This window comes from Enterococcus sp. GPZ-007, from assembly GCF_059374735.1.
Genome location: NZ_JCAFYN010000003.1, coordinates 1 through 57,671 on the forward strand (window position 1 = coordinate 1; position 57,671 = coordinate 57,671).

The window sequence follows — 57,671 nt, forward strand, 5'->3', positions numbered from 1 at the left end:
AAACATCTGAATACTCAGATGTTTAAGGTCATGGCATTGATCGCCACGATGATCGTACTTAATGACATCAAAATCGCACCAACAGCGGGACTTAGCAGTATTCCGATTGGTGCCAAGACACCAGCAGCAAGTGGAATCGCTAAGATATTATACCCCGCTCCCCACCAAAGATTTTGAATCATTTTACTGTGTGTTTTTTTAGCTAAACGGACAAATTTTAAAATGTCCTGCAAATTGCTGTTGGTCAAAACAACATCGGCGGAATCAATCGCGATATCTGTCCCAGCTCCTATCGCCATTCCAATGGTCGCTCTCGCTAAGGCAGGGGCATCATTGATTCCATCGCCTACCATCATGACTTTTTTACCATCATCAGTGTAACGCTTGATGATTTTTTCTTTATCATCCGGTAACAATTCACTGTAAAACTCTTTGATATCCAGATATTCAGCCACCGATTTGGCAGCCTCCTGATTATCGCCGGTCAGCATCACTGGTTCGATCCCAACATTACGCAAGCTCTTGATGAAGTCTTTGGCTTGATCCTTTAAGGTGTCTCCCATCGCAAAGAAAGCGATTAGCTGATCATCTATTAATAGGAAGGAAATCGTATTGCCCTGCGCTTGATAATCCGCTAATTTATTCGGATCAACGCTTAGCTTTCGACGTTCGATTTCCTTTTGATTGGCTAAGATGACTTGGTGTCCTTCCACCGTTCCACTGACTCCGATACCCTTTAAGGTTGAAACGTCTTGCGCTTGATAGGGTTCGATGTCTTCAGATTTCAAGTAATTCATCACACCGACTGCTAATGGATGATTCGTTTGGGCTTCCAAAGCACCAATATATTTCAGCGCTTCTTCTTTGTTACTATCTGTTAAGACTTCAACACCTGTCACGGTAAAATTGCCTTCAGTCAATGTTCCGGTTTTATCAAGAAAAACATAATCCAATTGATTTCCTTGTTCCAAAGCCTGACGACTTTTCAGCAGCAGTCCATTTTTAGCGGCAAGAGAAGTCGAGCGAGCAATCACCAATGGAATGGCCAACCCCAAAGCATGGGGACAGGCGATAACAAAGACGGTCACCATTCGATCTAGAGCCTGCGGTAAATCAGCTACAACCAGCCAAGCAACAAAAGTCAATATCCCAGCAGCTAAAGCGATGTAAAAGAGCCACTTCGCTACCTTATCAGAGATAGATTCCAATCTCGATTTTTCTTGCTGAGCCTGCTGAACCATTGTCATGACTTTGGCTAAATAACCATCCTCGCCAGTACCGGTGACCTTCACTCTGATGGTGCCATCACCATTGACGGAACCGCCGATAACTGAATCACCGACATTTTTCTGAACCCCTTTTGATTCACCTGTCACTGCCGACTCATCGACAATTGTCGACCCTTTGATAATCTGTCCATCCGTCGGCATTTTATCTCCAGCACGAACCAATAGTAAATCACCGCTTTTGATTTCCTGCAATTTGACTTTTTGTGTCGAGCCGTCTTCTTGAATCTGGTTGACTTCATCCGGTAATAATTCCGCCAGCTTCTTCAAAGCATTGCTGGCATTTGAGACAGCGCTCATTTCCACCCAATGCCCCAGCAGCATAATCACGATCAGGGTCGCCAATTCCCAGAAGAAATCCATCACATGTTCATGAGGATTGACCTTGTTAGCAATAAAGGAATAAAGGCTATAAATATACGCTACTGAAATCCCCATCGCGATCAAGGTCATCATGGCCGGACTCTTCATCTTCAGCTCCATTTTGGCACCGCTCAGGAAGGGCTGTCCACCATAGATGAACAGAACCGTCGCCAGAACTAATACCAGCCACTCAGAGCCGGGAAAGGTAAATTGGAAAGGTAGCTGCATCCCCATCATCGGTGAAAGGACAATGATCGGGATCGACAAAACAAGGGAGAGCCAAAACTTCTGTTTGAAATTTCCCATATGCATCGAATGATCCATCCCGCCATGGTCCATGTCGTGATGCTCATGCCCATCCATTCCATGATTCATATCGTGATGTTCGTGTCCGCCCATTGAATGATCCATTTTTTGATGGTCATGCATAGCATGGTCCGTGTTCATCGATTCATCCATTTGATCTCCTTGTTTCATGTTGCCTACCTCCTAATTCATTTCACAGCCATTCCCTTAAAAAAGGAAAAGCCGCTTGCACCAATATCTCCTACTAAAGCTTCAACAGTAATTGGCACATTTATAATTTTTTCTGATTTAAGCTGAGGGAATTTATCAGCACACTGACCGAACTAAAGGCCATCGCGCCGCCCGCAATGATTGGATTCAAAAAGCCGACTGCGGCGAAGGGAATCCCAATCACGTTGTATAAAAACGCCCAGAATAAATTTTGTTTGATTTTTCTTAGCGTCAACTTAGATAAACGAATACTTTTTTCAACTGACAATAAATCACTGTTCATCAAGGTGATATCTGCTGTTTCCATTGCGATATCCGTTCCGCTGCCCATCGCAATCCCGATATCGGCTAATGCTAATGCGGGGGCATCATTGATCCCATCACCAACCATGCCAACAGATTCGCCTTTCGTCTGAAGCTCTTTAACAACCTGAGCTTTATCCTCCGGCAACACTTCGGCAACGATATCTGATGGCTGCAGACCAACCTGTTCCCCAATGTAATGAGCTGTCTGAGGATTATCTCCCGTTAGCATTTTCACATTGATTCCCAGTTGATGCAGCGCTGCGATTGCGGCTTTAGAGGATTGCTTGACTTGATCTGTTACTGAGATCATTGCAAGGACTTCCACTTCGTCAGTCAGAAACATGACTGTCTTGCCCTCTTCTTCTAACGCTAACACACGCTCTTCGGGAAATAAAATTTTCCGCTCGCGAAGTCCACGCTTAGACCCGACAAAATAGGATTTCCCAGCAATCGTGCCGGTAACTCCTTGTCCAGTTAAGCTTTTAAAATTCTCAACGGGCAGAATCTCCGTCTGATCTTTACCATACTGATAAATCGCTTTGGCTAATGGATGCTCTGAATGCTGCTCCAAACTTGTCAGATAGCTCAAAGCCTGCGGATCAAAAGCTTCAAAATCCGCTACCACTGGTTTGCCCTCTGTGATAGTCCCCGTCTTGTCCAACACGACTGTTGTCAGATGCGCGATTTTTTCCAATGCGCCGCCGCCCTTGATCAAAATCCCTGACTTCGCACCTAAACCAGTTCCTACCATAATAGCGGTCGGTGTTGCTAAACCTAGCGCACATGGACAGGCAATTACTAGAACCGAGACACTATGAACGATGGCCTGCTGCCAATCGCCAGTCAACAGACCCGTCGCGATCAATGTTAACAAAGCCAATCCTAAGACAGTCGGGACAAAAATCTTCGATATCTTGTCAGCGATTTGTTGGATCGGTGCTTTTTCACCTTGCGCGTCCTCCACCATCCGAATGATTCGGGAGAGAACCGTCATACTACCGACTTGCGTAGCGGTAAATTGAATACTGCCGGTGGTATTGACCGTGCCGCCAAAAACTTGATCCTCGGCTTGCTTATCCACTGGCAGACTTTCCCCCGTCAGCATACTTTCATCAATCGTGGTTTGTCCGCTAAAAATCTTCCCATCTACCGGAATTTGTTCCCCAGGACGAACACGTAAAAGATCGCCAACCTGTACGTCTTCAATCGGTACTTCTCTTTCTTCACCATCCACCATTACAGTAGCGGTCTTAGCCTGTAAACTCATCAATTGTTTAATAGCATCACTAGTTTTGGTCTTAGCCTTTTGTTCTAAATACTTTCCTAGCAAGATCAAAGTAATGATCATGCCACTGCTTTCAAAATACAAATCAGAATTATAAGGATTGAAAAAACCATTATAAACACTCAACGCAAAGGCCGCTGAGGTCCCCATCGCTACTAAAACATCCATATTCGGTGCTTTGGTTTTTAACGCATGATAGGCACCACGGTAAAAGCGCTGACCAACTCCGAATTGGACTGGCGTAACCAAGATCAGCTGAACCAGCGGCAAATGCAGGAAATGTACCCAGCCCGCGTGACTGCCTAACAGCATCGCAATCATGGCGATCATCAGAGGTGCTACTAAAACAGCACTCATAATCAGATCACGCTTCATTTTTTTAAGATGCGCTACTTTTTCCTGTTCAATTTTTTGCTTGTGCTCCTCATCAAAGAGGATCGCACCATAGCCGATGGCCTCGACCCGCTGGATCAAATTTTCTGCGGTCAGGGTGTCATCGAATTGAACGGTGGCCTTTTCTGTCGCTAAATTAACATTTGCTTCCAGCACGCCTTCTGTTGCCTTCAGTTCCTTTTCTACGCGAGCAGAACAGTTGGCGCAGGTCATCCCGGTGATGGCAAATGTTTCTACTGTTGCGTCTGCCAATTAGATCACCTCAGTTTCATACCCTGCTTCAGTCACTGCTGACGCGATTTGATCGGCGGAAACTTGCGCTTCATCAAATTTTACGGTTCCTTGGTTTTTCTTCAAATTGATTTTTACTTTGTCGATGCCATCCAATTGATTGATCGCTTTCTCTACGTTTGCCACACAGTGATTACAGCTCATTCCGTTGATTGCAAATTGTTTTTTCATTTTAAAATCCTCCATCGTCAAATTATTTTTTTATTTATGATGATTGCATTCACATTGTCCAGGAATACAATTACATTCGATTGATGCTACTGTCTGCTTATTGATTAATTGCTCCTTGATCAAGTCAACATCTGCGTCAGTCAGTTCAGCCTCCGCGACTAACTCAGCGATTGTTTCACCGATCCGTTTTGCACAAATATGAGAAAATAAATTTTCCGTCGCACTCTTGACTGTTTCGCCTTCGCTAATTGCCGGATAGTAAATATATTTTTTCCCCGATTGCTCCGTCCGAACTGCTTCCTTTTTCACCAAGCGACCCAGTAACGTTTTGATCGTCGCCGGCTTCCACTCCATCGTTTGCCCTAAAATATCAATAATTTCTTGTGCGGTAGTTGCTTCCTGTGTCCAAATCACCCGCATGACTTCCCATTCCGAATCACTGATTTTAATTGGCATAATCGTCATAGCCATCCTTCTCACCTCTTTCGTTTACAAATGTAATCTACATATTTTAGTTTACATTTGTAATCGTCATTCGTCAACTAAAAAGATAAAATTTTTCAAACTATTTCAGTCTAAAGGAGGAACTTGTTCATTATCCTGACAAGCATCATATGATCTTACTCTAAATACTGCAAAAAAAATACCGTCCTCAAAATGAAGACGGTAAGAAAAAACTATTTAATTCTCAAACACCGCATCGCGTTCAAGACAGCGATCACTGTCACGCCGACATCAGCAAAAACAGCTGCATACATTGTCGCAAATCCAAGTGCACCTAAAATCAACACTAATACTTTTACACCAATAGCAAACACGATATTTTGCTTCACAATGCCCATGGTTTTCCGCGCAATGCGGATGGCTACGGGGATTTTGGCAGGTTCGTCATCCATGATGACGACATCCGCTGCTTCGATCGCCGCATCTGAACCAAGCCCACCCATAGCAATTCCAATGTCAGCCCGAGCCAATACAGGAGCGTCGTTCATGCCATCACCGGCAAAGGCTGTTTTCGTTTCTCGTTTTAATTCATCTTCTAAGTGAGTAACTTTATCCTCTGGCAGCAATTCACTGTATACCTGATCAATGCCAATCTTCTTGCCAATCGCGTCAGCAATTCCGCGATTGTCTCCAGTTAGCATGACAGTCCGTTTCACACCAAGTTTTTTTACTTCGGACAAAGCCTCAGAAACATGGTCTTTCAATTCATCAGCAATCACTAACTGACCGACTAACTCGCCATCCATAGCAACATAGACGATCGTCCCGATTTCATTAACCGTTTGGAATGGAATCTCATATTTAGCTAACAGCTTTTCATTTCCGACTAAGAATCGATGCCCTTCAATCTCGACCGAAATTCCAAAACCAGCAATTTCTTCTAATTGACTGACTGAAGCTAGTGGCTGATCGACATAGTTTACGATTGATTGGGCAATTGGATGACTCGAGCTTTGTTCCGCGCTGGCAACATAGCGTAAGAAATCTTCCTTATTAATCGTTGTGTCAACCGTCTGAACTTTAAAAACACCCTTCGTCAACGTTCCTGTTTTATCGAAGACGAGCGTTTCAACATTGGCTAATGTTTCGATATAGTTGCTGCCTTTAATCAAGACCCCGGCTTTACTTGCGCCGCCGATCCCGCCAAAGAAGCTCAATGGAACAGAAATGACCAATGCACACGGGCAAGAAATGACTAAGAAGGTCAATGCACGATAGACCCAATCATAGAAAGGTTCACCAGTAACAAGCGGTGGAACAATTGCCAACAAAGCTGCTAACCCGACAACAATAGGTGTATAGTAGCGGGCAAAGCTGGTAATAAAGTTTTCAGCCGGCGCTTTTTTGCTGCTGGCATTTTCAACTAAGTCTAAAATTTTGCTGACGGTCGATTCACCAAAGGTCGTAGTGACTTCTACAGTCAGCTGTCCACTTTGATTGATGAAGCCGCTAAGAATTTGTTCATCAGGATGAATACTGCGGGGAACAGACTCCCCAGTCAATGCGGAAGTATCCAGCATCGAGTTTCCATCCTTAACGATACCATCCAATGGAACCTTCTCACCGGGTTTGATTAAAATACGATCGCCGACCTTAATTGTCTCAGGAGCGACCTTTTTTACTTCACCATCTTGAATCAAGTTCGCTGAATCTGGTCGGATCGCTAATAGGGAGCTGATTGATTTTCTTGATTTCGCCACAGCATAATCCTGGAAGAATTCTCCCACTTGATAAAACAGCATGACCGCTACCGCTTCCGGATATTCACCAATCGCAATGGCTCCAACAGTCGCGATCGCCATCAAAAAATTCTCATCGAAGATCTCACCATGGAAAATATTTGTAATAGCTGTCTTCAATACATCGTAGCCGATCCAAAAATACAAAATCAAGTAGGCGATCAGCTTCCATGGCATTGCCGGAGTAAAGATCGCTAGTAAACCTAAAGCAATGATTGCGACAAGAATCTGAATAATCTTTCCCTTAGAATCTTCTTCCGCCTTTTCAGTCTGCACACTGTTGACTTCAACATCTGGCTCTAGCTTATATACGATCTCTTTCGCCTCGTCGCTGATCCGTTCGATGTCCTTTTCAGGCGCCACAATCGTCAGCTTCGTGCTCATAAAATCGACTTGAGCCTGCTCTACTCCCTTAATTTGCTGGACGGACCGCTCAATCTTTGCCGCGCAATTTGCGCAATCCAACCCATCTAACCGATATACTTTTTCCATGAGATACCCTTCTCTCTTTATTACATATGAATGTTCCCTCATGTTTATTATATATGAATAAACAATCATATGTCAAGGCAATAAAGAAAGCTTTTTCAAAAAAATATCTCTTTAAAAAGCCCGCTGTAATAAGCTTTTTAGAAAAATAAAAAATTTTATTCGAAAAAGTATTGACAACTAGACCGCGGGTCGGTATTATAAAGATACAAACAACGACCGACAGTCGGTTCAGAGAAAGGAGAGAAGAAATGCGAATCGTAAAAGAGCATGATGAACGCAGAAATGAAATCATCACCACAGCAGAAGAATTCTTCTTAACCAAAGGATTCAATAAAACAACTGTTAATGATATCTTGAAACGAATTGGGATTGCCAAGGGAACCTTCTACCACTACTTCGTTTCGAAAGAAGAAGTTTTAGAAGCTGTTATCGGACAAATCATCGATCAAGAAATTTTACGAGCCAAAGAAATTCAACAATCAAACGACACAGCATTAGAAAAACTGATAACCTTCCTTTCGCAAAACAATCAAGAAGACACACGGAAAGAAGAAATCGTCGACAAGTTCCAGATGCCGGAAAATGCTTTAATGAAACAGCGGGCTCTGGAAGAAACAATCAATCAAGTCTGTCCAGTCTTAGCAGAGATCATCGAAGTCGGCAGACAACAGGAAGAATTCAGAACAGAGCATCCATTAGAAAGCATCCAATTTCTGATTGCAGGAATTCAAACAATGTTTGACAATATCGAAAAGCTTTCACCAGAGACAATTCAAAGCCGGGTCATCGCTGCAACTGATTTGGTTTATAAAGTCCTAGATATTAATCCAAATGTCCATCCCTATGAACAAACAGTCACACAATTACAAAAAATCTTTCTTTCATAGCTCAGCAAATTCTGTTGAGTTTAACTATTAAATCAAAAATGACCGACAGTCGGTCAAAAAAAGAGGAAACCATTATGAACAACACACAAACAATCAAAACTTTAGCAGGACAAACAAACGAATCCATTCAAACAATCGAAAGTATCTTAAACAGCTATGAAAACTATTGCACTGAGAACATTACTCGTTACTCAAGAAAACATTTAGCCGCGATCGTTGATTCTATTACTAATGAAACATTGATATCTTCAGAAACCTGTTCAAAAGTAATGACCCACTTCTTTGATTTAGTAAAAAACGAAGTCAAAGGTAAATTTTTCAACTAAACCAAACCTAAAAAAAAGGAGAAAACTAAAATGAAAAAAATTACGATTATCGCATTGACTCTTATCACCCTAGGAGCTACTTCTCAGATCGTTGAAAAGAACATCGACAAAGAAGAAGTTAAAACAGTTGTAACTACCAACCACAAAGAACACGACGAAAAAGATAGCGACATTGATTTTGGACACGACGACGATACTGAAAACACACTTGCTGAAAAAATCGGCTTTTAATTAGGAGGAACTTAAAATGAAAAAAATTACGATTATCGCATTGACTCTTATCACTCTAGGAGCTACTTCTCAGATTGTTGAAAAGAATATCGACAAAGAAGAAGTCAAAACAGTGGTGACTTCAAACCTGAAAGAAAACGATCAAGAGAATGAGGAGCTTTATTTTCAACATGAAAATGACGAGAAAGCCTCTTTAATTGAAAAAATTGGGTTTTAAAAAAGCGTCGAGGCCAGCCTCGACGCTTTTACTCTATTACTATTAAGGATAAATACGGTTTAACAAACGTGGGAATGGAATCGCCTCACGCACATGATCAATTCCAGCGATAAAAGTGATTGTCCGTTCAAGCCCTAAACCGAAGCCTGAGTGCGGAACGGTACCATATCTGCGTAAATCCAAATACCATGAGTATTCTTCTTCACTAAGGTTATGTTCACGAATTTGTTCTAATAAGAAATCATAATCCGTCGCACGTTCAGAACCGCCGATAATTTCACCATAGCCTTCTGGTGCAATTAAATCAGCACAGATGACAACATCATCGCGGGTTGGATGTGGTTTCATATAGAAAGGTTTGATCGCTTTTGGATAGTTTAAAATGAAGACTGGGCGATCAAATGAATTAGCGATAAAGGTTTCGTGAGGCGAACCAAAATCATCGCCCCATTCGATATCGTCAAAGCCATTCTTCTTCAATAATTCCACTGCATCATCATAAGAAATACGTGGATAAGGAAGTTTCGTGTAGTTCTTCAAAATTTCTTTATCACGACCTAAAACATCTAACGCATAATCACAATTATCCAGAACGTTTTGAACCAAGTAAGCTACGTATTGTTCTTGAACTTCTAAGCTATCCTCTTGGTGCATGAAAGCCATTTCTGGTTCGATCATCCAAAACTCGATCAAATGACGACGAGTCTTTGATTTTTCTGCCCGGAAGGTTGGACCAAATGAGAATACTTTGCCCAATGCCATAGCAGCTGCTTCCATGTATAATTGTCCACTTTGAGATAAATACGCTTTATGATCAAAATAGTTTGTTTCAAATAAATCGCTTGTACCTTCGGGAGCTGAACCTGTTAGAATCGGTGGATCAACTTTTACAAAGCCATTATTATTGAAGAATTCATACGTTGCTCGGATCACTTCGTTACGAATCAGCATGATTGCATGCTGTTGTGATGAACGTAACCATAGATGACGGTGGTCCATTAGGAAATCAACACCGTGTTCTTTTGGTGTGATTGGGTAATCATGACTCTCACCAATTACTTCAATCTCTTTCACGCCTAATTCATAGCCAAATTTTGAACGTGTATCCTCACGAATTTCACCTGTAACGATGATCGAAGTTTCTTGCGTCAATTCTTTGGCTAAATGAAAGACCTCTTCTGATACTTCACTTTTGACTACGACTGCTTGAAAATAAGCCGTTCCATCGCGTAATTGTAAAAATGAGATTTTTCCGCTTGAGCGCTTATTAGCGACCCAGGCGCCGATTTTTACTGTTTCGCCAACATGATTTTTGGCATCGATGATTTGAATTTGTTCCACAAATGTCTCTCCTAACTTATTTATCCCGAATTGATGATTTTACTTTTTACTGTTTTCAATAAAGCGACGAATCCGCACAACCGCTTCTTCTAAGTCTTCCATGCTGGCTGAATAGCTCATCCGCACGCAATCTGATGAACCAAAACCTTCACCTGTGACCAAAGCAACATGCTCTTGTTCCAACAAATCATTGACCCAAGTCGTTACATTATCATAGCCGCCCATTTCCATTGCACCTTTGATATTAGGAAACAGGTAGAACGCACCTTGAGGTTTTTTCAACTTGACTCCCGGCAAAGCAGCGACTTTAGGATAAATGTTGTTCAAGCGTTCTTCGAAAGCTTGACGCATTTTTTCCGCCATCTCTTGTTCTCCGGTCAAAGCCTCAATCGCTGCAATCTGACTAACGGATGTCGGATTACTAGTTGATTGTGAGGCTATCGAAGTCATCCCGCGAATGATCTCAGGATTCCCAATCGCATAACCAATTCGCCAACCAGTCATGGAATAGGTTTTTGATACCCCGTTGATGATCACTGTATTCTGGAAAATCTCGTCAGATAAAGAAGCGAGATGCGTCACTTCGTTCCCATTATAAACAAGATGATCATAAATATCATCTGAGACAATCAATACTTCATGACGAACGGCCCACTCGCCGATCTCACGCAATTCTTCTTCTGTATAAATCGTCCCCGTAGGATTAGATGGAGAACTAATAATGATTGCTTTCGTACTCTCTGTTCGAACCTCGTCAAGCTGATCAACCGTGATCTTAAAACTATCCTCTTGCTCACTAGTCACAAAAACCGGCTTCCCTTGCGCCAATTTGACCTGCTCAGCATAGCTTACCCAATAAGGAACCGGAATGATTACTTCATCTCCCTCGTCCAAAATAGTTTGGAATAATGCATACAACGCAAACTTCGCGCCACTAGTTACGATGATATTTTGAGGCTCCACAATCTGACCATAATTTTTTTTAGTCACCTCAATAATCGCTGACTTCATTTCCGGTGTTCCACCAGCAGCAGTATAGAAGCTGGATTTACCGCTTTTAATTCCTTCAATCGCGGCTAGTTCGATGTTTTTAGGTGTACTAAAATCCGGTTCACCGACAGTTAAACTGATGACATCTAATCCTTGGACTTTCAACTCTTTGGCTTTGGCTGTGGCTGCTAAAGTGACGGACGGTTCTAAGTTTGTTACACGCTGTGATAATTTCATAACTGATAACTCCCCTACCAAGATTTTTTAGATTCCTTTGATGACTTTGATCTCCTTGCCGTCATTGAATACCAGCAAGTAATAATAAATCGCGCCTTGATTGTCTTTTGCGGTGATCTCCCAAGCTGTTTTATCCCGATAGATTCCGAGATTTGCTTTTTCAAAAATCAACTCTGGGTTCTCACTCTCAAAGCGTTTTTCCACTTGTTGTTCTGTCAGACCATCTTTTTGATTAAGGACGCGAACCTTTTCTCCCGAATTTGGCACGATCACAATGATCGCTTCACCAGCGTTGTTTTCACCGGTGACGGTAAAATAGGTTTTGTCCCGATTAAACCAATAGAATTGATCCGCTGTTTTTAAGTCGGCATATTTTTCTGCCATTTGAATCGCTTCTCTTTTGGCTTGCTGCATCGGACGATTTGAACGAATAAAAATCATGGTCGCCGCCACGATGATGATTAGTAAAAAAGTCACGATTCCCAACAGCCAACGATTAAGCTTCCGTTGTCCTGCACTATTCGTATCCAAAATCATACTCCTCTCAGACAAGCTACATTATACCAAAAGAAAGCCGTCCCCTCATTAATTCTCTGTACTTTTGTCAGAATTTAAAAATTGATCCATCTCCGTAATAATTTCTGGTAACGGCAATTCTTTGATGGGTAATTCTTTTGGCAGTGCCTTTCGCAGCTTTTCACCATAACCCGCAGTGATAAATCGCTGATCTAGCAGCAGCATGACTCCTTTATCCTTCTCAGAGCGAATTAGGCGACCTAACGCTTGGCGCAATCGCAGTGCTGCATGAGGAACAGCCTCTTGGAAAAAGGGATTGATCCCTTCTGAGGCTAAAAAGTCATTACGAGCCTTCACCTGCAATCGTTGCGGATTCTCAAACGGCAATCGGGTCACGATCAAAATCTGCAGAATCTCTCCTGGTAAATCAATGCCTTCCCAAAAGCTGTCGGCGCCAAACAAGAGCGCATCCTTTGAAAGTAAGAATCGCTTCAGCAGTTTTTCCCGACTGCCGCCTATCCCCTGAGCCAAGACTTCTCTTCCCTCATTTAATAAAGGTACCCGAACACGCTGATAAACCCGATTCAGAATATCATGGGAGGTGAACAACACTAAGATCGGACGTTTCTGGTTTTCTGCAATTTTATGAACCACACCTGCGACATAATTCGCATATTGATCAGGTGAAGTCGCCTGAATACTGATACTGTTCGTTGGCAAGTATAAACGAGCCTGCTCCGCATAGTCATAAGGACTACTGATAATCTTTAATGATGCTTCTGGAATCCCCCAACGTTTGGCAAAATAATGACGGTCATTGCCGATCTTCAGGGTTCCGCCTAAATAAAGAATCTGCTGATAACGGTCATACCACTTTGTCTGACTGATCAGCGACGCTTCTAGATCCTGCACCTGAAAAGTCTTACGTTTCGCATTGAACCAATGAATATAGCGGGCATCCCATTTTTCACTAAAGGTTTCAAAAGCCATTTGTTGTTGAGCTAAGCGATCTAGCAATGATTGAAGATCGCTCCATTCAGCCTGTTCCTTGATACCAAATGTTTCTTTATAGGTCATGAAATATCTTTGCAGCTGATCCCCAAGCGTTAAGGCATCTTGATAGAGTCGTCCAATTCGCTGCAATACCTGTTCGCCAGCTAAAGATAATTGATCAATCATATCCTTAGTGATCAAGCGCTCATCCTCAGTCGGATACTCGTCTTTGAAAATTTGGTAAAAATCCGTTAAATCTTCATTCAGTTCCTGCAACACATCTTGGAAAATCTCCAGTGTATGCTGAGTTTGCTGATCCTTTTGAACGAGTGTCTGCCAGACAGAAAATTTTTTATTCTCCAGCAAATGATTAAAAGTACGTTGAATCGCCAAAAGGTTAAACTGTTGCGTCGTGATTTTTTCCAGTACACGATTCAAATGATGAGCTTCATCAATGATCAAATAGGGACTCTTAGGTAGTTGTGGAACTTTTCGTTGATCTTCCTGAGCTAAGTAGGCATGATTCGTTACAATCAAATTGCTTTGCGCCAGCTTTTCCTGACGGTGACGAATAAAGTCGGCAGAATAAAAAGGACTATTGGCATTCAGCGTATGCGTTCCTAAATGACAAACTTCTTGCCAGAATGGATGCTTCAAGCTCGTCATATTCAACTCGTCAAAGTCGCCTGTCTCCGTCTGTGTTAACCAAACAAGCAACGCCATCTGATAAAAGGTGTATTGCTTTTGCTCCGATTTCTTTTCGAAGCTTTGATAGAAGCGCTCCAAATCGATATAGTGACGGCTGCTTTTCATCACCACCGCCTGCAACGGCTGATCTAACAACCGATTAATCAGCGGCAAATCGTGATTCAGAATTTGTTCCTGCAGTAGCAACGAAACAGTACTGACAACGATCGGTTTTTCCGGTGTTGCTAAAAAGCTCATCGGCAATAGATAACCTAGTGTCTTGCCGATCCCAGTCGCCGCCTCTACTAAAACATTTTTGTCATCCTTCTTATTGAAAAAATCGTACACCAGATTCATCAAGCGGGCCTGTTCTTTTCGAAAATCGAGTTCTCCTTGGTACACTTTTTCCTTTGCTTTTCGTGAACGAGGATACGCCTTTGTCCCAAAGTAGCTTTCAGAAAAGAGTGGAACATTTTTCTTGCGTAAAGCCAACCCGTGAATAATCGCCAGCTCTTTTGATAACGGCTTAGGCTCTGCTTGCATTTCTTTCAGGCAGTCTTCTAAGAAATTTTTTGTTTGAAAAGCCATTTGATTAGCTGTATCAATAATTTTTTCCAGCGTAATGATCGGCAGCTCTTTTATCTTCGCTTCTAGATGAATTAAAAGTTGAGCCGTCACATCCGCATCGCTATCCGCTTGATGCGGGTTCTCATGCACCAAATGCAGCTCCTCTGCCAAATCCTTTAAACGAAAACTCAAAGATGTGGGCATAAACACCTGTGCCAGCTCTACTGTATCAATACCGGGAATGGTCAGTGGCGGCATCCCGCAGCGTTCCAATTCATTGCTTAAAAAGGGATAGTCAAAATGAATATTATGGGCTACGAAGATCGTATCCTCCAACAAATTCGTAATTGTTTGTGCCACATCTTCAAAATAAGGGGCTTTTCGAATTCGGTGATTGGTGATACCGGTCAGCGTCTGGATCTGTGCTGGAATCGTTTGATCTGGATTAATATCTGTCGAAAAATGCGTCACGATTTTGCCTTCTTCGATCAGCACACAGCCAAATTGAATGATCCGATCCATTTTAGGATCCGTTCCAGTCGTTTCAATATCAACGACTGCATAATTTTTCTTCACACACACCCCTCCTTCCTAAGATGAATAAATAAATGAATCTATCTTTCATGAGGTCGTATATCCTTATCCATTAAAGGCAAAGGAAATCAAAACCTTCCTCACGCATTATATCTGAATAGTACCACTTTCTACAAGGAAGTTCTTTGTTTTAAACGATTCCAATCGCAATTGAACTCACTGTCTTCTCCCATTACTAAATGGAAGAAACATTTCAACAATTGGTTATCTCGCAAAGTATTCTCGAAAATCATAGTCAAGCAGAGCCGCAAAAAAGCTAAATTCATAAATCATGGATTCTGTGACATAAGTCAATGTCATTGACTACAAGAAGTTGGCTCCATGAAATCAGTGAATCATTTCATGGAGCCAACTTTCTTTATGTTTTGAAAACCACTTGCAGTGCGAGTGGTTCCAGAGAGCTTTCAGCGAGGTATTAAAAAGACCTCCCAAAATGAGTGTGGCACAATTCATTGGCTACCTGAAAGGAAAAAACAGTTTAATGATTTTTGATCGACATGCAGAGTTGAAATATCGCTATGGAAACCGAATATTTTGGTGTAAAGGATATTTCGTGGATACGGTAGGAAAAAACAAGGAACAAATAGCAGAATATATTCGTAATCAAATACAAGAAGATCATGTAGCAGACCAACTCACATTATTTGAAGAATATGATCCGTTCACAGGAAAGAAAAACAAGAAGAAGTAGAAAGGGATTCTTTTAGAATCAGCGAGTAAAAGTGGGGCAAGAGGGAAATCTTTCAATAAGCCTTTTGGCGATGGTCGGTAATAGAGGCTTTCAGCCGCAGAGCAAACCACCCGTGCGAACGGGTGGTTTTGATTTGAGAGTGTAATATGAACCGTGTAAGTAACCATCAATCCTAGGCAGGTGGTTGCTTCGCGGTTTTTCTTTTTCTAAAATAAGATCAAGAGGTGAGTACACGATGGCTAGAAAGAAAAGAAATCCTGATGCTGAGAAGTTAGCTGAATCCATTTTGAATACGTATCGACCCGAATCTGTAGAGGATATGCAAGATGCTTTAAAAGACGTGTTTGGTCCCTTATTTGAAAAAATGCTTCAAGGAGAATTGAATAACCATTTAGGGTATGACGCCCATTCTAAAGAGCCAAAGAAACATGACAATCGACGAAATGGTTATGGGAATAAAACGCTTAAAACGAGCTTTGGTGAGGTAAACATTGATGTTCCCAGAGACCGGGAGGCTTCTTTTGAACCTGAGTTGATTCCTAAGCGAAAACGAGATGTCTCTGACATCGAAGGGAAGGTTCTTTCCATGTATGCACGAGGAATGAGTCAACGAGATATCGCCGCAACCATCGAAGATATTTATGGCTTTGATATTTCTCATGAAATGATTTCAGACATCACTGACGCTGTTCTTCCTGAATTGGAAGAATGGCAAGCCCGTCCATTGACCAAGTGCTATGCGTTTCTATTCGTTGATTGTATGTATGTTACTTTACGAGAAAATTATGAAGCCAAAGAATATGCTGTATACACCATTCTTGGCTATGATCTTAAAGGAAACAAGGAAATCTTAGGACTATGGCTAAATCAAACAGAATCTAAAAATCGCTGGATGCAAGTATTTGATGAACTGAAAGCACGTGGTGTCGAAGATGTTTTTTTCATTTCGATGGACGGAGTTTCTGGTCTTGAAGAAGGCGCAAAGGCGATCTTTCCATCGGTAATTGTTCAACGCTGTATTGTTCATCTTGTTCGAAATGCATTGCGCTATATTCCAAGTAAGGACTATAAAGAAGTCTGCCGAGATATGAAAAAGTTCTACGGGGCTTCTTCTCTAAACGCTGCACACGCTGCTTTTGACAGTTTTCAAAATCGGTGGTCTCATTATTCTATTCTGGTGCTGTAGATGTCTGGAAACGGAACTTTGCACATGTTGAACAACTCTTTGATTATGGTAGTGCCATTCGAAAAATCATGTACACTACCAATGCGGTTGAAAGTGTTCATTCCAGCTTCAGAAAAGTCACCAAAAAAGGAGCGTTCTCTAATGAGAATGCACTCCTAAAATTACTTTATTTACGTACGAAAGAATTACACACGAAATGGGCGGGAGGTCGAATCCAGAACTGGGCTATGGTGCTTAATCAGTTAATGGTCAATGAGTCCTTCTCCTCTAGAATTGAAAAGTATGCGATTTACCTTCCGTAACAACGGTAGGTTTATTCAACTATGTGTCCCATCAAAATTTAGCTGATTTTAAAAATAGCCAAGAGAATTATGGTTGTTAAAAACTCTTAACTATTTAACTTCCACAGTTTAGTTGACAAACCCTTTGATTTTAGAGACTTATGTCATAGCCTCGTTGCTGAGAGGCTGTTTCTTAAAGACATTCTGCTAGTCTTTCCTTGATTGCTGCGTAATTGTATTGCATTAAATCCAGCTCAGGTATCACTACAAGATTATGGTATTTTTCCTTATCAAGGTACGCTACGATTGCATACCCACACAAAGTGACATCTGCTGCTGGTGCTTGATCATCTAAAACATCCGCGCTGATAAATTCAACTTCCCACTCGGGTGCTAATGCTTCTCGAAGCTCTCTTTGAAACTTGTAAGGTCTAACTATGAAACTAAATGTAGTGGAACCTCCCCTTAACCCCTGATTTGCATTTGTCGACCAGATCCAAACTGCTTTTTTACTCATTTTGATTTCCTCCTTTTAATTGGAATACTTGGAAATTTGTTGTACAATTTTTAACTTAATCGCTGTATAGTTTTGTTCCATAATATCCATCTCGGGAATGACTACTAGATTATTGTATTTTTCTTTTTCTAAATACCTACTGACCACATCACGAGTAACTATTACATCTGCTCTGGGTCTGACGTCAATTGAAAGATACTCATTGACGAACGTCACTTCCCAGTCAGGCGCTAGAAACTCTTTCAACCCTTTTTGAAACTTATTGGGTCTATAAATAAGCGAAGTGGCAAAATTTGCACCTGCTGTTGAAAAATCTCCACATAATGACCAGATCCAAACAACCTTTTTACTCATTATTTCCTCCTAGCTAGCTATTTTTCCAACAAGTCCCCTAGTATTTCCTTCTCCGCAAATAATGCGGTGGCTCCTCCAGTATGCAGAAAAATCACCGAACTATTCTGCGGAATGATTCCTTTTTTAATATAATCCAACAGCCCGGCAAAGCCTTTGCCGGAATAAACTGGATCTAAAAACAAGCCCTCTTCTCTTGCCAGCATGCGAATCGCGTCATTTCCCGCAGTGCTGGGCAGCTCATAGCCCGGAAGATAATAATCGTTGTCATGCTCAAAGTCCTCAGTTGATACGCGCTGATCTACACCCAGCCATTCAAGACTTTCATTTGCTAATTCAGTTGTGGTTTCTAGATAACTTGCATCGTGTCCAATCACATCAAAAGACAGAACTCGCATGGAATGCGCCAATAATTTTTTTCCAGCAACTAAGCCAGCCATCGTTCCACCTGAACCGGTCGCGTGAACCAAATAATCAAACGCTTGACCAACTTCCGCCGCTTGTTCCGTAAGTTCTACGAAGCCATCAATAAACCCTGCTGAGCCGATCGGACTGGCTCCGCCCATCGGGATCTCGTAGCACCCATGGCCTTCATTCGTCAGTCGTTCCATATGCGCTCGCGCTAACTTGACCGAACGAGCAGCCGCATCGGCTTCAGTTTCACCTGGATTTTTCAAGATCACGTGAACCTCTGCTCCTAGGATTTTGTCCAGCAGCAGATTGCTCCGCAGATCATGTTCATCGGGTTCAACATAAGCAACTAAGTATAAAATCGGTGTTAATCCTTCTTTGCGGCATGCTTCAACTGTTTGCATCGCGTGATTCGATTGCGTCGCACCATAGGTGAAAATGTACTCTGCACCCTGCTCTTTGGCATTCCCAATCAAATACTCGAGTTTTCTAATCTTGTTTCCGCCAAATAAGCTTTGCCCAGAAAAATCTTCCCGTTTGATGAATAAATTGATTCCTAGTTTATTAGACAAATTCTCCAGCCGATAAAATGGCGTTGGATAAAAACCTAAATTAGCCTTTGGTTTTTGTCCCAGCAATTGCTTTACATACTTAGATTCCATTTTGCGCCTCCTGACTTAGATACCTGATACTATTTAGTATATAGTACAAATTCTCAAACGTGCACTGGGAATTTTATTTGATCTTTTTTAGTCTTGAAAGTGACGGATTTTCCAAAAAGCGTTCCTTTGTGATTAGATACTCTTTTTTTGCACTCTGTCTACGTTTCTTCCCAAAAATCTCAAAATAGACAAAAAAATAGAGTTGATCTATCAGCCGGAATGACTGATCAATCAACTCTATCTAAACTTATAACCCGTACGGGATTTGAACCCGTGCCTCCGCGCTGAGAACGCGGCGTCTTGACCCCTTGACTAACGGGTTATGTCTCAACAACAATAAAAATTATACTGCTAAATTTTCTTTTTAGAAAGTAATTACCCTTCATTTCGTGAAATATTTAAATATGTGTTTATTTAATCAATCATGTTGTTTATATGGTTATTACGTGTATAATAGGGTGTGTATTCAAGTCGTTGAGATTTTGGAGTATGAACTCAATGGCAATTGAAAGAAAATCCAATTCATTTTTTCTCAAAAAGAACGAATGCATTACTAGGAGGACTTATGAACTTATCACAAAGGCAAGAGAAAATCATTGAGATCGTCAAACGCGATCAACCGCTAAGCGGCGAAAAAATCGCCGATCACTTAGGGATCTCACACGCTACCTTACGAACCGACCTTTCCTTCTTGACAATGGCAGGCATTTTGGAAGCAAGTCCCAAAGTTGGTTACACCTATACAGGTGTGGGCATCGAACAATTTTTATTCGACAAAATCTTTTCAGTTAAAGTCGAAGAAATTATGCTGTCTCCACTGTTAACACCGCAGGATACCTCTATCCATGATGCAATCACCAATATGTTTATGTATGACGTTGGCTCAATCTATGTGACCGACAAAGAGCAGCATCTTGTCGGGTTATTGTCGCGCAAAGATTTATTACGGGCATCGTTAAACAGCAATTTGCAAAGTACACCAGTGGCGGTCGTTATGACCCGTGCTCCTCATCTGCAAACATGCACGAAGGAATACACAATTTTGGAGGCTGGAGCGGTCTTACTTGATTATCAAGTCGATTCACTCCCTGTAGTTAGTGAAGAAGATCCAAAAAAAGTGATTGGTAAAATCACGAAATCACGGATTTTTAATTATATCATGCAGCAAGCAAAACAAACTGAAACCAATCGATAGGAGCGAACAAAATGAAAAAAAGTGTACCATTATACATGATCTCTGATTCAGTCGGCGAGACCTCGCTGAAATTAGTCAATGCCGCAGCAGCTCAATTTCCTTCAGTCAACTTTGATTTGTCTTATCGTTTTCCATTTACGAAAGACGAAGAAGAATTGAAAAGTATTTTAGGTGACGCCTTGAAGGACAGCGCCGTTGTAGTGACGACCTTAGTCAGTGATAACCTCACTCAAATCGTCGAAGATTTCGCTGAACGGACAGGCCTGCAATACATTAACCTGATGACCCAGTTTATGGATATCGTTCATCAAAAGACCGGCGTCGCTCCACTGCAAAAAGCCGGTGTTGTTCATAAATTGAATCAGGAATATTTTGACCGTGTGGCTGCGATCGAATTCGCGGTGAAATACGATGACGGAAAAGATGCGAAGGGCTTTTTAGAAGCGGATCTTGTTTTGTTGGGAATCTCTCGTACCTCTAAAACCCCTTTAAGCATGTATTTGGCGAACAGTCGGTTGAAGGTAGCGAACCTGCCATTAATTCCAGAAGTTCCTTTACCTGAACAGATCAAAGAAGTTCCGAAAGAAAAAATCGTAGGTCTGATCATCGAACCAGAAGTTCAGAAAAAAATCCGCATGAGTCGTTTGAACTCGCTGGGCCTAGCAGAAAATTCTCGCTACTCAGATATCAATCGGATCAAAGAAGAAGTCGATTACGCGTTAAATGTCTATGATGAATTAGGTGCCTTCACACTAGATGTGACGAACAAATCCATCGAAGAATCTGCGACGTTGATTTGCGAGCATTTGGACAACTGTATATAAAGGATGTCAGTTCTGCTTTTAGCAGCATTTAGTGAGGAAAAGTCTACACCAAGAAACCGGGAAAAAGTAGGAACCGTTTAGCAGAATGATATACGGCATGAAAATCAAATTAATTTTTCACAAGAAAAATTAGTTCATTAATATGAATAAGGAGCACATTTATGCTATCGACCCGTGAAAAATATTATCAAATGTTGGAGAAAGAATTTAGTACCAAGGAGGCGATCATGACTGAACTCATCAACTTAGAAGCGATCATGCATCTGCCTAAAGGAACCGAACTTTACATCAGTGATATTCATGGGGAATTTACCGCCTTTGATCACATCTTGCGCACTGGTGCCGGCAATATCAAGGAAAAAATTAGTCTGCTCTTCGGCGACCGCTTGACGGAACATGAGAAGGATAAGCTGACGATCCTCGTGGCTTATCCTCGCGAAGCTTTAGGAGACGCCGAGTTCTATGCCTATCGTGATCGTTCTTGGTATCGTAAAAAGATCCGGCAGTTATTAGAGCTGTTGGCCTTCTGTTCTACCAAGTATACCCGTTCCAAGGTGCGGAAAGCATTGCCGAAGCAATATGCCTATATCATTGAAGAATTGATGTACACTGATACGAACTACATGGATAAAGCGGCCTACTTCGATCAAATCTTGGCTCACTTGCTGGATTTGGAACAGGGGCGTCCGTTTATTGTCGCCTTATGTCAAAGTATCCAGCGTTTAGTGGTGGATCATCTCCATGTCGTCGGAGATATCTACGATCGTGGACCAGAAGCGGATAAGATCATGGACAAGCTGTGTCAGCACCCTTCTGTCGATATTCAATGGGGCAATCATGATATTCTTTGGATGGGCGCCTACGCTGGCTCACGCGCGTGTTTGATGACTCTGCTGCGGATCGCCGCACGCTATAACTACCTTTACGAAATCGAACAAGCCTACGCCTTAAATTTGCGACCGCTTTTCATGTACGCGGAAGAGCATTATCAGAAAAATCCGGTTTTCACACCAAAGGAAAAAAATAGCAGTGAGAGCTATTCGATTGAAAGCCTAGATAGCTTAGAAAAAGTCCATCAGGCTTTGTCAATTCTGCAATTCAAGCTGGAAGGTCAACTAATCAAACGTCATCCTGAATTTCAAATGGACGATCGTTTGTTATTTGAGAAGATTGATTTCGATAAGGACACGATTCATTTAGCAGGTAAAGACTATCCTCTTCAAGGCAGCTGCTTTCAAACCCTGCAGGAAGATGATGTCCATGCATTGACCGAACAGGAGGATTATGTAGTCGAGATGCTGCTGGCTTCTTTCCAACAATCAACTAAAATGCAGGAGCATATGCAACTGCTTTTGAATAAAGGATCGATGTTCTTAGTCTATAATCAGCATCTCCTTTTCCACGGCTGTCTGCCGCTAAAGGCTGATGGCAGCTTCCTTCCTTTGACCGTTGATGGCAAGGAATATGCCGGCAAAGATCTCTTGAACTTTTTTGAGGAACAGATTCGTTCCGGCTGTCAAAGTCAAAAAACAGATAGCTCCGCAGCTGATTGGATCTGGAATTGCTGGACTGGAAAGATTTCGCCGCAATTTGGCAAAAGCGCTATGACGACCTTCGAACGCTATTTCATTGCTGATAAAAAGACACATAAAGAAATCAAAAATCCCTATTATCAATTTCGGGATACACATGAGACCTGTCAGATGATTCTAGAGGAATTTGCCTTGTACTCGCCAAATTCGCGGATCATTAACGGCCATACACCAGTCAAGGTACAAGATGGCGAATCACCTATCAAAGGTGAAGGCATGCTCTTTGTGATTGATGGCGGGCTTTCTAAGGCATACCAGAAAACTACGGGCATTGCCGGCTACTCGTTACTCAATAATTCCTACGGCTTCCAGCTGGTTACGCATGACCCATTTGAATCTGTCGAGAACCTGTTAGCTAAACAAGTCGATGAGACATCTCTGAAGCGAGTCATCGATAAAGACTTGAAGCGTATCCTAATCAAGGATACGACCGTCGGCGACAGTCTCGAGGAACAGATCGAGAATTTAACTGGCTTGCTGAATTATCAAGAGAATAACGAGAGCTAGCTCACTGTTCATTATTTTTCTAATCTGCTGATGGGAAGAAAAACTGTTAACAAGGGTGTCATCACCGATTGATGACATCCTTGTTTTTCTGTATAGTTAGATGTGAGGTGAAAAAATGGTTTCTGCGTATATCAATATTTTGTTTATCTTTGTTCTAATGTTTATCGGCTACTTACTGACTTATAAGCAATGGTTCTCGAACCAAATCGGCGATGCCTTTTCAAAGCTAGTTTTACAAATCGCATTGCCCTGTAATATGTTTCTAACGATAACAAAAAATTTTTCTCGTTCAGAATTTCTGCATCTAGTTAGTGGAACAATAATCCCGTTAATATCCATGCTACTGACCTTTGTTATAAGTATCGCCTATTGCCGTATTGTTAAAGTCACGCCGACTCGTACGGGAATTTTTTCCACAATGTTTACTTGCTCTAATACAATCTTTATCGGATTACCTATCAACTTGGCAATCTTCGGTGGAGAATCTGTCCCATATGTCCTGCTCTATTATATTGTCAATACATCGATTTTTTGGACCCTGGGTATCTACTTCATCGCCCGCGATAATCCTCAAATTGAACAGGCAACCGTCAATTTTCATATCGTACCGATTTTGAAAAAGATTTTTTCTCCAGCATTGCTGGGCTTTTTGATTGGTTTGTGCGCTGTACTGGTAAATATCACTGTTCCGGCCTCCATCGCAACTTTTCTGGGATATCTCGCTAATTTAACAACACCATTATCGATGTTTGTGATTGGGATTATCGTCTATAATGTCGGAGTCAAAAATCTGACGTTGAACAAGGATATTATCGGAGTACTCATTGGACGCTACGTGATTTCACCATTGATTGTTTGGCTGTTAGGGCAATGGATTAGCATACCACCCTTGATGCTCTCTGTTTTTATTATCCAATCCGCGATGCCGGTACAAAACTCCGTGCCAATCTTAGCTCGCTCCTACGCTGCTGATCAGCAATTCGCCGCCTCTTCATTGGGTTATTCTGTTTTGCTTTATCTCGCTTATATTCCGCTATTATTGAAATTGATACTATAAAACAAGCCTTCGAGCACGGACTCGAAGGCTTTTCTTTTGCTATTTAGTAATGATTTTATCAAGACTTGCTAACGCATTTGCCATACGTGCAATAATCGCTAATTGATTCAAGCGATTGTCACGAACTTTTTCATCTTCTACCATAATCATCGTGTCGCTGAAATAACGTTGGATGACTGGACGCAGGTTCGCCAAAGTTTGATAGTTTTCAGACATGCTTTGGTTAGCAAATTCATCTTCGGCTTCTTTCACCGCTTCATACAATTCTTTTTCACTATCATTTTCAAACAGTTTTTGATCTACTTTGAAGGTGATTGTTGATGGATCGATCTTCTTCGTCAAGTTGATGACACGAGTCAAAGCTTCCATCGCTTCTTTAAAATGCTCATCACTCAAATGCTGATCGAGAATTTTTGCGGTCTTGAAGACCTGCACGAGATCGTCTTGATGTGAATCTACGACTGCGTCAATGATATCATGACGAACATTATACATTTGCAGACGTTGACGGATACGGCCCTTAAAGAACTCGATGAATTCTTTTTGGTCGCGGTTAAAATGGATACCGTAGTCTAAAACATCTTCGTTGATTGCATCTACGATCGCGCCTTGCATATCAGTGAATGGGAAGGTCCAGCCTTGAGCTTCGACAATCCGCACGATACCGTAAGTTTGACGACGCAATGCGTAAGGGTCATTTGAACCGCTTGGGATCATTCCTACAGCGAAGAAGCCTAGTACGCTGTCAATCTTATCGGCAATCGCTAAAACAGCACCAATCGCTGTTTGAGGCAAGTCTCCTTCAGACGAGATCGGTAAATAGTGTTCGCGAATTGCTGTCGCCACGGCTGTTTTTTCCCCTTTTAACAGGGCATATTTTTCACCCATGATTCCTTGTAGCTCAGGGAATTCACCCACCATATTTGTCACCAGGTCAAACTTGTAGATCTCTGATGCACGTTTCAGATCTGCCAGCTCTTCTTCACTCAAACCAACACGATTACCGATAACCTGACTAATCAAGCCGACACGTTGCATTTTTTTATACATGCTGCCGATTTTTTCATGGAAGGTTACGTTCTTCAATTTTTCAACGCAGTCTTCAATCGTTAGCTTCTTGTCTTCTTCAAAGAAGAATTCACCGTCTTCTAAACGAGCAGCTAAGACTTTTTGATTTCCTTTGATGACGTTGTCTAGTTTTACACTGTTTCCGTTCCGGACAGAGATAAAATGCGGTAACAGCATCCCAGCTTGATTGCGCACTTCAAAGTACCGTTGATGTTCCTTCATAGAAGTAACCAACACTTCTTCTGGCACTGACAAGAAGCGTTCTTCAAAGTCCCCAACAAAAGCTGTTGGATATTCAACTAGGTTTGTAACTTCTTCTAACAAATCAGGATCAAGATCGATTACCCATTTATTCTTTTCAGCAATCTCTCCGATTTGTTCCACGATCATTTGTTGACGTTTATGAGCATCAGCAATAACGAATTGTTCTTCCAATTTCGCTTCGTATTCGCTTGGATCAGCAAGCTCTACTTGATCGCCTAGGAAGCGATGACCCACAGTTGTGCGTCCTGTTTGTACATCCAATAGCTCGAAGGGAATCACCTCATCGTCCAACAATGCGATGATCCAGTGAATCGGACGAACGTATTCAAACATCGTATCGCCCCAGTGCATCATAGTTGGGAAGTTCAAGCTCTTCACGACATCTAACAGTCCGGTTAAGACTTCCTTGCTTTCTTTTCCGTGGATGTATTTTGTGACATACACATATTCCACACCGTTTAATTCACGGAAAGTAATGGCATCTGTCGTCAAGCCTTGACCGCGAACGAAGCCTTCTGCTGCCTTGCTCCAGTTGCCTTCAGCATCCAATGCAATCTTCTTCGCTGGACCTTTGACTTCTTCTTGCACGTCTTCTTGGCGATCAGGAATATTGGTTACTCGAATCGCTAAACGACGTGGGGTCGAGAAGGTCTCGATAGATTCGAAGGTCAGACTATTTTCTGCTAAGAATTTTGAGACTTTTTCTTCTAATTGTTTGATACTTGGCCAAACCACGTGGGCTGGCATTTCTTCTAAACCGATTTCTAATAGTAGATTTTTCGCCATCTTATTTGCCCTCCTGATTCAATAATGGGAAGCCCAGTTTTTCCCGTTCCGCTACGAAGATCTTCGCAACTGAACGCGCCATGTTACGGATACGAGCCAAGTAGCCCGCACGTTCAGTAACGGATACAGCCCCGCGCGCATCTAACAAGTTAAATGTGTGGCTGCATTTTAAAATATAATCATAGGCTGGATGCACTAGATTTTCATCAATACAGCGTTTTGCTTCTTTTTCAAATTTTTCAAAATTATCTAAAAGCATTTCTTGATTGCTTTCCTCAAAAGAATATTTTGAATGCTCATATTCAGGTTGTTTGAAGATTTCGCCGTATTTAACCCCAGCGCTCCATTCCAAATCATAGACACTGTCAACTTCTTGGATGTAAGAAGCCAAACGTTCCAAACCATAAGTCAATTCAGAAGTTACAGGATGACATTGCAGACCGCCGACTTGTTGGAAATACGTGAACTGAGTGATTTCCATTCCATCAAGCCAGACTTCCCAACCAACACCAGCACAACCCATTGATGGATTTTCCCAGTTGTCCTCTACAAAACGGATGTCGTGCTCTAGCGGATCGATTCCCAATAGGCGTAGGCTATCCAAGTACAACTCTTGAATGTTTTTTGGAGAAGGCTTCATAACCACTTGGAATTGGTGATGCTGATACAAACGGTTCGGATTTTCTCCATAACGTCCATCCGCTGGCCGACGTGAAGGCTCAACATAGGCCGCACGCCAAGGCTCAGGTCCGATCGCCCGTAAAAAAGTATAGGGACTCATTGTTCCTGCCCCTTTTTCTGTGTCGTAGGCTTGCATTAGCATACAGCCATTATCTGACCAAAACTTTTGTAACGACAAAATCATTTCTTGCACTGTTAATTTGCTCATTCTGTTTCCTCCTGGTTTATTATTGAAGTTTATTTATCTTTCGACTTGCAGGGCAGCTAGCTCAATTGAAGGAAGTTCATTTTTCCAAAAAAACGGGAAAATAAACTTATGATCGAACTAACGAAATAATAAGGTTGAAGAACTCACAGTCGACTCAAAAGCTTAATGTACATAAATTTTTTTCAAAATTTATACTTATCGTCGTCGACATATCATCCAACTAAACAGCTTTTCAAGATATTCAAAATAAAGACCTTATTTAGCGTATCAGCTAGAACAAACTGCGAAAAGTTGGATTGACAAAAAAATCCCTATGCCGAAATAATCGACATAGGGACGTATCAACGCGGTTCCACCCTACTTCCAAGCAGTTGCTTGGCAGCTTTCACTCAATGTGCTCACAAACGCCAACAAAATTTGTTTCCCATTCAGGCTTCCACTCTCCCTGACTCGCTGTGTGTTTCACAAATTTTTAATTTGATCCTCGCACCTATTCAACTTGGTTCTATAATAGCGACACTAGACCCCTTTTGTCAAATCTTTCTGCTGACTATAGGGATACTTTTCGCGACTTCTATAGTAATTAATCGATTGGCTAGTCAAAAGGGATCGGCTGGAAAATACCATCCTTCAATTGCATGGTCTCTGTAAATCCGATCGATTTTAATAATTCGACTGTTTCCAGGAAATGGCAAGTCAATGTCGATGTCTCATGACTGTCGCTGGTGATGATAATCGGACAATCTCGCTCCTTCAATTGCTTCAGTAAGAATGGATTAGGATAAGGTGTCGTTCGCCAATTACGAGAAATCGCACCTGTATTGATCTCCACCATACCATCATAGGTTTGGATAATATCGATCACATCATTCAATGCCTTCAATGCGATTCCTTGATATTCAGCACTATCTTCGTCCAACCAAGGATTTTTCTCATTGAATTTGGTAATCAAATCAAAATGACCAACAATCTTCGAATGATTCTGATGGATATGCTTCACTACCGTATCATAATAGTCGCGGACCATGTACAATGAATCTCCCTGATACCACTCGTCCAAGGTCTTCATCAGACTTTCAGGACTTTCATCAACACTGCGAAAAATGCCTTGACGCGGTGGAAAATAATGCACCGAGCCAATGGTGTAGTTATAGCCTTTTATGGGATCAGCACTATAATAATCCCATTCCAAGCCAATTCCGATAGTTAGCTTGCCCATTAACCTTGCTTTGAGATCACGTAAGGCTTCCTGGTAGGCAACCTCATTCTGCACACCTAGACAGCTGGGATCAAAAAGTGCTGGTGAGTGACAGGTAAATCCTAAATCCGTAAAGCCTAAATCGATCGCGGCTTGCGCCATATCTTCCAAGGTATCTTTTCCATCACACCACGTACTGTGGGTGTGAGCATTTGAATAGAACATCGCTGATTCCCCCTATTGCATCGGTTCTTGTTTGACTTTTTTATCGACAACGTGGCGATTCGCTAGCTCTTGACGAACTTCCGTCAAATCGATGCCCATCTCCACCATCAATACAAGAACATGATACACCAAATCAGAGATTTCAAAAATGGTTTCGTTATGATCTTCCTTCATGGCTCCGATCACGACTTCCGTTGATTCTTCTCCGACCTTTTTCAGAATCTTCTCGATACCCTTTTCAAACAAGTAGCTAGTATAGCTGCCTTCCTGTGGTGTCTCTTTACGCCCCTTGACCAACTCATATAACGCATCGATCGTCGCTTGCTTGTCTTCACCGTACATGACTTCATTGAAGCAGCTTTCTGCCCCTGTATGACAAGCTGGTCCGTCTTTTTTGACCTTCGCGACTAGTGCATCCTGATCGCAATCCAATTTCATTGAAACTAAATGCTGATAGTTGCCGCTGGTCTCGCCTTTGCGCCATAATTCCTTACGGCTGCGAGAATAAAAAGTCATCAGTTGATCCTTTAAAGTTAATTCATAGCTCTCCTGATTCATATAGGCTAACGTCAAGACTTCATTGGTTTCAGCGTCTTGTACGATCACTGGGATCAACCCTTGTTCGTCAAATTTTAGTTCAGTCATAATATCTCCCCTAAACGATACGGACAGGAATATCTGCCGCCATCAATTGTTTTTTCAGATCCGGAATCTTCACTTCACCATAATGGAAAATCGATGCCGCTAAACCAGCTTCAATCTTCGGCAATTGGAATAAGTCAATGAAATCTTCCGCTTTTCCAGCACCGCCTGAGGCCACGATCGGCAATGAAGTAATCTCACTGACTGCTTTCAGCAGCTCCAGATCAAAGCCTTGCTTCACGCCATCAGTATCCATACTGTTGAGAACTAACTCCCCGGCACCCAACTGCTCGCCTTGACGAATCCATTCCAAAGCCTCTAATCCAGTATCTTCCCGACCGCCTTTAGCAAATACATGCCATTGATCGCCAACCCGACGAATATCGACCGACAAAACAACACATTGACTGCCATAGCGTTTGGCACCTTCTTCGATCAGCTGAGGACGACGGATCGCACCGGAATTGACACTGACCTTATCCGCGCCGCAATTCAAGACCCGTTCAAAGTCAGAAACCTCATTGATACCGCCGCCGACCGTCAAAGGAATAAAGACTTCTGAGGCGACACCCTTCAAAATATCGGTAAACAAACCGCGTTCTTCTGCTGAAGCCGTGATATCGTAAAAAACCAATTCATCCGCACCCTGCTCATTGTAAAAACGAGCCAAGGTTACCGGATCATTGACATCTTGCAAACCAGCGAAATTGACGCCTTTAACTACGCGTCCATCCCGAACATCTAAACATGGCACAATTCTTTTTGCAATCATTGGTCATCCTCCTTGCCGGCTGCTAAAACATCCTCTAGCTTTAAGCTGCCATTGTATAATGACTTGCCAACGATTGCGCTTGAAACACCTAGTTGCTTCAAGCCTTCGATATCCTTCAACGAAGCGACACCACCAGAAGCGACGATCTCGATATTCAACTGATTGAGTTTTTCATACAATGGCAGGTTAATCCCTTCACCTGTGCCATCGCGGGAAATTTCGGTAAAGATAATCGTCTCAGCACCCCACTCAACTAATTGCTGGCAGAACTCATAAGCATCCGTTTCGGTTTTTTCCAGCCAGCCTTCGACAGCGACTTTTTCATCTTTCGCATCGACCCCGATTGCGATCTTATGGCCATATTTTTTCAGCATCGCTTGGGTGAATTCCGGATCTTTTTGCGCGATCGTTCCAAGAATGACCCGATCCACGCCCGCGGATAAGCAATGCTGGATGGTTTCTTCATCACGAATGCCGCCGCCGACTTCTACGAATAGATTGGTGTTTTCAACAATCTTTTTGGCAATCCCAAAATAATGCAATTTACCCGCCTTGGCACCATCCAAATCAACGAGATGCAGATACTTCGCACCCGCTTTTTCAAACGATTGCGCAAACGCTACTGGATCATCGCCAAATACTTCTTTTTGATCATAATCGCCTTGATACAAGCGAACGACTTTTTCATCTAAGAGATCAATTGCTGGGAAAATTTTCATACTGGCACCTCCGTGAATGCTTTTAGAATCTTCAGACCTACATCGCCGCTTTTCTCTGGATGGAATTGGGTCCCGAATACATTCTTATTTTGCACGATTCCCGGAATTGAGATTCCGTACTCACTGTCAGCGACCAAGTGCTCTTGGCAATCCGTTGCATAATAGCTGTGAACATAGTAAACAAAATCATTCTCGCCTAACGATTTTACCAGCGGGCTTTCCTGATTTTGCACGTCTAAGCGATTCCAGCCAATCTGCGGAACCTTTAAATCAATCTGTGCTTGGTCAAAGGCTTCCCGCATTGACACGATCCGACCGGGAATCAAGCCTAATCCAGGATGCTCACCAAATTCTTCACTCTTATCAAAGAGCAGCTGCATCCCTAAACAAATCCCTAAAAAGGGTTTTCCCGAAGCCGCCAGTTCTTGAATCGGCTCGACTAAGTCTAACTCTTCCAGCTTTTTCCGCGCATCGCCAAAGGCCCCGACACCCGGTAAAATAATCCGATCCGCTGCCTTTAATTCATCTAAAGAACGCGTGACCTTACACTCCACTTCTAAATATTCCAGTGAGCGCGACAAACTAAACAAGTTGCCGACACCATAATCGATAATTGCTAGCATAGGCTTCCCCCTTAATTGATCGTTCCTTTTGTTGATGGAATCTCATCTGGCGCCAACTGGTTGATTGCCACTGCATCTCCTAAAGCACGACCAAAGCCTTTAAAGCAGGCCTCTACGATGTGGTGGCTGTTCTTGCCGGCTATTTGGTGTAAATGGATAGTCGCGCCTAACTCACGTGCAAAGGCGATGAAAAATTCTTCGACCAGCTCCGTGTCAAACTGCTGTCCGATTTTTTCTGTCGGAATATCCAGCTCAACCACTGCCATTCCGCGGCCGCTGATATCGATCGCCGACATTACTAAGGCCTCATCCATCGGTAAAAGCATACTGCCGTAGCGTTTGATGCCGCGACGTTCGCCGAGACTCTCAGAAAAAGCCCGACCGATCGCGATCGCCACATCCTCTGTCGTATGGTGAGCATCTACTTCAATATCGCCATCACAAACCAGCTCAAGATCAAAACGGCCATGCCGAACAAATAATTCCAACATATGATCCAAAAAGCCTACACCTGTCTTGATTGTTTGTATCCCTGTGCCGTCAACTGTCAATGCCAACTGAATCTTTGTTTCGGATGTATTGCGCGTCACTTCCGCTTTTCTCATGCGTCCACCTCTTCTAATATAGTCATCAAAGCCGCTACCAGTTGTTCCATCTGTTCTTGTGTACCCACTGTAATCCGAAGATAATCTTTTGTCCGAGGCTGATTGAACCAACGGACTAAAATTTTCTTTTCTCTTAAAGCGGTGAATAGAGTTTCACCTGATATTTTCGGGTGCTTCGCAAATAGAAAGTTTCCCTGACTGTTTGTTTGTTCAAAGTCTAATTTATTCAGCTCTTGCTTGCTCCACTCTCGGACTTGGATCGTTTCTTGAATCTTCTGATCCACGTATTCCTGCTCCTGCAAGACAGCTCCACCAGCGGCTTGGGTTAAGCTATTGACGTTGTATGGATTCAGACTGAACCGCAAACGATTCATATCCGCAATTAATTCGACATTCCCAACACCAAATCCCAAGCGTGCTCCTGCCAATTGGCGAGATTTTGAAAAAGTTCCTACGACTAGCAAGTTCGAATAGCGATCGATCAAAGAAACCATTGATTCGCCTCCAAAATCGATATAGGCCTCATCCACAACCACTAACCGATCAGGATGCCGCTCGATAAACTCACAAATTTCAGCTTGTGCTAGCTGAATTCCCGTGGGTGCGTTCGGATTGGCGAAAATCACCGTTCCTGATAGTTCATCATAGTCCTTTAGCTCAAGGGAAAAATCATCTTGCAAAGGAACGATCTGCGCATCCACTTGATACAATCCGCTATAAACCTTATAGAAGCCATAGGTTACGTCAGGAAAAGCAATGCCTTTTTCTGTAAAGCCCTGAAAAATATATGAGAGCACTTCATCACTGCCATTTCCAAGAAAAAGCTGTTCTTTCTTCACACCCAAATATTTTGCCAGTGGATTTGCGACATCCTCGACCGCAATATCTGAATAACGATTTAAGCTATGTGAAGCTTCAGACACTGCCTTTTGAACGGCTGGAGCGGGCGGGTAAGGACTCTCATTAGTATTCAATTTAATGTATTCCTGTTCATTGACTTGTTCACCCGGTGTATACGGAGTTAGATTCTGATATTTTTGATTTAAAAATGTCATTTCTTTTCCTCCCTGCGTACTTTCATGGAGCGGGCGTGACCCATCAGGTCTTCTGTTTCCGCAAATAGTTCCACTCCTGAAGCGACTTCATTCATAGCCTCTTGCGTATAGTAAAGGTAACTGCTCTTCTTAATAAAATCATCCACAGACAGCGGCGAATAGAAACGCGCGGTTCCTTCTGTTGGTAAAGTGTGATTCGGTCCCGCAAAATAATCCCCTAAAACTTCTGGTGTGTAGTGACCTAAAAAGACACTGCCAGCATTTTCAACTTTTCCTAACAAAGCAAACGGCTCCGCCACAGATAGCTCTAAATGTTCCGGTGCGATTTGATTGGAGATCGAAACAGCTTCCACTAAATCTTTTACCAAAATAATCTTACCATTGCTTTCAATGGCTGCCTCAGCAATCTCTTTACGCGGCAATTCGGCTAACTGCTGCTCTAATTCTGCCTGAACTTGTTCGATCAATGTTTCTTCGGTCGTTACCAAAATCGCCTGCGCCAATTTATCGTGCTCTGCCTGTGCCAGCAGATCAGCTGCGATCCAACGCGGATTCGCTGTGTCATCTGCCACAATCAAAACATCACTAGGTCCTGCGATCATATCGATATCAACTTCGCCATACACCATGCGCTTCGCTGTTGCTACATAAATATTTCCCGGTCCTACGATTTTATCGACTTTTGGAATTGTCTCTGTTCCGTAGGCAAGCGCCGCTACACCATGAGCCCCGCCGACTTTATAGATTTCGTCTACACCAGCGATCGACGCTGCCGCTAAGATTGCAGCAGGAACATTTCCTTCACTATCTGTTGGAGTCATCATTACAATCTTCTTCACACCAGCGATCTTTGCTGGCAATACATCCATCAAAACAGTGCTGGGATACGCCGCCGTTCCGCCGGGCACGTATACCCCGACACGAGCTAATGGCAAGATTCGTTGTCCCATCACAACGCCACTTTCCTCAGTTGAGACAAAGCCTTGACGGACTTGTTTTTTATGGAAAGCTAGAATGTTTTCCTTTGACTGCTCCATCACTTTTAGTAATTCCGGTGAAACTGCCTGCAAAGCTGCATCGATCTCAGCTTTACTGACTGTTAGCGAATCTAAAGTAACATGATCGATCTCTTCGATTAACTGATAAAGTGCCTGATCACCATCAGTTCGCACCCGCTGAATGATTTTTTTTACGACATCCGAAACATCCGGTGTTTCAGAAAAATCACGTGCCAGAATATCGTTTAATGTGTCTTTTTCAGTCGAATAAACTCTCATAGTTGCTTCCTCACCTTCTCGATTACCTTTTGAATTCGTTCTTGTTTAAAGCGCCATGTCGCATTGTTGATAATTAAACGGGCAGAAGAAGGCGCGATTTCTTGAATGACCTTCAAATCATTTTCTTTTAAAGTAGTTCCTGTTTCGACGATATCAACGATTACATCGGACAACCCTAATAATGGCGCCAACTCGATCGAACCGTGCAGGTGAATCAATTCCACGGAGCGTCCAAGTCCTTCATAGAACTCGCGAGTGATTGTCGGGTATTTAGTTGATACACGCAGGGGTCGAGAGAAATCTTCTTCAAAATCATTGTGTGCCGCCACTGCTAATTTACAGACACCCATATGCAGATCTAAAAATTCGATTACCTCCGCTTTGCTTTCTAATAAAATGTCCTTTCCAACAACACCGATATCCGCTGCTCCATGCTCCACATAGATCGCCACATCACTGGGCTTCACTAAAAAGAAGCGCAGCTTGTTGTTCTCGTCGGTAAAAATCAGCTTGCGATTGTCTTCAAATACTCCCTCTGCTGCCACACCAGCTTTGGTAAAGAGCTCATACACCGCATCCCCCATACGTCCTTTTGGCAGCGCGATATTTAAATATTCCGAGCTTTGAGTATCATCTGGAAGCTTTTGTCCGACGTGATTCAACTTCATGCCGAAACCGATCGCTCCTTGATCTTTTCCTTGACGACTCATCAAACGATCATAGCGGCCTCCGTAAAGAATCGTTTCCCGTGCTTCTTTAATGAAACCTTGGAACAATAATCCACTATAGTAATCCGCATCATTCATGATGGAAAAATCTAAGCGCAGCCGAATTTTTTCAGACAATTGTTCTTCCTGCATGGCTTTGTATAATTGTTTCAGTTCTTCCAAACCAGCCTGCGCTTCGGGATAAGACGCTAATAAGACTTTGGCACGCTGATACTTCGTTTCAAAATCTCCTGACATTCGTACTAGTTTGGCTAAATTATCCGATTCTTCCTGAGATAATCCAGCCTTTGTTGTCAGCTCGTCCATGCCGTGAGAACTTTTATCCCGCAGACAATCCAGTACCTTTTGACGATCCTCAACTGGAAAACGATCACAAATACCGTTAATTATCCCCATATGAGAAAGATCCAACGTTCCTTCACCGACTTGAGCCAAACTTTCCCAAGCCAGCTTTAATACTTCTAGCTGATCGTCCCACGTTATCTCATCAATGATCTCTAAACCGATTTGATAAATCTTTTGATACTCGCCAGCTTGACGGTCATGACGATAGACATCTTCCACATAGTACACTTTCCGCGCCTCACCAGCGGGCGTGTTTTTTGCGATCGATAACGTCACATCGGGTTTCAAAGCCATTGTTCGTCCGTCATTCCCAGTAAAGGTAATAATAGAAGAATTCCGTAAAAAGTTATAGCTTTGTTGATAATTTCCGTATTCTTCGAAGTTATTTAGGTGATAAGGATGAAAATGATGCTGAGTATATAACTTTCTTAGCTTCAATTCGATTTGTTCCTCTGGTCTCAGTACTTTCCATAATTCTTCCAAACTTATCACTCCTAATTCATTTTTATGTATTTAATTTTCTTTACAGAAAATTAAGTCTGATTTTCATCACCTATATCATCCAACTAAACTCTTCGAATCATGGTTAGTGGCTGATTGATACGGTCTTTCTTTACTGACACTTGTTAAACTCGCAAAGTTGGACTGACATCCTAATTCGTTTTTGAGTAAATTTTTCAAAATTGAAAAATTGTGTCTGGTTTTCATTTCATATACCAGTTTCATTGAAAAATCCTTAGTGTTTTCTAACAATATTAATTGTTTTGCCATAAATTAGCAATGGTAATCTGTGAAAGAACCCACATTTAGAAAAATTTGCGAAAAAAATCTGATATACTTTTGGGTATATAAAATGAAAAAGCGAGGGGATGCGAATGTTTCAAAAATTGGGTGAGAAATATCGAAAGTTGGATTTGTTGCTGAGGAAAAAGGTGCATCTTTATTTATTGCTACTTTTAGCGGCGTTCATGATTACTTCAATAGTATTAAATGTTTACAGAAACCAGCCTTTGTTTTCTAATCTTGATACTGGCTTTACTATGTTCTGGGTTTACATAGTTGGTTATCTTGCTTCCCGGATACCTAATAGAAATGGTTGGCGATTTCTATTTTGTTTTATTCTGAATTTTATTCCTTTATTGATTGAGAGTATTGTTCAGAAAAGTATCGTAGATTACACCTCAATCATCATAATAGCTGTGGTAGCAGGATTCTTAGGTAGTGTCTCCTTCCTTTGTTTGTTTACCCTGTTTAATAAAAGCTATCAGGAGGGAGATTCGAACAATGGCTCAACGAAATCTTAAACGAAAGTATTTCAGTAATGATTTTCTTATTTTGAGTTTAGCTGTTGGAACACTTCTCTTTAACTGGTTGCGAGACCTTTTCATAAACGGCTGGTCACTAAAAAGTGCCTTTAACATCCTCATCGTGTTACTGTTCTTGGTTTGCTCCTATGTTATTGAAATGAAAACAAGCTTATCAAATAAGTTCCGAATACTATTTTATTTCCTATACTTTTTTGTCATCGGGACATTTGCGTCGGCAGTCATTCATCAGAACCAGCTAAACGGCCAAATGATTTTCCTTTACATTTTTCTATCTTTCATTGGCAGTCTGGCCTGGCTATTCATCTGTAAACAATTAAAGACAAAAAAATAAGCTGCAGCCCAATTGATGGTTCTGCAGCTTATTCTTCATTTTTCGGCTTCAACACATCTTGCCACTCGCTCATTTGATCGATGAACTTTTTACTCTTTAGATGTAAGCCGATATATTCTTCATACAGTTGATCCAGCGTTTGCCGGATCGCTTTTTTTGTTTCAGGCTTCAAATTGATCGTGTTGATATTCTCATAGGTTACACTGTTAAACAAGCGGATAAAATAAATTGCACGCGGATCGGCATGATAGCGATGCTGGTCTAAATGCCAGTGATCCTGACAAAGCACGCCATTATACTTCGAGGAGAAATCGAAGGCGCCTGTTTTCTTTCCACAGACTCCGCAGGCTTGCCAGTTCAAGGATATACCAAAGCGCTGCATGATCTGAACTTCAAAGATATTCATGATCGTCTCACCATCGGCACCGTCATTCATTCGCTGCAGTGCCTCGCGTGTAAATCCATAGAGTGCTGGATCATATATGTGGTCTTCAATCGCCGCATCAGTTAAACCTAGAATGTAGGAGCCATAAGCATTCAGAAAAATATCCTCCTGCAGCTTTCGCATAGGCCGAACATCCTTCGCGCTATTCAAAAAAGAAAGTCCGTCAGTTTTCAAATTCCCGATGAAGACCGCTTCCGTAAATGGCTGAACCGCCGTCTGTAATGGATTATTCGGTCGATGGATGCCTTTAGCGAAAAACATCACCTTGCCTGCTGATTCAGTAAAAATCTTGATTAGCTTGTCTTTCTCCTTGTAATCGCGACTGAATAAAATGAGTCCCTTTGTTTCTCCAACCTGTGCCATCTATATTCACCTCTCTTCGATAAGAAAAAGGGTTGTGGACTACCGCCACACCCTTTTTTAAATGAAAGGTGTCTAAAACACCTTAAAATTGTTAATAATCGTCTTTGCGATAGCCGTAATCTTGCAGATACGTCTGCTTGTCACGCCAATCCTTTTGGACCTTAACCCAAAGCTCTAGATAAACTTTATCGGCTAAAAGGGTCTCAATATCTTTACGGGCTTGTGTACCGATATTTTTCAGCATCTTACCGCCTTTTCCAATGATAATCCCTTTTTGACTCGTACGTTCCACGATGATCGTTGCTTGGATGTGAACCTTGTCATTCTCATCTCGCTTCATGGATTCGGTCACGACCGCTACTGAATGGGGTACTTCATCGCGAGTTAGACTCAATACCTTCTCACGGATTAACTCGGATACGATAAAGTATTCTGGGTGATCCGTGATTTGATCCTCTGGGAAATACTGCGGACCTTCATCCATTTGGTCAACTAACACCTCTAGCAGGTGCTCCACATTATTGCCTTCCGTCGCTGAGATCGGGATGATCTCTTTGAACTTCATGATTGAGCGGTAATCATCAATGATCGCCAGCAGCTCATCTGGATGAATGGTGTCAATTTTATTGATGATTAAGTAAACGGGAACATCTTGTTTGCTCAAGCGTTCTAAAATAAAATCATCACCACGTCCACGCTTTTGATCAGCACTGACCATAAACATGATCGCATCGACTTCACGCAACGCGCTGTATGCCATTTCCACCATGTAGTCCCCTAAGCGATGTTTAGGCTTGTGGATGCCGGGAGTATCAATGAAAATAATTTGCGCTTCCGGTGTCGTGTATACACCTTGAATTTTATTTCTCGTAGTTTGAGCCTTATCACTCATAATCGCAATCTTTTGCCCTACGATACGGTTCAGTAGTGTTGATTTCCCTACATTGGGTCGACCAACAATTGCCACAAAACCAGATTTATGTTCTGTCATGTAAAAATTCCCTTCTGATAACTAAAGAAAAAGCTCAATAATTTTTGGTAAAAAGATAATCACTCCAACGATTATCGCAAACACTGAAGTCACTAAGACCGCACCGGCTGCCATATCCTTGATTTTTTTTCCGATTGGATGGAAATGGCAATCCGTCACCATATCCACGACATTTTCGAATACCGTGTTGATGATCTCCACGATCCAGACAAGAAAAACCGCTAGAAAAATCCATAGCCATTCCACCACAGAAACACCTAGCAAAAACGCGACAAGAATAGCCATCAATCCAAAAGCTACATGGGCACGCATATTACGCTCTTCTTCAAAAACCGTCTTGATTCCTTGAATCGCGAATTCTAAGGAAGTGACAAAATGTTTATTCTTTTCTGTCTTATCTTTTGAGTCCATAGGCATCTAATATCTCTTTCTGTAGACCAAACATCTCTTTTTCATCCTCAGGTGTCATATGGTCGTACCCATTGATATGTAAAAAACCATGTACGGCTAAAAAACCTAATTCACGATCAAAACTATGCCCATATTCCTCTGCTTGTTCAGCGGCCCGTTCTGTAGAGATCATGATATCGCCTAAGTTCCGCGGCATCGGATCTTCTTCATCCATGATGATCGGAACTTCGTCTTCACCTTCTTCTTCCAGTGCAAAGCTGATCACGTCAGTCGGTGCATCCTTGCCGCGATAATCACGATTGATAACTTGGATTGCGGCATTATCCATGAAAGTAACGGACATTTCTGTATCCTTCGGCAGCTCTAAGTAGTCAGCCGCAAATTGTAGTACACCATCAATTTCTTGAATTTTTTCATCAGAGACTTGCTCTGTTTCGTCAATAAAAGTAATATCCATTACTCTGCCCCTTTTTTCTCTTGCTCTTCTTTCATTTTCTCAGCCTCTGATTGCATTTTCGGATACTTGATCCTTGTATGGAAAGTCGAGCCTAATCCACTGATCAAGGATTTTTCAACAATGCGTATTTCCTTTAATGTCAAACCAGAATCATCGAGTTGACCATCATTGATCCGTTCTTCAATCAGATTATGAACAAACTCTGTAATTTTATCGATTGATGGATGATCCATCGCCCGCACCGCTGCCTCACAACTGTCTGCGATATTCACGACCCCAGCTTCACGTGTTTGCGGTTTTGGACCCGGATAACGAAAATCGGCTTCCGTCGTTTCCGGATTTCGTTCTTTTGCTTTGATATAAAAGAATTTCATCAAAGTCGTGCCATGATGCTGATAACAAATATCGATCACCATTTGAGGCATCTTGTATTCTTTTAAAATTTTCGCCCCTTCAATCACGTGACCGAAGATGATCTGCTTACTATCCTCCGGCAATAGGAAATTATGAGGATTTTCAGCACCAGTCGGCAGATTTTCAACAAAGAAATTTGCATGACGGATCTTACCGATATCATGATAATAGCAAGCAACTCGTGTCAAAAGTGAACGACCACCGATCTCAGCCACTGCATTGGCACTCAAGTTTGCCACCATCATCGAATGATGATAGGTTCCTGGTGCTTCCTCTAACAATTGCTTCAGCAATGGATGGTTTGGATTACTCAACTCATTCAAGGTGATCACACCACTATCTGTCACCAAAATTTCAATGTACGGCTGAAGCCCCATCCCCATAATAAAGGACAGAATACTGGCAGCAAAAGCAGCTAGCAATAACGTCCATGTCTGCGAATCAGAAAAGGACATTCCTTGATAGATACTTAAAATGATTGACCAAGCGATCGGAAAGGCAACGACCCAAAGCATCGCTTGCTTTACTTGATCGGATAATCGTCTTTGCTTTACCATAACCGCTAACGTACCAGAGAATAGATACGTCATCAAAATGACTGGCAGCATATTCGTTCCGATGGCATTGTAATAAATAAACAACGCAAATACTGTTTGGAATACAGCCGACATCGCTCCTGCACGACGATTGACAAAGACTGTCAGGATCAATGGCATAAAGGCTGCTGGGAAGAACAACGCCAAGCTATTGGAGTTGCTGCCTTGGAAGGCCTGCAGTATCTTCATAATAAAGATACCGATGGTCATCGTTGCGCTATAGAACAAAATAAAGCGTACACGTTGAAATTCCACTTCAAATTGCCGACTATAGAACCATAACAGCACCCCTTGTAGAATGGTTGCCAAAACCATGGCAATTAATGGGAAAACAGACGTGCTTGAACTGGTCAAGCCCAATAGTTTCAATTTATTAATCGCGTTGGCATCAATTTGACTTCCTTCACGAACAATGACTTCACCTTGATAGATCATCACTGGCTGAACAGAATCACTGGCTTGCTCTTTTAGTTCATCCGTTCGCTTCTGATTTAAGGAATCATTAATCACGACTCCCTCTTCTAGCAAATATCGAATAGCTTGATTGGCCTCATCTGATAAGCCCAAGCCTTGAATCTTATCAATGGCTTGTTGCTTATACTCAGCCAGATCACTTTGACGGATTCGTTTCGCCATTTGTTCATCCAGCAGTTTCAGTGTTTCTGTTCCAACCTTCGTCAAATCAGACGAGCTCAGCTGTACGACTGCTTCATAAAACTCTTCAGGCAATTGTTGATAAAAGGTCACTGTATCTGGGTCTAACCCCTCAAAGTTCTTTTTGACAGCCGCTATGCGTTCATCGACAGTTGGCTGAGGAACCTTTTCACCATCTTTAGCCTGCGATACTTTGGTTTGATAGCTTTTATCTAGATCGCTATTGGCTGTTTTAATCAATTGAATTAATTGACTGACACGATCATGCTGAGTTTGAGCCAAATCCGCCTGATAGGTATATTCTGGCGTAACGGCTTCCGCAGCAAGCTGACGCTTTTGTGTTGTTTCAGCTTTATTTTCGATTGTTTTATTGGCACGGATACTCTCTGTGGCAACCTGACCTTCTTTGTAATCCACACTTTTTTGGATCACACTAGTCAGCATCGTCAAAACTAAAACAACGGTAAACGAGCCTATAATAATCGGTATTAATTTTGAACCTAACTTTTTCAGCAAGTTATTGATGGGTCGATTTAACATCCAATTCCCTCCTGACTACTTTTCTTGATGTCGTAGGTTCTCATGTTCATAAGCTTCGATAATCTCTGCAACGACAGGATGTCGAACAACATCTCCTGCCTCAAAGTTTACAAAACGAATTTTTTTAATTCCCTTTAACGTTCTCTCCGCATGAATCAGGCCGCTAACTTGTCCTCGCGGCAGATCCACCTGAGAAGTATCCCCATTGACGATCATCTTAGAATTAAACCCAAGACGCGTCAAAAACATCTTCATTTGCGAAATCGTCGTATTCTGCGCCTCGTCTAAAATGACAAAAGCATCATCAAGTGTACGTCCACGCATGTAAGCTAACGGAGCAATCTCGATCACTCCACGCTCTAATAAGCGATTCGTGTGTTCTACACCGAAAATTTGGTGCAAAGCATCATACATCGGACGCAAATAAGGATCAACCTTCTCCTTCAAATCCCCCGGTAAGAACCCTAAGCTTTCACCAGCTTCTACCGCTGGGCGCGTCAAAATAATCCGTTGAACCTCACCCTTTTTCAACGCGGCGATTGCCATAACGATTGCTAAATACGTTTTACCCGTTCCGGCTGGTCCAACGCCAAAAACTACGTCAGACTTGCGAATCGCTGCGATGTAGCGGCTTTGTCCGATGTTTTTTGGACGAATCGGCTTGCCATTACGGTCTTTCAGCAATTCTTCTTCATACATCATAACGAACTCGTCAAGGTGATTCTCACGACCTAAACGTAATGCCGTCATGACATCTGGTGTAGCTACCTTGATCCCACGATCAATCAAAATCTGTAACGTACGAATAATGTCCCCTACTAATTTCGCCTCTTCCTTCGGTCCAATGATCTGAATCATTTCACCGCGAGTGTTGATCGTTGTCTCTGTATTTTCTTCTAAAAATTTTACGTGTTTATCATGGGTACCTAAAAGCATACTGATGTCATCTTTGCCATCAAGCTTTATTTCTAACGACTCAAAATCGTTGCTATTCAACAAGCGCTCATCCCTTCATAAATCATTCCTTCTTATAATACCACACTCTAAATAAAAGAAAAATTGTCTAAACTTTCGCTAAAAAGCACAAAAGAACCCGATGAACAAATCAAAAATAAATTACTACTTTTATATTTGAATAAGCTTAACAACTATGTAATTCCCCCGCAGCAACGGCAGAGATAGTTCAATAATACAAAATTTGAAACATTTAATGACATAAGTTTATTTTGCTTTGACGAAAGCTTTTTTATTGGGTTATGAGTTTTAAACTCGACTTGCATACTACGACTAAATCCAGTGACTCGAGTTCTGTGAGCTGTTGAACCTTGATGGCAGCTAGCTCATTTTAAATGAATTCATTTTTCCAAGGGCGGGAAAAATGATTCTATTTTCGTACGCATACGATTCTGCTAAACTGCTTGTCCATTTATATTGTAAAAGCTGGTAACAAAAGCCCAAACTCGACAAACTGCAAAAAGCATAACTCACAAAAAAAGCCGAGAGAAATTTCTCTCGGCCTTCAATATTGCTTATTTGTTCAGAAGCTCCTTGACGATTGCGTTGACTTGATTGCCATCGGCTTTGCCTTTGACTTTCGGCATCACTGCCCCCATCACTTTACCAAATTCTTTTGGTGAAGTCGCTCCTGTTGTTGCAATTGCATCTGTAACGATCGCGCGGATCTCATCTTCGGAAAGCTGAGCCGGCAAGTATTTTTCAACAATTACGATTTCCTTTTTGACCTTATCAGCCAAATCGGTGCGATCAGCTTTTTCAAACTCAGTTAGAGAATCGCGTCGCTGTTTCATCTCGCGAGATAAGACAGTCAATTCTTCTTCGTCATTCAAGTCCTGACCTTTTTTGATCTGCTCATTTTGAATCGAAGCTTTAAGCATCCGGATCACTTGCAAAGTCTCTTTATCTTTTGCTCGCATCGCTTGCTTCATGTCTTCATTCAAGGTAGTAAGTAGTGACAATAGAATCACTCCGTTCACAGACTAGAATTTCTTACGTTTTCTAGCTGCTTCTGATTTTTTCTTACGTTTCACGCTTGGTTTTTCATAAAATTCACGTTTGCGAGATTCTTGCAGAGTCCCTGCTTTTGAAACGGAACGTTTGAAGCGACGAAGAGCATCGTCAAGAGATTCATTTTTACGAACCACTGTTTTTGACATGTAAATTCCCTCCCTCCGGGCTTGAAATGTAACCGTTTTTGTTATTGAAATGTGCTTTCAATAAACAAGACCGTCCATAAGTCATTATATCTAATGGGCTATTTTGAGTCAAGGTACTGAAGAATTTTAATTCTTAATTTATCCATTAACTTTTTGACATTTTTCACATCGCCCGTACAATTCAAAGCGGTGTCCTTCGATTTCACAGCCATCTAGTTGTTCTTTAAAAAAGTTCATCGGACACATATGGATCTCCTTTGTCGTGCCACAAACCGTGCAGATAAAGTGATGGTGATGCTCGAAATTTTCGCTACAGCTAAAGCGGAATTTCATCTCTCCCTGTAATTCGGTGTCTTCGATCAGACCGATTTCACAAAACTCTCTAAGATTGCGATATACGGTGTCATAGCTCAGCCCGGGAAATTGATTATTCAAGTGATCATAAACTTCGCGTGCTGAAACATATCGATTGGATTTGATCAAATAGTCTAATAAAGTCTCACGTTTTTTCGTATACTTAAAGCCATTTTCTTTTACCTTTGCCAAGGCCTTTTCTAATAAAGTCGTCTGAGTCATGTTATTTCCTCGTTTCAAAGTGTAATGATTCCGAATAAACAGTATGGTATAATAAATTATTACTGATTGCAAGGGAGATTTTCTTTATGGATAGCGAAAAACAAAACGAGTTAGTCACTATTTTCATCATCTCCGATTCTGCTGGAGAAACTGCTTCTAAGCTGGCACAAGCCTCGATGGCGCAGTATCCTACTGTAGAATTCTGTCTCTTCCGCCGTACCTTCGTGCACACGGAAGAATTATTGATGAAAGCCTTAAACGACGCCAAAGCCGAAAATGGCATGATCATCTATACATTGATTGATCCAAAATTATCGAAAATTGCAAAAGAGTTTTGTGAAAATGAGGACCTTTTCACGATGGACTTGTTGAATCCGGTCGTTAGTGAAATCGGACAACGCGCCCACATGGAGCCAACTGGAGAGCGTGGGGCATTACACCACTTAAATGAAAATTATTTCAAACGAATCAAAGCCATGGAATTTGCGGTTAAGTATGATGATGGAAAAGATCCACGTGGTTTCCTTGAGGCTGACGTAGTACTGCTTGGGGTTTCAAGAACCTCAAAAACGCCGCTTAGCCTATACTTAGCAAACAAAAATTTGAAGGTTGCGAACTTGCCATTGATCCCGCAAGCACATATTCCTAAACAGCTGTTTGAGATCGACCCGAAAAAAATCGTCGGATTGACCAATGATCCGGAAGTATTGATCGGTATCCGAAAAGAGCGGATGCGGGCATATGGATTGAATCCTGAAACTGCTTATTCCGATCGCGAAAAGATCCAAGCAGAGCTGAAATTTGCCAATGACCTGTATCAAAAGTTGGGCTGTGAGATCATTAATGTCGCAACACTTTCGATTGAAGAAACTGCGGCAATGATCATGAGTGCCTTGGATTTAGAAGACCATAGCTATTACTTTATGGAAGAAGAAAGCTGAGATCAAATCGATCTCAGCTTTCTTTCTTTTTGCAATTCCCTTATTCTTTCTAAGCGATAGGGTGTTATTTGATATACGTCATTCAACCAGTTGTGATAAAACAGATGAGCCTGCGCTCGCCAATAATTAAAGATCTTACCATCCTCGTAATAATTTGCAGGCTTCGCCGTGTCCAATCCTCTCTCATGATCACGCAGATATTCCTTTTCCAAGGTATCGGTCGCATATTCAAAATGCCCCATCAAAAAGACATCGTGCTCATCTTCTGAAATCAAAATAGCGGAACGCTCTGCCTCATCCTTCGCGATCACTTTGATTTTCGCCTCACGTACCTGTTCTTCATTGATGCCGGTATAACGTGACTGTGGCATCCAAAAGCGGTCATCAAAACCTCTGAACAAACGGAAGTGATGTTCGATATCCTGCTTGTAGATTCCAAATAATTTTTCCTTGAATGGAACCTTATCCACGCCAAAATGATAATAGAGTCCAGCTTGCGCGCCCCAGCAGATATGCACGACTGAGGTTACTGATGATTGGCTCCACTCCATAATCTCAACTAGTTCAGGCCAGTAATCCACTTCCTCGAACGCCATTTGCTCCACAGGTGCACCAGTAATGATCAATCCGTCATAACAGGTTTCCTTCACCTGAGAGAATTCTAAATAGAACTTATCCAAATGATTCTTGCTCGTGTGCTTATGTTCGTGGCTAGCTACTTTCAAAAAATCAACATCAATCTGCAACGGGCTTTGGCTGATCAGACGCAGCAGATGAATCTCTGTGTCGATTTTATTCGGCATCAAATTTAAAATCAACAGCTTCAGTGGACGAATGTCTTGATGCTCCGCTCTCGAGTTATCGATGGCGAAAATATCCTCTGATTCCAAAACTGACTTCGCTGGAAAATCAGGCTCTAAACGAATCGGCATGAGTTATCCCTCCAATTTGTCAAAGGCCTGTTGCAGGTCAGCAAGAATGTCCTTCACGTTTTCGATCCCGCAGGATATGCGGACCAGACCAGGTGAGATTCCCGCCTGACGCAGTTCTTCATCAGTCAATTGACGGTGTGTCGAAGTTGCCGGGTGCAACGCACAGGTACGAATATCCGCTACGTGGACTTCCAGTGAAACTAGTTCTAGTGCATCCAACCATTTTGCAGCCACTTCCTTACCCTCTGCAAATTCGACTGAAATAACGCCGCACAAGCCATTAGGTACATATTTTTGCGCCAAAGCGTAATCGGCATTACTTTCCAAACCAGGATAATTAACTTTTGCGATCGCTTTTTGTTCACTTAGGTATTTGGCCACTGTCATTGCATTCTCATAATGACGATCCATCCGAACGGGCAATGTCTCCATACCGAGATTAAGCAGAAATGAGTTTTGCGGTGAAGGCGTCGCACCTAGATCACGCATCAACTGGACTCGTGCCTTGGTAATATAAGCAGCCTGTCCAAATTTTTCAGTATAAACAATGCCGTGGTAGGTTTCATCAGGCTCCGAAAGCTGTGGGAATTTTCCATTATTCCAATTAAAGCTTCCTCCATCAACGATGACGCCACCTGTTTGCACTGCATGTCCATCCAGATACTTCGTCGTACTATGAATAACGATGTCGGCGCCAAATTCGAATGGGCGACAGAAATATGGCGTCGCAAAGGTATTATCAATTAGAAATGGAATATCCAATTCTTTTGCTACTGCGGCAAATTTTTCTTGGTCTAAGACCTTCACTGCTGGATTAGCGATCGTTTCCCCAAAAATCGCTTTCGTATTTGGTTTCGCCGCTTTCAACAATTCCTCTTTTGATGCATCTTGATCGACAAAGGTTACTTCAATACCCATTTTTCTCAGAGTATGCGCAAACAAATTGTAGGTTCCGCCATAAATATAGCTGGAAGAAATCAAATGATCGCCTGCCTCCAGGATGTTCAATACCGCGTAGAAAGTCGCTGCCTGACCTGATGAGGTACATAAGGCTCCCACACCGCCTTCAAGTGCAGCGATCTTCTCTTCCACCGCACCTGTCGTTGGATTCGCTAGCCGTGTATAAAAGTAACCTGCCGCCTCCAAGTCAAAAAGCTTTCCGATCTCATCAGTAGAGTCATAGGCATAAGTCGTACTTTGGACAATCGGCAATACCCGTGGACCTCCGTTTTCCGGTTCATAACCTGCATGTAAACATTTTGTTTCAAATTCCATGATCGTTCCTCCTAATATTTTTTTCAATATGGTAAATAGTCTATTGTCTCAGTATGATAAAAAAAGGACACTCCTGTCTTTTCATATCTGAAAGGACGGGAGTGCCGTGGTACCACCTTAGTTTAACAGCCTCTTACAAGACTGAACTTTTGTCGCATTGCTGCGAACTGCTGTAACGGGCATTCCCGTGTCGTAAGGACAATTGCTCCAAGGCCATCTTCCAACGAATCGCTGCTGCTTCTTCTCAATTACCGAAGCTCTCTGTCAAGTCCGATCAGTTGTACTCTTCTCTTCAACGCAATTAAAATATTTGCACGCCTTCTTTTTCAACAGAAAGCACATCAATCAATGCTTCATGATCATATGCTCTCATGGCTGTGACTAATTTTTCTGTATTTTCAGGTGGGCTCAACACTAAGACGGTCGGTCCAGCCCCACTTAAAAAGCTGCCATAGCCGCCATAAGCCCTGCAAAATTCACGAATCTTTTTCAGGTGGGGAACAAGATGCTGACGATGACTCTCATGCAAGATATCTTTTTCCATCATTTTGCCTGCTAATGGTAAGTTGCCATTTAAAACAGCTGCGATCATCACATTGCCAATCGAACTGGCCGTCACTGCATCGCGATAAGACAGTTCTTTCGGTAAAACAGCACGGCTTTCTGATGTCAGCAGCTCATGATTCGGAATAAAGGCAATCACGTCACAATCAGGAAACATATGCTTCACGAAGTTCACTTCATTGTTATTGTAGCTTGCCACGACAAAATCTCCGCAAATCGCTGGAGCCACATTATCAGGATGTCCTTCAATCTTGGTTGCATAATCTACTTTTTGCTGAGGCGTCATTCCTAAGCTGCCTAACCGATTGGCTAATTCGATCCCTGCTACGATGACGGAAGAACTACTTCCCAACCCGCGAGCAATCGGGATGTCTGATGTCATCGTCAGCTGGTGTGGCGTCAAGTTAGGAGCCAAATCTAGCGCTGTTTGAATCAATAGATTCTTTTCATCTGACGGAATATCACTGCCCAATTGATGCTTGATCTGCCATTTCTTGGTTTCCGGACCGATATCAATCGTCAAATACTGAGACAACGCGATCCCACACGAATCAAAGCCGGGGCCTAGGTTGGCGCTGGTTGCTGGGACGCGAATTTTCATAGGGAAGCCACTCCTTCACGTAAGTGTCGGCGCATATCCTCCAAATCACTCATCTTATTGATTTTAATATCTGTTTCGTTGATTGCTGTATCAGGATCCTTCAAGCCGTTACCGGTAAAGACAGTGACAACTGTTTCTCCTGGTTTGATCCGCCCATTCTTCACATGCTGAATCACGCCGGCTAAAGAAGCAGCCGAACCAGGCTCCACAAAGACTCCTTCTTGAGAAGCGACTTTGCGATAGGCGTTCAAAATTTCTTCATCTGTCACGGAATCGATATAGCCGTTAGATTCATCACGTGCTGCTTCCGCTAATTTCCAGCTTGCTGGGTTACCGATTCGAATAGCTGTTGCTACAGTTTCTGGTTGCTCAATTACTTTTCCTTGAACAATCGCTGCCGCACCTTCCGCTTCGAAGCCGTGCATCCGCGGTAATTCCGTTCCTTTTTTCTCATGCCATTCTTTGAAGCCCTTCCAGTAGGCCGAGATATTGCCAGCATTACCAACAGGAATCGCCAATACATCTGGCGCTTTTTCTAGTTGTTCACAGATTTCAAAAGCTGCTGTTTTTTGCCCTTCTAAACGATAAGGATTGACTGAGTTCACTAATGCAACTGCTTCAGTCTCTGCAATATCACGAACCGCTTTCAATGCTTCATCGAAGTTACCTGGGATTGAAATGATGTCCGCACCATAAGCAATCGCTTGCGCCAACTTGCCCATCGCAATCTTTCCATCAGGAATTACAACATAAGCCTTAATACCTGCGCGTGTTGCATAAGCAGCAGCAGCGGCACTTGTATTTCCAGTCGATGCACAAATAATCGCCTTTGCGCCGTCTTCTACAGCTTTTGCGACAGCCATTACCATCCCGCGGTCCTTAAATGAACCAGTTGGATTCAAGCCTTCATATTTTCCATAAAGTGTAATGCCCAATTCTTTTGATAAATTCTTCAAAGGAATCAATGGTGTGTTTCCTTCAGCCAATGCGATTTGTGGTGTCTTATCAGTGATTGGTAAATACTCTTTATATTGCTTTAATAGACCTTCGTACATGTTTATTCCCCCATAACTTTCATCAATGACAATAGTTGATAACTCGTTTTTTCCTTGATTTTCTCTTGGATCTGCATGATTTTCGTTTCGCTCGTTTCATGCGTGATCAGCACGACTCTGGCACTTTCACCATCGCCTTTTTCTTGGACGACCTGTTCAAATCCCACTTGCGTTTCAGTCATTATCTCAGCTAATTTTAAGAATTGACCAGGTTCATCCGGCATTTCTAGTGATAAGAAGTATTTGCTGATGTTTTCATCCGGCGAAGTGATTTTTGTCGGTTGCGTATACCCAGTAAAACGATGACCAACAGTATTTTTCTTCATCTTGTTAACAATCGTCATTAGATCCGCCACGATACTGGTCGCTGTTGGACGTGCGCCAGCTCCAGGACCATAATACATTGATTCACCAATCCCTGAGCTCTTAACAAAAACAGCGTTCATTTCATTATGGATCGAAGCAAGGGGATGCTCAGAAGGTACTAAGACTGGTCCAACTTCAACAGAGATCGTGTCGTCTTTTTTGATTGTTGAACCGATCAGCTTCACTGTATAGCCTAGTTGATCAGCGATCGTCACATCTTCCGCAGCCAATCCGCGAATTCCTTTGATCTTGACTTGGTCCATCGTGATAGACATCCCAAAAGCAAATTTACTCAAGATGACCATCTTGTATGCGGCATCGATCCCGTCCACATCATTGGTCGGATCACTTTCCGCAAAGCCTAGCTCTTGTGCTTCCTTCAATGTTTCATCATAAGTCCGATGTTCTTGGACCATTTTAGTCAACATATAGTTGGTCGTTCCATTGACAATCCCTAGGACTTCAGTGATATCGTCCGCCGCTAAACTATTGGCGATCGTCCGCAAGATCGGGATACCACCGGCAACACTCGCTTCATAATACAAGTTGCGTTGTTGCTCGCGTGCTAGATTAACCAATTCAGTACCATGTTGAGCCAACAGGTCCTTATTCGCAGTGACAACATTTTTGCCTGCCATCAAGGCTTCTTTGATGAAGGTTTTCGCTGGTTCGATCCGCCCCATTACTTCTACAACAATAGAGATTTCCGGATCATTTAAAATCGCGTCCAGCTCGGTAACTAACTCCAGACCATACTTTTCTGCGACTGCTTGTTTATCTTCCTGTGGCCGGATCAAGGCTTTCGTCACAACCAAGGGGCCGCCAATACTTTTTTCGATTTTATCTTTGTGATCTGCCAAAATTTCCAGGACACCGGTACCGACTACACCTAAACCTAATAGACCTACCTTGACTGCTTTTTCCATATTCCGCCTCCATTAAATTACATTCATATTAAAACTAATTTCATCGTATTCTAATAGTTAGCTATCAGTATAACAAAATTTCTGTAAAAAAAAAGAGCTTTTCCAAAAATTTTGGAAAAGCCCACTTTTATTGATGCGTGACGTGGCGAAAGGTTTGCTCTAAAACATCTAAGACATGCTGATCGTCTAAACTGTAAAGCATTGCCTTCCCATCACGACGCGCTTTAACCAAACGGTTGTCACGCAATAATTTTAATTGATGAGAAACAGCCGACTGCTCCATCGCCAGCGTATCACTGATCGACGAAACATTGCGCTCCCCTTCTTTTAGAAACATTAAAATTTTTAACCGTGTCGGATCACTCAAAATCTTGAAAAATTGACTGACCGCTTGAAATTCTTCGTGTTCCTTCATTTATAGCCCTCATTTACTCTATTCGGCAATTTTACGGATTGCTTCTTCGTAGGTTGCGATTTTTTCTGCAGCGGCATCATGAGAATCACCTTTTACACCGATGTAGAATTTGATTTTCGGTTCTGTTCCGGAAGGTCGAACCGCAATCCATGTTTCATCTGCTAACGTGTATTTTAAGACATCAGAAGCTGGCATTTCGATCGCTGTTTCATTTCCTTCAGCATCGATCGCTTTCGATGTTTTGAAGTCTTCAGTCAAACTAACCGCTACATCAGCGAATGCCTTTGGTGCTTCTTTACGCAGATTGCCCATGATAGTCTTGATTTGTTCCGCTCCTTTAGCCCCGCTCAAGGTCACTGAAATGGTTTTTTCAGCATAATAACCGTACTCTTCGAAGATATCTTGCAAACCATCATATAAAGTCTTGCCTTGTTTTTTGTAGTAAGCCGCAACTTCTGCTAACAAGACTAACGCTTGGATCGCATCTTTGTCACGTACAAAGGATTTAATCAAGTAGCCATAGCTTTCTTCAAAGCCGAACATGAAGGTTTGCGAATTGTCGTCTTCATATTGCTGGATCTTTTCAGCGATGAATTTGAAGCCGGTCAATACATCGACCATCTTCACATTATAGGCATCGGCGATCGTTGTCGCTAATTCGCTCGATACGATTGATTTCAGTACCACTGCATTGGCTGGCAATGTGCCTGCTTGTTTGTGAGCCTCTAAGATGTAGCGAATCATGATGGCACCGATTTGGTTCCCAGTCAATACTTCGTAACGTCCATCTGGCAAACGAACGGCCGCGCCAAGACGATCGGCATCTGGATCAGTTGCGATCAACAGATCGGCCCCTTCTTCTTCACCTAATTTGATTGCATATTCAAAAGCAGAGTGTTCTTCTGGATTTGGTGATTTTACTGTTGAAAAGTTTGGATCGGCAACAGCTTGTTCTGGTACTAAAATAAATTTTTCGAAGCCAGCTTGCTTCAAGGCTTTTTCGCCTAGCATTTTACCTGTTCCGTGCAATGGCGTATAAACTAGTTTCAGTTCTTTACCCATTTCGTTGATTAATTCTTGGTTGATCGTTACGGATTTGATTTCCTTCAAGTATTCAGAATCAACTTCTTCACCTATGATATTGATTAACGCGCTATTTTTAACTTCTTCATCTGATAACACTGGAACCTCTAACGGATTTTCTACATCACGAACGAATTTAGTCAATGCATCCGCATCTTCTGGTGGCATTTGCCCACCATCTTCTCCGTACACTTTGTAGCCATTATATTCTGCTGGATTGTGAGACGCCGTAATCATAATTCCTGTGAAGGCATTTTCAAAACGAACGGCAAAAGATAATTCCGGCGTTGGGCGTAAGCTTTCGAAAACGTAGGATGGAATATCATGCTTTGCTAATGTTTTCGCTGCTTCCATCGCAAATTCTGGTGACATATGGCGTGAGTCATACGCAATCGCCACTCCACGACGTTTTGTCTCAGGATCTTGCGTATCCATGAAACGAGCCAAACCTTCAGTTGCTTGACGAATGGTAAAAATGTTCATCCGATTGACACCAGGACCTAAGATACCACGCATACCTGCAGTTCCAAATTCTAGTGGTTTATAAAACGCATCTTTTTTCAACTCTGGATCTTTACCTAAGTCTTGTAATTCTTTACGCATTTTTTCATCTAATTTATCTGAATCAATCCATTGTTCATAAACTTGTTCCCAAGACATGAAACACACCTCTTTCAAAAATTTTCTTACCATTTAAGTATACCATTACTGTTATATTCAGCAAAGAAAACTTGTATTTTATCATGCTTGAAAAAAATATTTAACCTCATTTTGTGAAGGTGAATCTATTTTACCTAGAAAAAAAGAAGGCAAATGAAATCTGCCTTCGATAAACAATTAATTTTGTGCTTCGATATATTTATAAACTTGTTGACCTGCGATCCCGCCTTCACCGACTGCTGTTGTGATTTGACGTAGATCCTTCTCACGAGCATCTCCGATAGCGAAGACACCAGGGATTTTTGTTTTCATTTCGTGGTCTGTTTCGATCCAGCCGGCAGCATTTGTGATGCCGCTGTTTTTAAATGGTTCCGTCAATGGTTCCAAGCCAACATAGATAAAGGCGCCATCTGCTGGTTCCAAGTGAACATCGCCGGTTTTTACGTTACGGATTTGTGCGCCAGTCACGACCATTTCGTTCCCAACAATTTCTTCTACCACGCTGTCCCAGATAAATGAAATTTTTTCATTGGCAAATGCACGATCTTGAATGATCTTTTGTGCGCGCAATTCATCACGACGGTGAACGATCACGACTTCAGAAGCAAAACGTGTTAAATAGATGGCTTCCTCAACTGCTGAGTCGCCGCCACCAACAACGATTAAGCGTTTGTTGCGGAAAAAGGCACCGTCACACACCGCACAATAAGAGACACCGCGACCTGCGAATGATTCTTCACCTGGCACTCCTAGTTTGCGATGGACACAGCCTGTCGCAACGATGATCGTTTTGGCTTGATAGCTTTTATCTTCCGTGATAACTTCCTTGTAATCGCCATGATCCTTGATATCTTGCACGATTCCATACGCATTTTCCGTACCGAATTTTGTGACACCATCATACATTTTCATGGCAAGCTCTGGACCCATGATCGATTCAAACCCTGGATAGTTCTCAACTTCAGCTGTATTGTTCATTTGTCCGCCAGGTGCTCCGCGTTCAATCAAAAGCACTTTTAAGTTTGAGCGTGAAGCATATAAGGCTGCGGTCATCCCTGCTGGACCCGCACCGATAATTATTACATCATACATTCAGTCATTCCCCCATTCGGCTTTACTTTACATCCAAGATGATATTCTGTCGACAAATCTGCTTACTAATTGTAACCTTCTCATAAAACTGCGAGTCTTCTGAGCTGATCAGCTTTGCAAATGCACAGCTAACTCACTAATTCAGTTATAAGGAAATTCATTTTCCCAAAAACAGGGAAAATGAACGTGTTTTCGTACGCATATCTTTCTGCTAGACATCACACTTCAAACATTTCTTTCAATTACTAACAAACTTCGAGCTTTGATACTGCGAAAAGCAGAACAGGCAAAAAAGAAGGGCAATCATCCTGCGACGATTGTCCTTGTAAGATTATTGTTGGTTTTTCATTTGCTGCATCATTTGACGAACTTTTTTCTCTGAAGGTTTTTGCCCCATCGACATCATCATTTGACGTAACATATCCTCGTTGATTGGAGGATTCTTTTTGAAATAGTCTTGCATATATTTACGGGCTAAGAAGAAACCGCCGACAGCACCTAATAGTGCAGCGATTACTGCGATCAATACTACGATTCCAGTTGATACCATTTTCACCGCTCCTTTCCTGACACATTCTTATACATTTTACTAAAAGTTCCCCTAAAAGAAAAGCTGTTTTAAGAAACTTCAAATCCATACTAGGAATTTTTAGTTCAATCTTAAACTCATTTTTTTCTCGTATCAATAAATTATCGAGATCTTTGGAGATTCTGAATGCCTGAATTTGTGTAACTATCAAAAGATTTTCAATTAATATTAAATAAATGATGAAATATTGATGAGAATATGGTAAAATGCAAAACAATATCTTCCTCGCTGGTGGCTAAGTGAAGAGGTGCAATCATGAGAGACTTTTTAAGATCCGTCAACCGGATCGTGGTGAAGATCGGGACGAGTTCCTTGATCCACCCAAATGGCAAGATCAATTTTGATGGAATTGATCAACTAGCATTCGTATTAACTGACCTTCAAAATCAAGGCAAAGAAATAATATTGGTCTCATCTGGCGCGATTGGCGTTGGGATGGACAAGCTTCGAATACCTGAACGGCCGCAGGAAATTCCTGTGCAGCAGGCCGTTGCAGCAGTCGGTCAATCCGAACTGATGCATATCTACAATCAACGCTTTTTAGTTTACAGTCAACAGACCGCGCAGGTTTTATTGACGCGGGATGTGGTAGATTTTCCTGAAAGCCGCAAAAACGTAATCAATACATTGGAGCAGCTTATCTCGATGGGGATCGTTCCGATCATTAATGAAAACGATACAGTGGCAGTCGATGAAATGGACCACACACGTAAATTTGGGGACAATGACGAGTTATCCGCGATCGTCGCACAATTAATGGATGCAGATGTGCTGATCATGTTGAGCGACATTGATGGTTTCTATTCAGATAATCCCTCAACCAATAAACAAGCCATTCTCTACTCTACCGTCTCTACCATCAATCAAACCTTGATGGATCAGGCTGGCGGTGAAGGCAGTCGTTTCGGCACTGGTGGCATGGTCAGTAAATTGAAAGCAGCACGAAGAATCTTGGAAGCAAAAAGCGCGATGGTGTTAGCCAATGGGAAACCTCCCAGAATAATTTTTGATATTTTAGCTGGAGTTGAAGTCGGAACATTATTTAAGGAGGGAAAACATGGGTAATTTAATGAACACCTTAGGGCAGCAAAGTCAAGCAGCGGCACAACAGTTGGGACAGCTGGAGACGGCTCAAAAGAATGAATGTTTGCTCCAGATGGCTAAAGATTTAGAAAAGAATGCAGCAGACATCTTAACAGCCAACCAAAAAGATTTAGATCAAGCGAAGGAAAATGGCATTCCAGATCCAATGATTGACCGCTTACGTTTGACTGATGACAGGATCAAAGAGATGGCTGAAGGGATTCGTCAAGTGGCTGCTCTACCAGATCCAATCGGTGTAGTAGAAAAAATGTGGCGTACCGAAGATCATCTAATGGTTGGTCAGCAACGTGTTCCCTTAGGGGTGATCGGGATCATCTTTGAATCCCGTCCAAACGTAACCACTGACGCCGCTAGCCTGTGCTTTAAATCAGGCAACGCGGTCATCCTGCGAGGCGGCAAAGAAGCCTTCCATTCAAATCAAGCATTAGTCGAGCTAATGCAGCAGACACTGCAAAACTGTCAGCTGAATCCTGCGATGATTCAATTCGTCAGCGACACCTCCCATGATGTGGCAAACGAAATGATGCGCTTGAACGAATATCTGGATGTTCTGATTCCTCGCGGCGGTGCTGGCTTGATCAACCGGGTCAAAAACAGCGCGACCGTGCCAGTGATCGAAACAGGCACCGGAAACAACCACGTGTATGTTGATTCTGCTGCACAACTAGATATGGCGCTTGCTATCGTCAAGAATGCCAAGGTGCAACGCCCTTCTGTTTGCAACGCGATTGAAACACTATTAGTTCATGAAGACGTGGCAGCGGAGTTCTTACCGCTGGTTGAAAAAGAACTGACACCGCTAGTCACTTTACGAGGCGATGCTCAAGCGTTGAACTATTTAGAACAAGCAGAGTTGGCAACCGATGCGGATTGGACAACGGAATTTCTAGATTATATTCTGGCAATCAAAGTCGTTGCCTCCATTGACAAAGCGATTGAGCATATCAACCACTATAACTCCAAGCATTCCGAAGCAATCGTGACGGACAGCTATCATAACGGTCAAAAATTCTTAAAAGAAGTTGATGCGGCGGCGGTTTACATCAATGCCTCCACACGCTTTACCGACGGCTTTAAGTTCGGCTTTGGTGCGGAGATCGGAATCTCTACTCAGAAGCTGCACGCCCGCGGACCGATGGGCTTAGAGCATTTGACTTCAAGCAAATACATCATTTATGGTGATGGACAAATCAGAGAATAATGATAAAAGCACCTACTCGTCACATTGAGTAGGTGCTTTTATCATTATTGTGCCTGTATTTTCGCTAGTAGATCAGGGTCAAACTGCTGTGATCGCAGCATCGCGATCTCAAAGCCATAAGGCGGTTTAGTATTCTTTTTATCTTCTCCAACATATGGTGTTTCCAGGATCTTGGCTAGATCGGT

54 protein-coding genes, 1 tRNA gene and 2 pseudogenes (1 of these 57 running past the window's edge) are annotated in these 57,671 nt (G+C 42.2%); 14 read left to right on the forward strand and 43 right to left on the reverse strand.

Going from position 1 to position 57,671, the window contains the following annotated elements; all coding sequences use genetic code 11:
* Positions 1-14 precede the first annotated feature (14 nt).
* The 5 genes from AC4J95_RS02755 to AC4J95_RS02775 all read right to left on the reverse strand — a co-directional run bounded on the left by AC4J95_RS02755 (position 15) and on the right by AC4J95_RS02775 (position 7,346).
* Positions 15-2,126 carry a heavy metal translocating P-type ATPase gene (locus AC4J95_RS02755; protein WP_494548515.1) on the reverse strand — a complete coding sequence of 704 codons (2,112 nt, stop codon included), beginning with the start codon at positions 2,124-2,126 and terminating at the stop codon, positions 15-17.
* 100 nt (positions 2,127-2,226) lie between these two features.
* Positions 2,227-4,401, reverse strand: coding sequence for a heavy metal translocating P-type ATPase (locus AC4J95_RS02760; protein ID WP_494548516.1), 2,175 nt, complete (start codon positions 4,399-4,401; stop codon positions 2,227-2,229).
* Positions 4,402-4,611 carry a copper chaperone CopZ gene (gene copZ / locus AC4J95_RS02765; RefSeq protein ID WP_494548517.1) on the reverse strand — a complete coding sequence of 70 codons (210 nt, stop codon included), beginning with the start codon at positions 4,609-4,611 and terminating at the stop codon, positions 4,402-4,404. It lies immediately after the preceding gene.
* A 30-nt stretch (positions 4,612-4,641) separates the two neighbouring features.
* On the reverse strand, positions 4,642-5,082 hold the full coding sequence (locus tag AC4J95_RS02770; RefSeq protein WP_494548518.1) for a CopY/TcrY family copper transport repressor: 441 nt from the start codon (positions 5,080-5,082) through the stop codon (positions 4,642-4,644).
* A 206-nt stretch (positions 5,083-5,288) separates the two neighbouring features.
* On the reverse strand, positions 5,289-7,346 hold the full coding sequence (locus AC4J95_RS02775) for a heavy metal translocating P-type ATPase (RefSeq protein WP_494548519.1): 2,058 nt from the start codon (positions 7,344-7,346) through the stop codon (positions 5,289-5,291).
* 248 nt (positions 7,347-7,594) lie between these two features.
* On the opposite strand from AC4J95_RS02775, the gene AC4J95_RS02780 reads away from it, so the two are divergent.
* The 4 genes from AC4J95_RS02780 (at position 7,595) to AC4J95_RS02795 (ending at position 9,007) form a co-directional block, all read left to right on the forward strand.
* A complete protein-coding gene (locus tag AC4J95_RS02780; protein ID WP_494548520.1) occupies positions 7,595-8,233 on the forward strand; it encodes a TetR/AcrR family transcriptional regulator in 639 nt (212 codons plus the stop codon).
* A gap of 74 nt (positions 8,234-8,307) precedes the next feature.
* A complete protein-coding gene (locus AC4J95_RS02785) occupies positions 8,308-8,559 on the forward strand; it encodes a hypothetical protein (protein ID WP_494548521.1) in 252 nt (83 codons plus the stop codon).
* Positions 8,560-8,589: 30 nt separating this feature from the next.
* Entirely contained in the window at positions 8,590-8,790 is a 201-nt protein-coding gene (locus AC4J95_RS02790) for a hypothetical protein (RefSeq protein WP_494548522.1), read from the forward strand.
* A gap of 16 nt (positions 8,791-8,806) precedes the next feature.
* Positions 8,807-9,007 (forward strand): hypothetical protein, encoded by a 201-nt coding sequence (locus AC4J95_RS02795; RefSeq protein ID WP_494548523.1) that lies wholly within the window; start codon positions 8,807-8,809, stop codon positions 9,005-9,007.
* A gap of 42 nt (positions 9,008-9,049) precedes the next feature.
* Here AC4J95_RS02795 and asnS read toward each other — a convergent pair whose 3' ends face one another.
* From asnS to AC4J95_RS02815, 4 genes are read right to left on the reverse strand one after another with little or no spacing between them, the layout of a single operon-like run.
* Complete coding sequence (gene asnS / locus AC4J95_RS02800) at positions 9,050-10,348, reverse strand: asparagine--tRNA ligase (RefSeq protein ID WP_316401052.1); 1,299 nt, start codon at positions 10,346-10,348, stop codon at positions 9,050-9,052.
* 39 nt (positions 10,349-10,387) lie between these two features.
* Positions 10,388-11,575 (reverse strand): pyridoxal phosphate-dependent aminotransferase, encoded by a 1,188-nt coding sequence (locus tag AC4J95_RS02805; RefSeq protein ID WP_494548524.1) that lies wholly within the window; start codon positions 11,573-11,575, stop codon positions 10,388-10,390.
* 27 nt (positions 11,576-11,602) lie between these two features.
* Complete coding sequence (locus AC4J95_RS02810) at positions 11,603-12,106, reverse strand: cell wall elongation regulator TseB-like domain-containing protein (RefSeq protein WP_494548525.1); 504 nt, start codon at positions 12,104-12,106, stop codon at positions 11,603-11,605.
* A gap of 54 nt (positions 12,107-12,160) precedes the next feature.
* Positions 12,161-14,914, reverse strand: coding sequence for a helicase C-terminal domain-containing protein (locus AC4J95_RS02815; protein ID WP_494548526.1), 2,754 nt, complete (start codon positions 14,912-14,914; stop codon positions 12,161-12,163).
* Between the two features lie 442 nt (positions 14,915-15,356).
* On the opposite strand from AC4J95_RS02815, the pseudogene tnpA reads away from it, so the two are divergent.
* A pseudogene (tnpA, locus tag AC4J95_RS02820) lies at positions 15,357-15,623 on the forward strand (IS200/IS605 family transposase); the annotation flags it as partial.
* 235 nt (positions 15,624-15,858) lie between these two features.
* Positions 15,859-17,111, forward strand: a pseudogene (locus tag AC4J95_RS02825) (IS256 family transposase).
* A gap of 172 nt (positions 17,112-17,283) precedes the next feature.
* Here AC4J95_RS02825 and AC4J95_RS02830 read toward each other — a convergent pair.
* The 4 genes from AC4J95_RS02830 to AC4J95_RS02845 form a co-directional block, all read right to left on the reverse strand.
* On the reverse strand, positions 17,284-17,607 hold the full coding sequence (locus tag AC4J95_RS02830) for a hypothetical protein (protein WP_494548527.1): 324 nt from the start codon (positions 17,605-17,607) through the stop codon (positions 17,284-17,286).
* Positions 17,608-17,622: 15 nt separating this feature from the next.
* Positions 17,623-17,961, reverse strand: coding sequence for a hypothetical protein (locus tag AC4J95_RS02835; protein WP_494548528.1), 339 nt, complete (start codon positions 17,959-17,961; stop codon positions 17,623-17,625).
* A gap of 17 nt (positions 17,962-17,978) precedes the next feature.
* Complete coding sequence (locus AC4J95_RS02840) at positions 17,979-19,031, reverse strand: 1-aminocyclopropane-1-carboxylate deaminase/D-cysteine desulfhydrase (protein WP_494548529.1); 1,053 nt, start codon at positions 19,029-19,031, stop codon at positions 17,979-17,981.
* 250 nt (positions 19,032-19,281) lie between these two features.
* A tRNA-Glu gene (locus AC4J95_RS02845) sits at positions 19,282-19,353 on the reverse strand.
* Positions 19,354-19,596: 243 nt separating this feature from the next.
* Here AC4J95_RS02845 and AC4J95_RS02850 point away from each other — a divergent pair.
* The 4 genes from AC4J95_RS02850 to AC4J95_RS02865 all read left to right on the forward strand — a co-directional run bounded on the left by AC4J95_RS02850 (position 19,597) and on the right by AC4J95_RS02865 (position 24,206).
* Positions 19,597-20,226 carry a CBS domain-containing protein gene (locus AC4J95_RS02850; RefSeq protein WP_494548530.1) on the forward strand — a complete coding sequence of 210 codons (630 nt, stop codon included), beginning with the start codon at positions 19,597-19,599 and terminating at the stop codon, positions 20,224-20,226.
* Positions 20,227-20,237: 11 nt separating this feature from the next.
* Positions 20,238-21,050 carry a pyruvate, water dikinase regulatory protein gene (locus tag AC4J95_RS02855; protein WP_494548531.1) on the forward strand — a complete coding sequence of 271 codons (813 nt, stop codon included), beginning with the start codon at positions 20,238-20,240 and terminating at the stop codon, positions 21,048-21,050.
* A gap of 161 nt (positions 21,051-21,211) precedes the next feature.
* Complete coding sequence (locus AC4J95_RS02860; protein WP_494548532.1) at positions 21,212-23,149, forward strand: fructose-1,6-bisphosphatase; 1,938 nt, start codon at positions 21,212-21,214, stop codon at positions 23,147-23,149.
* A 115-nt stretch (positions 23,150-23,264) separates the two neighbouring features.
* Positions 23,265-24,206 carry an AEC family transporter gene (locus tag AC4J95_RS02865; protein WP_494548533.1) on the forward strand — a complete coding sequence of 314 codons (942 nt, stop codon included), beginning with the start codon at positions 23,265-23,267 and terminating at the stop codon, positions 24,204-24,206.
* A gap of 39 nt (positions 24,207-24,245) precedes the next feature.
* Here the strand turns inward: AC4J95_RS02865 and glyS are convergent, their stop codons facing one another.
* The 11 genes from glyS to hisG form a co-directional block, all read right to left on the reverse strand.
* Positions 24,246-26,324: a glycine--tRNA ligase subunit beta gene (gene glyS / locus AC4J95_RS02870; protein WP_494548534.1), complete on the reverse strand. Its 2,079-nt coding sequence runs from the start codon at positions 26,322-26,324 to the stop codon at positions 24,246-24,248.
* 1 nt (position 26,325) lies between these two features.
* The gene (gene glyQ / locus AC4J95_RS02875; RefSeq protein ID WP_316405424.1) at positions 26,326-27,213 is read right to left on the reverse strand and encodes a glycine--tRNA ligase subunit alpha; all 888 of its coding nucleotides are present in this window, start codon (positions 27,211-27,213) and stop codon (positions 26,326-26,328) included.
* A 595-nt stretch (positions 27,214-27,808) separates the two neighbouring features.
* Positions 27,809-28,636, reverse strand: a complete 828-nt coding sequence (locus AC4J95_RS02880; RefSeq protein ID WP_494548535.1) for a histidinol-phosphatase HisJ family protein — start codon at positions 28,634-28,636, stop codon at positions 27,809-27,811.
* 12 nt (positions 28,637-28,648) lie between these two features.
* Entirely contained in the window at positions 28,649-29,281 is a 633-nt protein-coding gene (hisIE, locus tag AC4J95_RS02885; protein ID WP_494548536.1) for a bifunctional phosphoribosyl-AMP cyclohydrolase/phosphoribosyl-ATP diphosphatase HisIE, read from the reverse strand.
* Between the two features lie 10 nt (positions 29,282-29,291).
* A complete protein-coding gene (hisF, locus tag AC4J95_RS02890) occupies positions 29,292-30,050 on the reverse strand; it encodes an imidazole glycerol phosphate synthase subunit HisF (RefSeq protein ID WP_316405427.1) in 759 nt (252 codons plus the stop codon).
* Positions 30,047-30,769, reverse strand: a complete 723-nt coding sequence (hisA, locus tag AC4J95_RS02895) for a 1-(5-phosphoribosyl)-5-[(5-phosphoribosylamino)methylideneamino]imidazole-4-carboxamide isomerase (protein WP_494548537.1) — start codon at positions 30,767-30,769, stop codon at positions 30,047-30,049. Before hisA ends, hisF begins: the two co-directional genes overlap by 4 nt.
* On the reverse strand, positions 30,766-31,392 hold the full coding sequence (gene hisH, locus AC4J95_RS02900) for an imidazole glycerol phosphate synthase subunit HisH (RefSeq protein WP_494548538.1): 627 nt from the start codon (positions 31,390-31,392) through the stop codon (positions 30,766-30,768). Before hisH ends, hisA begins: the two co-directional genes overlap by 4 nt.
* 11 nt (positions 31,393-31,403) lie before the next feature.
* Complete coding sequence (gene hisB, locus AC4J95_RS02905; RefSeq protein ID WP_494548539.1) at positions 31,404-31,997, reverse strand: imidazoleglycerol-phosphate dehydratase HisB; 594 nt, start codon at positions 31,995-31,997, stop codon at positions 31,404-31,406.
* The gene (gene hisC / locus AC4J95_RS02910) at positions 31,994-33,052 is read right to left on the reverse strand and encodes a histidinol-phosphate transaminase (protein WP_494548540.1); all 1,059 of its coding nucleotides are present in this window, start codon (positions 33,050-33,052) and stop codon (positions 31,994-31,996) included. Before hisC ends, hisB begins: the two co-directional genes overlap by 4 nt.
* The gene (hisD, locus tag AC4J95_RS02915; RefSeq protein WP_494548541.1) at positions 33,049-34,329 is read right to left on the reverse strand and encodes a histidinol dehydrogenase; all 1,281 of its coding nucleotides are present in this window, start codon (positions 34,327-34,329) and stop codon (positions 33,049-33,051) included. The genes hisC and hisD overlap by 4 nt, the downstream gene beginning before the upstream one ends.
* A complete protein-coding gene (gene hisG / locus AC4J95_RS02920) occupies positions 34,326-35,885 on the reverse strand; it encodes an ATP phosphoribosyltransferase (RefSeq protein ID WP_494548542.1) in 1,560 nt (519 codons plus the stop codon). The genes hisD and hisG overlap by 4 nt, the downstream gene beginning before the upstream one ends.
* Before the next feature lie 392 nt (positions 35,886-36,277).
* Between hisG and AC4J95_RS02925 the strand changes: the two genes are divergently transcribed.
* Entirely contained in the window at positions 36,278-36,706 is a 429-nt protein-coding gene (locus AC4J95_RS02925; RefSeq protein ID WP_494548543.1) for a hypothetical protein, read from the forward strand.
* A 383-nt stretch (positions 36,707-37,089) separates the two neighbouring features.
* Here the strand turns inward: AC4J95_RS02925 and recO are convergent, their stop codons facing one another.
* The 9 genes from recO to AC4J95_RS02970 form a co-directional block, all read right to left on the reverse strand.
* Positions 37,090-37,869 (reverse strand): DNA repair protein RecO, encoded by a 780-nt coding sequence (gene recO / locus AC4J95_RS02930; protein WP_316404373.1) that lies wholly within the window; start codon positions 37,867-37,869, stop codon positions 37,090-37,092.
* 91 nt (positions 37,870-37,960) lie between these two features.
* Positions 37,961-38,860 carry a GTPase Era gene (era, locus tag AC4J95_RS02935; RefSeq protein WP_494548544.1) on the reverse strand — a complete coding sequence of 300 codons (900 nt, stop codon included), beginning with the start codon at positions 38,858-38,860 and terminating at the stop codon, positions 37,961-37,963.
* A gap of 21 nt (positions 38,861-38,881) precedes the next feature.
* Complete coding sequence (locus AC4J95_RS02940; RefSeq protein WP_316404370.1) at positions 38,882-39,277, reverse strand: diacylglycerol kinase family protein; 396 nt, start codon at positions 39,275-39,277, stop codon at positions 38,882-38,884.
* The gene (ybeY, locus tag AC4J95_RS02945) at positions 39,255-39,728 is read right to left on the reverse strand and encodes an rRNA maturation RNase YbeY (RefSeq protein ID WP_494548545.1); all 474 of its coding nucleotides are present in this window, start codon (positions 39,726-39,728) and stop codon (positions 39,255-39,257) included. Before ybeY ends, AC4J95_RS02940 begins: the two co-directional genes overlap by 23 nt.
* Positions 39,728-41,932 carry an HD family phosphohydrolase gene (locus tag AC4J95_RS02950; protein WP_494548546.1) on the reverse strand — a complete coding sequence of 735 codons (2,205 nt, stop codon included), beginning with the start codon at positions 41,930-41,932 and terminating at the stop codon, positions 39,728-39,730. The genes ybeY and AC4J95_RS02950 overlap by 1 nt, the downstream gene beginning before the upstream one ends.
* A 15-nt stretch (positions 41,933-41,947) precedes the next feature.
* Positions 41,948-42,868: a PhoH family protein gene (locus tag AC4J95_RS02955; protein WP_316404383.1), complete on the reverse strand. Its 921-nt coding sequence runs from the start codon at positions 42,866-42,868 to the stop codon at positions 41,948-41,950.
* Positions 42,869-43,461: 593 nt separating this feature from the next.
* Positions 43,462-43,908 (reverse strand): GatB/YqeY domain-containing protein, encoded by a 447-nt coding sequence (locus tag AC4J95_RS02960; protein WP_316404364.1) that lies wholly within the window; start codon positions 43,906-43,908, stop codon positions 43,462-43,464.
* A 21-nt stretch (positions 43,909-43,929) separates the two neighbouring features.
* On the reverse strand, positions 43,930-44,106 hold the full coding sequence (gene rpsU / locus AC4J95_RS02965) for a 30S ribosomal protein S21 (protein ID WP_002356740.1): 177 nt from the start codon (positions 44,104-44,106) through the stop codon (positions 43,930-43,932).
* Positions 44,107-44,244: 138 nt separating this feature from the next.
* Positions 44,245-44,682, reverse strand: coding sequence for a Fur family transcriptional regulator (locus AC4J95_RS02970; RefSeq protein WP_316404288.1), 438 nt, complete (start codon positions 44,680-44,682; stop codon positions 44,245-44,247).
* A gap of 86 nt (positions 44,683-44,768) precedes the next feature.
* On the opposite strand from AC4J95_RS02970, the gene AC4J95_RS02975 reads away from it, so the two are divergent.
* Entirely contained in the window at positions 44,769-45,623 is an 855-nt protein-coding gene (locus tag AC4J95_RS02975; RefSeq protein ID WP_316404286.1) for a pyruvate, water dikinase regulatory protein, read from the forward strand.
* Positions 45,624-45,625: 2 nt separating this feature from the next.
* Here AC4J95_RS02975 and AC4J95_RS02980 read toward each other — a convergent pair whose 3' ends face one another.
* From AC4J95_RS02980 to AC4J95_RS03020, 9 genes are all read right to left on the reverse strand, one after another.
* On the reverse strand, positions 45,626-46,555 hold the full coding sequence (locus AC4J95_RS02980) for a homoserine O-succinyltransferase (protein ID WP_494548547.1): 930 nt from the start codon (positions 46,553-46,555) through the stop codon (positions 45,626-45,628).
* Positions 46,556-46,558: 3 nt separating this feature from the next.
* Positions 46,559-47,830 carry an O-acetylhomoserine aminocarboxypropyltransferase/cysteine synthase family protein gene (locus AC4J95_RS02985; protein WP_494548548.1) on the reverse strand — a complete coding sequence of 424 codons (1,272 nt, stop codon included), beginning with the start codon at positions 47,828-47,830 and terminating at the stop codon, positions 46,559-46,561.
* 301 nt (positions 47,831-48,131) lie between these two features.
* Positions 48,132-48,995: a homoserine kinase gene (gene thrB / locus AC4J95_RS02990; RefSeq protein ID WP_494548549.1), complete on the reverse strand. Its 864-nt coding sequence runs from the start codon at positions 48,993-48,995 to the stop codon at positions 48,132-48,134.
* The gene (gene thrC, locus AC4J95_RS02995) at positions 48,992-50,050 is read right to left on the reverse strand and encodes a threonine synthase (RefSeq protein WP_438786558.1); all 1,059 of its coding nucleotides are present in this window, start codon (positions 50,048-50,050) and stop codon (positions 48,992-48,994) included. The genes thrB and thrC overlap by 4 nt, the downstream gene beginning before the upstream one ends.
* Positions 50,051-50,052: 2 nt before the next feature.
* Entirely contained in the window at positions 50,053-51,342 is a 1,290-nt protein-coding gene (locus tag AC4J95_RS03000; RefSeq protein WP_494548550.1) for a homoserine dehydrogenase, read from the reverse strand.
* A 127-nt stretch (positions 51,343-51,469) separates the two neighbouring features.
* Positions 51,470-51,757 (reverse strand): ArsR/SmtB family transcription factor, encoded by a 288-nt coding sequence (locus tag AC4J95_RS03005; protein ID WP_316404278.1) that lies wholly within the window; start codon positions 51,755-51,757, stop codon positions 51,470-51,472.
* Between the two features lie 18 nt (positions 51,758-51,775).
* Positions 51,776-53,500 (reverse strand): phospho-sugar mutase, encoded by a 1,725-nt coding sequence (locus AC4J95_RS03010; protein WP_494548551.1) that lies wholly within the window; start codon positions 53,498-53,500, stop codon positions 51,776-51,778.
* Positions 53,501-53,677: 177 nt separating this feature from the next.
* Positions 53,678-54,592 carry a thioredoxin-disulfide reductase gene (trxB, locus tag AC4J95_RS03015; protein ID WP_494548552.1) on the reverse strand — a complete coding sequence of 305 codons (915 nt, stop codon included), beginning with the start codon at positions 54,590-54,592 and terminating at the stop codon, positions 53,678-53,680.
* Positions 54,593-54,923: 331 nt separating this feature from the next.
* Positions 54,924-55,142 carry a YneF family protein gene (locus AC4J95_RS03020; RefSeq protein ID WP_010740033.1) on the reverse strand — a complete coding sequence of 73 codons (219 nt, stop codon included), beginning with the start codon at positions 55,140-55,142 and terminating at the stop codon, positions 54,924-54,926.
* A gap of 294 nt (positions 55,143-55,436) precedes the next feature.
* Between AC4J95_RS03020 and proB the strand changes: the two genes are divergently transcribed.
* On the forward strand, positions 55,437-56,246 hold the full coding sequence (proB, locus tag AC4J95_RS03025; protein WP_494548553.1) for a glutamate 5-kinase: 810 nt from the start codon (positions 55,437-55,439) through the stop codon (positions 56,244-56,246).
* Positions 56,239-57,486, forward strand: a complete 1,248-nt coding sequence (locus AC4J95_RS03030; protein WP_494548554.1) for a glutamate-5-semialdehyde dehydrogenase — start codon at positions 56,239-56,241, stop codon at positions 57,484-57,486. The genes proB and AC4J95_RS03030 overlap by 8 nt, the downstream gene beginning before the upstream one ends.
* Before the next feature lie 44 nt (positions 57,487-57,530).
* On the opposite strand, the gene AC4J95_RS03035 is transcribed toward AC4J95_RS03030, so the two are convergent.
* Positions 57,531-57,671 carry the 3' portion of a deoxyribonuclease IV gene (locus AC4J95_RS03035; RefSeq protein WP_494548555.1) on the reverse strand. 750 nt of this gene lie beyond the right edge of the window, so only the last 141 of its 891 coding nucleotides appear in the window; its start codon lies beyond the right edge, outside the window — the gene reads right to left on this strand; its stop codon occupies positions 57,531-57,533.

Coding starts and splice junctions, on each gene's coding strand:
- AC4J95_RS02830 (WP_494548527.1), bottom strand. CDS start 17,607: ATGAGTAAAAAAGCAGTTTGGATCTGGTCGACAAATGCAAATCAGGGG.
- AC4J95_RS02795 (WP_494548523.1), top strand. CDS start 8,807: ATGAAAAAAATTACGATTATCGCATTGACTCTTATCACTCTAGGAGCT.
- hisH (WP_494548538.1), bottom strand. CDS start 31,392: ATGCTAGCAATTATCGATTATGGTGTCGGCAACTTGTTTAGTTTGTCG.
- AC4J95_RS02985 (WP_494548548.1), bottom strand. CDS start 47,830: ATGGAATTTGAAACAAAATGTTTACATGCAGGTTATGAACCGGAAAAC.
- AC4J95_RS02955 (WP_316404383.1), bottom strand. CDS start 42,868: ATGCTTTTAGGTACCCATGATAAACACGTAAAATTTTTAGAAGAAAAT.
- AC4J95_RS02805 (WP_494548524.1), bottom strand. CDS start 11,575: ATGAAATTATCACAGCGTGTAACAAACTTAGAACCGTCCGTCACTTTA.
- AC4J95_RS02855 (WP_494548531.1), top strand. CDS start 20,238: ATGAAAAAAAGTGTACCATTATACATGATCTCTGATTCAGTCGGCGAG.
- AC4J95_RS02775 (WP_494548519.1), bottom strand. CDS start 7,346: ATGGAAAAAGTATATCGGTTAGATGGGTTGGATTGCGCAAATTGCGCG.
- AC4J95_RS02850 (WP_494548530.1), top strand. CDS start 19,597: ATGAACTTATCACAAAGGCAAGAGAAAATCATTGAGATCGTCAAACGC.
- AC4J95_RS02790 (WP_494548522.1), top strand. CDS start 8,590: ATGAAAAAAATTACGATTATCGCATTGACTCTTATCACCCTAGGAGCT.
- AC4J95_RS02940 (WP_316404370.1), bottom strand. CDS start 39,277: ATGCCTATGGACTCAAAAGATAAGACAGAAAAGAATAAACATTTTGTC.
- recO (WP_316404373.1), bottom strand. CDS start 37,869: ATGGCACAGGTTGGAGAAACAAAGGGACTCATTTTATTCAGTCGCGAT.
- AC4J95_RS03000 (WP_494548550.1), bottom strand. CDS start 51,342: ATGGAAAAAGCAGTCAAGGTAGGTCTATTAGGTTTAGGTGTAGTCGGT.
- glyS (WP_494548534.1), bottom strand. CDS start 26,324: ATGGCGAAAAATCTACTATTAGAAATCGGTTTAGAAGAAATGCCAGCC.
- AC4J95_RS02835 (WP_494548528.1), bottom strand. CDS start 17,961: ATGAGTAAAAAGGTTGTTTGGATCTGGTCATTATGTGGAGATTTTTCA.
- AC4J95_RS03010 (WP_494548551.1), bottom strand. CDS start 53,500: ATGTCTTGGGAACAAGTTTATGAACAATGGATTGATTCAGATAAATTA.
- hisA (WP_494548537.1), bottom strand. CDS start 30,769: ATGAAAATTTTCCCAGCAATTGATCTCTTAGATGAAAAAGTCGTTCGC.
- AC4J95_RS03005 (WP_316404278.1), bottom strand. CDS start 51,757: ATGAAGGAACACGAAGAATTTCAAGCGGTCAGTCAATTTTTCAAGATT.
- AC4J95_RS02980 (WP_494548547.1), bottom strand. CDS start 46,555: ATGCCGATTCGTTTAGAGCCTGATTTTCCAGCGAAGTCAGTTTTGGAA.
- AC4J95_RS02860 (WP_494548532.1), top strand. CDS start 21,212: ATGCTATCGACCCGTGAAAAATATTATCAAATGTTGGAGAAAGAATTT.
- thrB (WP_494548549.1), bottom strand. CDS start 48,995: ATGAAAATTCGCGTCCCAGCAACCAGCGCCAACCTAGGCCCCGGCTTT.
- rpsU (WP_002356740.1), bottom strand. CDS start 44,106: ATGTCAAAAACAGTGGTTCGTAAAAATGAATCTCTTGACGATGCTCTT.
- AC4J95_RS02970 (WP_316404288.1), bottom strand. CDS start 44,682: ATGACTCAGACGACTTTATTAGAAAAGGCCTTGGCAAAGGTAAAAGAA.
- AC4J95_RS02780 (WP_494548520.1), top strand. CDS start 7,595: ATGCGAATCGTAAAAGAGCATGATGAACGCAGAAATGAAATCATCACC.
- era (WP_494548544.1), bottom strand. CDS start 38,860: ATGACAGAACATAAATCTGGTTTTGTGGCAATTGTTGGTCGACCCAAT.
- ybeY (WP_494548545.1), bottom strand. CDS start 39,728: ATGGATATTACTTTTATTGACGAAACAGAGCAAGTCTCTGATGAAAAA.
- hisD (WP_494548541.1), bottom strand. CDS start 34,329: ATGAGAGTTTATTCGACTGAAAAAGACACATTAAACGATATTCTGGCA.
- hisIE (WP_494548536.1), bottom strand. CDS start 29,281: ATGACTGAACTAAAATTTGACGAACAAGGGTTGATCCCAGTGATCGTA.
- AC4J95_RS02950 (WP_494548546.1), bottom strand. CDS start 41,932: ATGTTAAATCGACCCATCAATAACTTGCTGAAAAAGTTAGGTTCAAAA.
- AC4J95_RS02770 (WP_494548518.1), bottom strand. CDS start 5,082: ATGGCTATGACGATTATGCCAATTAAAATCAGTGATTCGGAATGGGAA.
- AC4J95_RS02840 (WP_494548529.1), bottom strand. CDS start 19,031: ATGGAATCTAAGTATGTAAAGCAATTGCTGGGACAAAAACCAAAGGCT.
- hisF (WP_316405427.1), bottom strand. CDS start 30,050: ATGATTGCAAAAAGAATTGTGCCATGTTTAGATGTTCGGGATGGACGC.
- hisB (WP_494548539.1), bottom strand. CDS start 31,997: ATGAGAAAAGCGGAAGTGACGCGCAATACATCCGAAACAAAGATTCAG.
- trxB (WP_494548552.1), bottom strand. CDS start 54,592: ATGTATGATGTAATAATTATCGGTGCGGGTCCAGCAGGGATGACCGCA.
- AC4J95_RS03020 (WP_010740033.1), bottom strand. CDS start 55,142: ATGGTATCAACTGGAATCGTAGTATTGATCGCAGTAATCGCTGCACTA.
- thrC (WP_438786558.1), bottom strand. CDS start 50,050: ATGTACGAAGGTCTATTAAAGCAATATAAAGAGTATTTACCAATCACT.
- AC4J95_RS03030 (WP_494548554.1), top strand. CDS start 56,239: ATGGGTAATTTAATGAACACCTTAGGGCAGCAAAGTCAAGCAGCGGCA.
- AC4J95_RS02785 (WP_494548521.1), top strand. CDS start 8,308: ATGAACAACACACAAACAATCAAAACTTTAGCAGGACAAACAAACGAA.
- glyQ (WP_316405424.1), bottom strand. CDS start 27,213: ATGAGCAAATTAACAGTGCAAGAAATGATTTTGTCGTTACAAAAGTTT.
- AC4J95_RS02880 (WP_494548535.1), bottom strand. CDS start 28,636: ATGTTCTATTCAAATGCTCACACCCACAGTACGTGGTGTGATGGAAAA.
- hisC (WP_494548540.1), bottom strand. CDS start 33,052: ATGACATTTTTAAATCAAAAATATCAGAATCTAACTCCGTATACACCG.
- AC4J95_RS02755 (WP_494548515.1), bottom strand. CDS start 2,126: ATGAAACAAGGAGATCAAATGGATGAATCGATGAACACGGACCATGCT.
- proB (WP_494548553.1), top strand. CDS start 55,437: ATGAGAGACTTTTTAAGATCCGTCAACCGGATCGTGGTGAAGATCGGG.
- AC4J95_RS02975 (WP_316404286.1), top strand. CDS start 44,769: ATGGATAGCGAAAAACAAAACGAGTTAGTCACTATTTTCATCATCTCC.
- AC4J95_RS02925 (WP_494548543.1), top strand. CDS start 36,278: ATGTTTCAAAAATTGGGTGAGAAATATCGAAAGTTGGATTTGTTGCTG.
- copZ (WP_494548517.1), bottom strand. CDS start 4,611: ATGAAAAAACAATTTGCAATCAACGGAATGAGCTGTAATCACTGTGTG.
- AC4J95_RS02865 (WP_494548533.1), top strand. CDS start 23,265: ATGGTTTCTGCGTATATCAATATTTTGTTTATCTTTGTTCTAATGTTT.